Consider the following 53937-nt stretch of genomic DNA (forward strand, 5'->3'; position numbering starts at 1 on the left):
TCCGCGGTGGCCGTGTTCGTCGCCATCGAGCTGGTGGCGGGCGGTGCGCGCGGAACCGCGTCGGTGGCGCAGGCGCAGGCACTGCTCGGACCGCTGACGATCGGACTTCCAGGATATATTGCCGCACTCGCGATCGTATTCGCAGTGGCGATCCTGACGGCGCTCACGTCACGCATCGCCGTCCACCGGCATCTCACCAATCTCGATTGAGCCGTTTCGCACGGCTCTCGCTGCAAGGTTGAAAGAAATGCCTTCCCAGTGCCGCATTCGAGGCTAATCTCTACTGCCATGACGGACCGGTTGATGGACAACGCCCCGCCGATGAGTGCGAAGGCCGAGCGGAGGAGCGGGAAAAGCCGCTCCGCGGGCTCGAGCGCACTGTCGCGTGCGGGCCTGTTCACGTTCAGCGTGCTCGGTGCGTTCATCGTCGCCGGCTTCCTGTGGTTCGCCGACCAGGTGTCCGCCGCCCGGCAGCCGGTCGACCCGCACGCCGACGGCATCGTCGTGCTGACCGGCGGATCCCAGCGCATCAACGGCGCCATCGCGCTCCTGGAAGAGGGCCGGGCCAATCGGCTGCTGATCACCGGGGTCAACCCGGCCACCACCGAAGGCCAGATCGCTTCGGCGATTTCCGCCCGCCGCGACATCTTCGACTGCTGCGTCGATATCGACCGCGAAGCCCTCGACACCATCGAGAACGCCCAGCAGACCCGCAACTGGGCCCTGCCGCGCGGCTTCGAGCGGCTGATCGTGGTGACCAGCGCCTATCACATGCCGCGCACGCTCGCCGAGCTGAAGCGCGAACTGCCGGACCGCCAGCTGATCCCCTTCCCGGTGGTCCACGAGGATCTCGAGCTGAACCACTGGTACCGCGACAGTGCTGCGATGAAGGTGATGGTGCGGGAATACGCCAAGTTCGCGCTGGCGCGCCTGCGCCTCAGCCTGGAAGAGAGCGAGCCGACCCGGGAGCTGATCCGGATGGCCGCCGTTCGCCGCGACCTCTGAGCGCGACGCGGGATCGCATCCGCCGGACTTTTCTTTTCCATCGTCCTCCTGCATGTGCATGTCTGACGTCGAGGGATGCGTGCCCGCCAGGGCGGCGCCCTGCGCGGCGGATGGATGATGTGGGCCGACCGCCGCCGGCTTCGGGCCCGCCATGGATCAGGTGTCGATGCTGCTTGCCCGCTCAATCGCCTTTCAGATCGCCTTCTTCCTGAACGTCGCGGTCATCACGGTCGCCTTCATCCCGTTGTTCGTCCTGCCGCGGCGGGCCGGTGTCGAGCCGATGAAGCTGTGGGCGCGCTCGTCGCTGTTCTGGCTCCGCGTCATCTGCGGAACCCGGATCGAGGTGCGCGGCCGCGAGCACATCCCGGCGCAAGGCGCACTGATCGCCTGCAAGCACCAGGCGGCATGGGAGACCTTCGCCCTGATGCCGCTGATGCCGGATCCGGCCTACATCCTCAAGCGGGAGCTGTTCTACCTGCCGCTCTGGGGCTGGTATGCACGCAAGTTCGGGATGATCGGGATCGACCGCAGCTCGGGTACCAAGGCGCTCTCGGAGATCGCGGAGAAGGGCCAGGCGGCGATCGATGCCGGCCGGCAGGTGATCATCTTTCCGGAGGGCACGCGCACCCGGCCGGGCGCCACGCCTGCCTACAAGAACGGCACGGCGCATCTCTACCATCGGCTGGCACGGCCGGTGGTCCCGGTGGCGCTGAACTCCGGCCTCTACTGGCCGCGCAACACCATCAAGCGCTATCCGGGGACGATCGTGGTGGAGTTCCTGCCGCCGATCCCGCCCGGCCTCGGCCTCAAGGCGTTCCGCAACCGGATGACCGAAGAGATAGAGACGGCCTCCGACCGGCTCTATCTGGAGGGGTGCCGCGAGCTCGGGTTCGCGCCGGCTGCTCGGGAGCCATGATCGGCGCAACGGATGTCGCCCAGGGGACGGACTGAAAGCCGGTTCGCGCATCACCGCGTCCCGCCCCGGTGCGCCTTGGCGGTCCTCGCACGTCCAGAAGGCCTCACGCGGGCGTCTTAAGCGCCTCCGACAGCCAGTGCAGCATGGCGTCGCGCATCCCGATGTCCTCCAGGTGGGCGACGGTGGCGTGGATGTATTCGGGATTTGGCCCCGACTGCCCCTTCGCATCGCGCACCACCTCCAGCAGCCGGTCGCGCGGCAGCAGCCCCGCATACTGGCGGTGGCTGCGGTCGACCACGTAGGTAAGTGCGTCGATCTCGCGGCCGCTGCCATCCTCGAGGCGCCCGCGCAGGACCTTCTCCAGATAGACCGCGGTGACCTGCTCGCGCTCGCGGAGATAGGCGATCGTCGGCTCCCGGTCCTCCGCCGCGACCCGGAACGCCCGGCCGAGGCAGGAGCCCCCGCGGTCGAGGCCAAGCACGAGGCCCGGATGCTCCGGCGTGCCGCGATGCACCCAGGAATAGACGCAGAGCCGCCGGTGGCGCCCCTTCAGCCGGGCCGGCGCCGCCTCGACGAACGGAAAACCCGGCCGCCACATGAGCGAGCCGTACCCGAATACCCACAGATCATCATTCATCGTCGTTCGGCCAAAAATCGTTCACAGAAATGGCGTCTGAGCCATGCAGCGGTTCCGCGGCGGTGAGATCGCTCCGGTGCGAGCGCGGCCGCCTTCGAAGCTCCTCTCGGAAAGATCGAATCGATCCAACCGGGAGAGGTCGCCCACCATATCGAATCCGGAACCCGTTCCTGTCCATCGGGTGTTTTCCGCGACCGGAACCACCGCCCGGGGGAGGGGCCCTCATCTGCCATCGTCGGCACCCGAAAGAAGCCGTTCGTCGCATGCGTCGTTCTGGCCGCCCCGGGCGTTCTCGACTTGGAGTATGGCGTAACTTATGGGATCGAGGTTCGGCATCCCGCCTGGACCGCAGCATGGGGTTGCGGCCCGCCTTGTCGGCGTTGGTCCGGGCGACCCGATTGCGGCGCGGTGCCCAGGGAAGGCCGAACGGATTTCCGTACGAAGCAGGAGCTCGACCGTGGCACGTGCCGATCAGACCGAACCGAGCAAGGCTCCGTCCCGCATGAAGCGGCGTATCCTGATCCTGGGATCGGTGCTCGTTGCCGTGGCGGTCGTCTGGTCGGTGTTCTGGTTCATCGCGGCCGCCTATGCCGAACGCGCCTTCCTGAAGGTGGTCGACGACGGGATCGAACAGGGCATCGCTCTCGACTGCGTCGATCGGCGCATCGACGGCTATCCCTTCCGCATCGAGCTGCGCTGCGGCGAAGGCACCAGCGTGACGATGCCTGACGGCGTGGTCACGCTGTCGAGCCTGACCGCCGTCGCGCTCATCTACAATCCTCGGCATGTCATTGCCGAATTCGGATCGCCTGCCGTGATCAGCGAAACGGCGTTCCCCGAAACCCGCGTCGAATGGTCTCTCGCCCACGCCAGCGTCGTGCTGGACGGCGACCAGATCGGCCGGCTCGCCCTGTCGATCAAGGAGCCGCGTGTCGCCTCGTTCGGGCTGCCGCCGGTCGCCGCGACCCTCGCCGAGCTGCATCTGCGCAGCGATCCGGCCGCCCCCGACGCGGTCGACATCGCGGTGCGGCTCGACGGTCTGGACGCCATGGCCGGCCAGCCGCCGGTGGATTTCCAGGCGATCGCCGTCCTTCGGAACGCCCAGACGCTCGTCGCCGCCATCCAGGGCGGGCCGATGATGATCGCGGCTGCCGGCGACGGGTTCCCGATCGACCTGAGGCGGCTGTCGCTGACGGCCGGCGATGCGGCCGTGTCGGCCGCCGGCGACCTTACGGTGCGACCCGACGGGGCACTCGACGGCGCGGTGAACGTCGCCGTCACCACGGGAGAGGGCCGTCTGCCCTATCTCGACGGGGTCCTGTCGCCGCAGGAGGCCGACACCCTGCGCAGCGTCATGCAGACGGTCCTGAACTTCGGCCAGAAGACCGAGATCGACGGCAAGCCGGCGCGGTCGTTTCCGCTGTCGATCGCGGCGGGTCGGGTGTCAGCGGGCCTGTTTCCGATCGGCCGCATTCCTCCGGTTCCCTTCGCCCTTCTCTTCGGCGGCTGATCCGTCCCGCGTGGCGGGGCGGCGGCCGAAGTCCGGCGCATCGACCTCCTGGCCGGCATCGATGATGCCGCGGCGGATGGCGCGCGTCCGGGTGAATGTGTCGAACAGCATGTCGCCCTCGCCCCACCGGATCGCGCGCTGGAGCGCGGAGAGATCCTCGGAGAAGCGGCCGAGGGCCTCGATGACGGCCTCCCGGTTGTGCAGGAAAACGTCGCGCCACATGGTCGGGTCGGAGGCGGCGAGACGCGTGAAGTCGCGAAAGCCGCCGGCGGAGAACTTGATCACTTCCGACTGGGTGACGTCTTCCAGATCGTCCGCCGTCCCGACAATGTTGTAGGCGATCAGGTGCGGCAGGTGGCTGGTGACGGCGAGCACCAGGTCATGGTGCTCGGGAGTCATCGTTTCCACGTTGGCGCCGAGCCCGGTCCAGAACGCCGACACCAGTTCGATGGCCCGACGGTCGGTCTCCTCGGTCGGCGTGACGATGCACCAGCGGTTCTCGAACAGTTCGGCGAAGCCCGCCGACGGCCCGGAATTCTCGGTGCCCGCGACCGGATGCGCGGCGACGAAACGGGACGGATACGGAAGCTTCGGCAGCATCTGGCGGATGACGCTCGCCTTCACCGAACCGGTGTCGGTGATCAGCGTCTCCGGGGTGACCACGGAGGCGAACTCCTCGGCGACGCTGCCTGCAGCGCCCACCGGAACGCAGGAGACGATCAGGTCTGCCCCGCGCGCGGCATCCGCCGCGCTCGCCGCGTAGCTGTCACCCAGGCCGAGACGCTCCGCCTCGGCCAGCGCGTCCGGGTTGGCGTCCGCGATGGCGATATGTCCGGCCAGGCCCTGCGCGCGCACCTTGCGGGCGATGGACGAGCCGATGAGGCCGATGCCGACGATGGCGACCCGGCCGAAGAGGGGATCAGCCATCGGCCGGCTGCCCCCCGGCCTGCGCCATGTACCGCGTGAGGGCCGCAACCGTCGCCTTGTTGGCGGTTTCCGTGCCGACCGACATGCGCAGCGCGTTCGGCAGCCCGTAGGGATCCAGACGGCGCAGCACGATGCCTTCGTCCAGCAGATACCGGTCGGCGGCGGCGGCGCTGATGCCGGGCCGGTCGGGGAAGTTGAGCAGCAGGAAGTTGCCCTGGCTCGGCGTCACCTCGATGCCGAGCCCGGTGAAGGCCTCGGTCAGCCACGGCAGCCACGTCGCGTTGTGGTCGACGGCCGCCTCCATGAAGGCGCGGTCACGGATCGCGGCGGACGCGGCGGCCAGCCCGGGGGCGTTGACGTTGAACGGCCCGCGGATGCGATTGAGCGCATCGACGATGTGGTCCGGTGCGTAGAGCCAGCCGACCCGCAGCGCGGCGAGGCCGTGGATCTTCGAGAAGGTCCGCGTCATCACGACGTTCTCGCTCGCCCCGGACAGCTCGATGCCCGCCTCGTAGTCGTTGCGGCGGACGTATTCGGCGTAGGCGGCGTCCAGGACCAACAGGACGTGCGGCGGCAGGCCGGCGTGGAGGCGGCGCACCTCCGACTGGGGCAGGTAGGTGCCGGTCGGGTTGTTGGGGTTGGCCAGGAAGACGACGCGGGTGCGCTCGGTGACCGCGGCCAGGATGCGGTCGACGTCGGCGGTTTTGTCCGTCTCCGGCACGACGACGGGCACGCCGCCGGAGGCCAGCGTCACGATGCGGTAGACTAGGAAGCCGTGCTCGGTGAAGATCGCCTCGTCGCCGGGACCGATGTAGGCGTGGGCGATCATGCCGAGGAGATCGTCGGAGCCGTTGCCGCAGACGATGCGGGCCGGGTTGAGGCCCATCGCCTCGCCGATCGCCTCGCGCAGTGCTGTGGAAGCGCCGTCAGGGTAAAGCTCCAGCGCCTTGCCGACAGACTGATAGGCCTCGATGGCCTTCGGGCTCGCGCCGAGCGGCGTCTCGTTGGAGGACAGCTTGTGGTACTCGCGCACCTTGCCGCCCTTGGACTTGCCGGGGACGTAGGCGTGGATTGCCAGAACGCCGGACCGCGGGACGGGGCGGGTTGCGGGCATGCCCTGACTCATGACTTGGGCTCCTTGTGGACCGTCATTGCGCCGAAACTGGCCGCCGTGACCAGCCCCGGATCGTATTGGCCGACCGCGGCGATCGCCGGCAGTGGCGCGTCGCCCGCCCGACGCCACTGGTCGAGAAGGACGTCGGCCGAAGCGGGGGTGGCGACGAGCGCGAAGGCGTCGGTGCCGTCGCGGGCGGTGGCGAGATAGTCGGCGTCGTCGAGGGCGGGCGGCGTCGCCGGGCCCTGCCAGCTGACGGCAAAGACGTTGGCGCTGCCGGCCGCCGGACCGACCTTGGCGCCGGCGATGAGCAGGCAGTCGGCGGTCTCGCCGGATGGCCGGGCGAACCGCGCCACCACGTGGACGCCATCGGCGGCAAGGCCGCGCCACCAGGGGCCCGATGCCGACAGCGGCACGAGGCCGAGATCGCTCTCGGCGCGCTGCAGCACGCGCACGGCCACCGCCGCATCGGCCGGCTCGGCCAGCGCCGGCACGAAGCCGAACCAGAAGCGCGCCAGGTCGCGCATGCCGCCGTCGGCACCGGAGAGGCCGACCACATGGACACGGAACGTGCGCTGCAGATCGCAGAAAGCTGAAATGACGCAGCGCCAGATGTGGGTGATGATCGCCGGCGGGAGCGGTCCGTGATGCGCCTCCAGGCGGCGCTGCAGGACGGTGCCTTCGCGGGCGGGCTGGATCACCACCGCGGACGGCGTCGGCCCCTTGGCGGCGACGATGTCCGTGACGGTCTGCGCCCGCTCCATCAGGAGGGCATGGATCTCGGCATCGATGGAATCGATGCGGCTCCTGAGCGATTCGAGCGTCACCGGGGCCGGAGCCGATGACCCCCGGGAGGCCGAGTTTGACATGAGGAACACCACGAAGAGCGCGCGGTATCGTTGGCCGCGCAAGCCGACACACTTAGAAGAGCGCCGGGCCAAAATCAAAGAAAACATTGACACCCGGCGAGGCCGTTTCCTAGCTAGCCCTCCAATGCGCGGGACATGGTTGCGCGCGGGACGAAGTTGCGTGTCCGGGACCCTATGACCCACCTGCCAGATCATGACGACGCCGTCGGTCTCGCCCGGCTCCGGGAGGTCGATGCGCCGTCGAGCATGGTCGAGGTGTTCGGCGAGGACCAGCCGCTGGCCCTCGACGCCGGGCGGGCGCTGGCGCCGTGGCAGATCGCCTACACGACCCACGGGACGCTGAACGCCGAGCGCTCGAACGCCATCCTCGTCTGCCACGCGCTCACCGGCGACCAGTATGTCGCCTCGCCGCATCCGATCACCGGCAAGCCCGGCTGGTGGAGCCTGATGGTGGGGCCCGGCCGGCCGATCGACACGGACCACTTCTTCATCATCTGCGCCAACGTGCTGGGTGGCTGCGCAGGGACCACGGGGCCGGCCTCGCGCAAGCCCGACGGCGACAGGCGCTACGGGCTGGACCTGCCGCTGGTGACGATCGCCGACATGGTGCGCGCGCAGGCGATGCTGCTCGACCGGCTCGGCATCGACAAGCTGTTCGCCGTGGTCGGCGGCTCGATGGGCGGCATGCAGGTGCTGGAGTGGGCGGCGAGCTATCCGGAGCGGGTGTTCGCGGCGCTGCCGATCGCCGCCGGCGCCCGGCATTCGTCCCAGAACATCGCGTTCCACGAGGTGGGCCGGCAGGCGATCATGGCCGATCCGAACTGGCGCGGCGGCTGCTATCTGGAAGAGGGCGTCATCCCCAAGAAGGGCCTTTCCGTCGCCCGAATGGCGGCGCACATCACCTACGTCTCGGAGCCGGCGCTGCATTCGAAGTTCGGACGGGCGCTGCAGGACCGCGAGCAGATCACCTTCGGCTTCGATGCCGATTTCCAGATCGAGAGCTACCTGCGGCACCAGGGCTCCACCTTCGTCGACCGGTTCGACGCCAACTCCTATCTCTACGTCACCCGCGCCATGGACTACTTCGACATGGCCGTCGATCACGGCGGGGTCCTGGCGAACGCCTTCCGCCGGTCTCCGACGCGCTTCTGCGTGATCTCGTTCACCAGCGACTGGCTGTTCCCGACCAAGGAAAGCCGGGCGGTCGTGCACGCGCTCAACGCCGCCGGGGCGAACGTCTCCTTCGTGGAGATCGAGACCGACCGGGGGCACGATTCCTTCCTGCTCGACGAGCCGGAACTGTTCCGGGTGACGCGCGGCTTCCTGACCGGCGCGGCCCATGTGCGGGGCATCGAGCCCCCGGGTCCGGCGGCTGCATGACCGAGATCGCCCTGAAGCGTGGACGGTTCGACCTGGAGGTCGTCGCCGATCTGGTCGAGCCCGGGTCGCGGGTGCTGGACGTCGGCTGCGGCGACGGCGGGCTGATGGAGCTGCTCGCCACCCGCAAGGGCGTCGATGCGCGCGGCATCGAGCTGTCCCAGGCAGGCGTGAACGAGTGCGTGGCGCGCGGCCTGTCGGTGATCCAGGGCGATGCCGACGCCGACCTGTTCGGCTATCTCGACGATTCGTTCGACTACGTCATCCTGAGCCAGACGCTGCAGGCGACCCGCGATCCGAAGAGCGTGCTGCAGAACCTGCTGCGGATCGGCGGCAAGACGATCATCTCGTTTCCGAACTTCGGCCACTGGCGGATGCGGCTGCAGCTCCTGTTCCAGGGCCGGATGCCGGTGACACCGCATCTGCCGGAGCCCTGGTACGTCACCCCCAACATCCACTTCTGCACCATCCGCGACTTCGTCGCCCTGTGCGAGGAACTCGACGCGACGGTGGAGCAGGCGATCGCGCTCAACGGCGTCGGAAGCCGGATGCCGATCAGCGCGCCGTGGTGGTTCTGGAACCTGTTCGGCGAACAGGCGGTGTTCCTGCTGCATCGCTGAGACAGGCACGGGCGCCGGCCGTCGGGCTCGGGGCCAGCGCCGGCGCGAACACCGGCACCCGCCGCTTGCGGCCCGAGACGATCGGCTGGGTCATGCGCTTCTCCGCATCGACCAGCACGACGCCGGCGAGCTTCGGCCAGAAGCGCGCCCCCATGCGGTCCCAGCCCCGCGCCGATCCCAGCACCGAACGGGTCGTGGACGGCGGCACGAACAGCGCGTGCTCCACCCGCGAGGGGGTGAAGGACAGATCCTCCACGAGGCGGGTGATCTGGCCGCGGGTGAACGGCCGGCCGACGCCGAACGGCGTGGTCTCCAGCCGGGCCCACAGGCCCGTGCGGTTGGCCACGACCACCAGGACGCGTCCGCCGGGCGCCAGCACCCGCCAGACCTCGCGCAGCAGCGTGTTCGGCGCGGTGGTCGCCTCGAGCGCGTGGACGATCAGCACGCGGGACACGCTGGCATCAGGAAGCGGCAGGCAATCGTCGACCACCAGCGCGGTGGCGGACGGCCCTTCGGGCGGCCAGGCGAACACGCCATGCTGGGCGAGCATGAAGCCCATCACCCGTTCCGCGTCCTCCTTCAGCGGCCGCAGGAAGGGCGTGGCGTGGCCGAGCCCGAGAACCCGCTCGCCGCGCAGGTCCGGCCAGATGTCGCGGATCCGCGTCCCCAGGAGCTGGCGGACGATCCGCCCCTGGGGCGAAAGGTAGAAGTTTCGGATCTCGATCGCTTCGAGATGCATGGAGGGTCACATCCGTCCGAGGGTCGAAATTCCGTGTTCACGCCTTAAGTCGGGATGATAGGACACTTTGGCAATGAAAACCGGGAGACAGCCATGGCCGACGCCGACATCCGCCTCATCCCCTGCCGCTCGGACAACTACGCCGTGCTGGTCCATGATCGCGACAGCGGGACGACGCTGCTGGTCGACGCCCCCGAGGCCGCGCCGATCGCCAAGGTGCTCGACGACGCCGGCTGGACGCTGACCCACATCCTGATCACCCATCATCATCCGGACCATGTGGAGGGCATCGGGGCGCTGAAGGCGCGCGACGGGGCGACCGTGATCGGGCCTCACGACGAGGCGAGCCGGATCGACGGCCTCGACGAGCTGCTGAACGACGGCGAGAGCGCGACCATCGGCCCGTGGGCCGTGCGGGCCATCTCGACGCCCGGGCACACCTCCGGTCCACTCTCCTATTGGCTTCCCGATCCGGGCATCGCGTTCACCGGCGACACCCTGTTCGCGATGGGCTGCGGACGCCTGTTCGAGGGCGATGCGGCGACCATGTGGGCCTCGCTGTCGACGCTGCGGCAGGTGCTTCCCGACGACACCCGGATCTATTGCGGCCACGAGTACACCCAGAAGAACGCCGAGTTCGCCACCAGCGTCGACCCCGGCAACACCGCCCTTGCGGAGCGCCGGCGGGAGGTCGAGGCGGCGCGGGCGAGGGGCGAGCCGACGGTGCCGACGACGATGCTGCGGGAGAAGGAGACCAACCCGTTCCTGCGGGCCGACGAGCCGGAGCTGGCCCAGGCGCTCGGGATGGGCGGCGCCGATCCGGCCGCCGTGTTCGCGGAGCTGCGAAGCCGCCGCGACGTCTTCTGACGACGGACGCTGCAACCACGAACGAAATCGAGACGGATAGCGCAATGCACTCATTGACGGCCGAGGCGATCGTCGAGCATCTCGACCTGCTTCCCCACCCCGAGGGCGGATATTTTCGCGAAACCTTCCGCGACAGTCGGGACCACGGAGGACGGCCCCATTCGACGGCGATCTACTACCTCCTGCCGGCAGGGGAGGTATCCCATTGGCACCGGGTGGACGCTGCCGAAGTGTGGCACTGGTACGCCGGGGGGCCGCTCGAACTGACGATCTCACCGGACGGCGCCGACAGCGCGACCCACCGGCTCGGCCCCGACCTGCTCAACGGCGAGCGGCCGCAACTGATCGTGCCAGCCCACGCCTGGCAGACCGCCCGGCCGTTGGGCGACTGGACCCTGATTGGCTGCACCGTGGCGCCGGCCTTCCAGTTCGAGGCGTTCGAACTCGCGCCCCCGGACTGGAAGCCGATCCCGCGGAGATAGGGACAGGGCGCCGGAAGCGGAAATTCGCACCTTTCAATTCGCGATGACCGCACCGATCTAAGAGGGCGCGCGGGCCCGCGCGCAACCTTGTCGCCCCGACGGTTCCTTCTCCAAGCGGTCATGCATGATTTTCATTGAAATTGCGGTCGGGGTGCTCGGCCTTCTCGGCGGCGGCGAACTTCTCGTGCGCGGCGCCTCACGGCTCGCTGTCCGCCTGGGCATGTCGCCGCTGGTGGTCGGGGTCACCATCGTCGGGTTCGGCACCTCGGTGCCGGAACTGGTGACCTGTCTGGAGGCCGCCTGGAGAGGCGCGCCCGGCATTGCGGTCGGCAACATCGTCGGCTCCAACATCGCCAACATCCTGCTGATCCTCGGTGCCGCCGCCGCGATCCGGCCGTTCATGTGCTCGCGCGCCGCCGTGGTGCGCGATGGCGGGCTGGTCATCGCCACCGCGCTCGCCTTCACCGTCGTGGCCATGACCGGCGAACTGGAGCGCTGGATGGGCGCGCTGTTCGTGGCGGGCCTGGTCGCCTACCTGGGCTGGCTGTACATGAGCGAGCGCAACACGGGCGGCGAATTGGCCGCAGCCGGGGACGTGCCGTCGGTCGCCGAGATTTCCGGCGGCGACGACAGGTTCTTCTTTCGCTTCCCGTGGATCGTCGACGCCGCGCTGGTGATCGTCGGCATCGTCATCGTCGTTATCGGTGCCAATTTCCTCGTCGACGGCGCGGTGAGCATCGCCCGCATGTTCGACATTTCCGAGGATGTGATCGGTCTGACGCTGGTCGCACTGGGCACCTCGCTGCCCGAGCTCGCCACCTCCGTCGTGGCGGCCGTGCGCAAGCAGTCGGAGATCGCGCTCGGCAACGTGCTGGGCTCCAACATCTACAACATCCTCGGCATCGGCGGCATCACGGCCCTCGTTCATCCGATCCCGGTTTCTCAGACGATGCTGATGTTCGATTTCCCAATCATGGTGGGCGTGTCGATCGCCATGGTGGTGATGGCGCGCAGCCGGGGCCGGATGTCGCGTGGCGAGGGCCTACTGCTCCTCGGCGCCTACGTGGCCTATATCGGCGTGCTGTACAGCGGCATGGCCTGACGCGGTATCGCGCAGGTCAGAGCGGCCAGACCAGCAGGATCATGGGGACGGCAACCGCGATGATGATCAGTTCCAGCGGCAGCCCCATCCGCCAGTAGTCGCCGAAGCTGTAGCCGCCCGGCCCCAGCACCAGCGTGTTGTTCTTGTGGCCGATGGGCGTGAGAAACGCGCACGACGAGGCGACGGCCACGGCCATCAGGAACGGATCGGGTGACACGCCCAGTTGGGTGGCGATCTGGTAGCCGGTGGGGGCGGCCACCACGGCGGTCGCGGTGTTGTTGAGAACATCCGAGAGCGTCATCGTCACCACCATCACGACCGTCAGGATCACCGCCGCCGGCAGGCCGTTGGTGGCGGTGACGATGCCGTCGGCGATCAGGGCGGTGCCTCCGGCCGCGTCCAGGGCCGCTCCGAGCGGGATCATCGACCCCAGCAGCACCACGACCGGCCATTCGATATGATCGTAGACCTCGCGGATGGGCACGATGTCGAGCGCGACGTAGAGCGCCGTGACCGCGGCGAGCGCGATCGCGAGATCGATAAGCCCGAAGCTGGCGGTGGCGACCGCAACCGCGAACAGGCCCGCCGCCAGCCATGCGCGGTGGCCCTGGGTGACGCTCAGTCCGCGCGCGGCGAGGGGCAGCGCGCCCAGCCACGACGTCACGTCGTCCATGCGTTCGGCCGGACCGTAGAGCAGCAGGATGTCGCCGGCGCGCAGCGTCAGGCCGGGAACGCGCCCGTTGATGCGCTTGCCCTGGCGCGAGACGCCCAGAAGGCTGACGCCGTGGAAGCGCAGCAGACCGATCTGGGCGACGGAGCGGCCGTCGACGCGGCTTTCGCGGGTGACGACGGCTTCCGACAGCGTCATGTCGCTGCCGCCGAGGTCTTCGATCACGCTGCTGCCGACCACGGACAGCTCGTGCTCGCTGCGCACCCGGTCGAGCGCCTCAGGCGCCCCTTCGACGAGAAGGAGGTCGCCCTCCTCGATTTCAGCGGCGAGCGCCCGCCCTGGAAGCGGCTTGCCGCCGCGCACCAGCCCGAGCACCTCCACGTCCATCTCGCGCGCGTCCGTGCGCAGGTCGTGGACCCGGCGGCCGATCGACTTGGAGCCCTCCGGGAGCTCGAGCTCGGCGACGTAGTCGTTGATGGCCGCCAGCGCGTCGGGGGCGGCGCCCTCGCGCTTCGGAATGAGGCGCCAGCCCACGAAGGCGACGAAGGCCAGCCCGACGATCGCACAGACGATGCCGACGGGCGCGAAGTCGAACATGGTGAAAGGCGTCCCCTCCACCTGACCGCGGTACTGGGCGACGATGATGTTCGGCGGGGTCCCGATCATGGTGACGAGGCCGCCGAGTATGGTGGCGAACGAGAGCGCCATCAGGGTGGCACCGGCGGGACGACCGGCGCGCTTGGCCGCCTCGATGTCGACGGGCATCAGCAGGGCGAGGGCTGCGACGTTGTTGATGAACGCGGACAGCGCGGCGCCGATGCCGCCGATCGTCACCACGTGGCGGGGGACGTTGCCGCCCGTGCGCCGGATGGCACGGGTGATCACCGTGATGGCGCCAGCGTTGACGAGACCGCGCGAGACCACCAGCACCAGCGCCACGATCAGGGTCGCAGGATGTCCGAACCCTGTGAATGCCAGATCGGTCGGAACCGCGCCGATGATGACGCCGATGATGAGGGCGGAGAAGGCGACCAGATCGTAGCGGAAGCGCCCCCAGATCAGAAACGCGAAGACGACGACGAACAGGCCAAAGAGCGCACCCTGCTGATAGGTCATCGTCGGTGACGGTCCCTGGGAGGAAGAAGGAAAGCGGCGTGGCGACCGTTGTCGCCAAGGGGCGCTGGTCCGTCAACAGCCGAGCGGGCGCAATGCATCCATGCGGCGGACCGGGCTCGCTTCTTCCGGGACGGATCTCGGCTGGCCTCAACGGCTAGCCGGATGCGACGATTGCGGCGTGGGCAAATCAGCCGGGATATGTCGATGGGCAGGGAGGACCGCTTGAAGCGCGACACCGAAATTCTGTTCTGGCGACGTACGGACGTGGCGGGCCTGGAGCGCATGGCGCTCCGCGTCGGCGCCGAGGCCGTGACCGCCGAGGCGACGGTCATATGCCTGGACGATGGTGGCTTCGAACTCGCCCATCGCTGGCGGCTCACCCCCGACTGGCGCGCGCTCTCGGTGCATGTCGAAAAGGTCGGCCCGGCGGGCCGCACATCCCTGATGCTGGAGCGGGTGAGCGGCGGCTGGACCGTCGACGGGACACGCCGGGCGGAGCTCGACGGCACGGACGAGCCCGATCTCTCCGTCACCCCCTTCTGCAACACCCTGCCGATCCGGCGGATGGTCGGGGAGAAACGGCAGAGCCTGACCCTTGAGACCTGCTACGTGGATGCCGCCTCGATGACGGTGGCACGCTCCCGCCAGAGATACGACTGGCTGGGGCCGGCGCGCCTGCGATACGTCGATCTGGGGTTATCGGCAGGCTTCGAGGCGGATCTGGAGGTCGACGGACGGGGACTGGTGATCCGCTACGAGCATCTGTTCGAGAGGGTGGCGGCGCTCTGAGGGCGGCGCCGCGTTTCAAGCGCTGCGGCAGGGGTTCCCGGTCCAGATGCATCGGGCGCTCATGCGAGCGCCCGGTCAGGCCGCGAGGAAAGCCGGCTCAGCCGAACTTTCCGTGGCAGTGCTTGAACTTCTTGCCCGAACCGCACGGGCAGGCCTCGTTGCGGCCGACCTTGCCCCAGGTCCGTGGATCCTTGGGGTTGCGGTTGGCGGCGGGAACCGTGTCGACCGGGGCAGGGGCGGCCCTGCCGCGCGTTGGCGCCGCGCCGTTGCCGCCGCGGGCACCTTCGTAGGCGAGCTCGGCGTCGGCGAGCTCCATCTCGTCCTCTCCGGTGGTCGGATCGGCGTGATGGGCGTGCATCTCCGGCATGTCGGCATCGGTCGGGGGCGGCGGGGCCTGCTGCAGCTCGATGCGGGCGAGCTGGGTGGTGGTCATTTCGCGCAGGCTGGCAAGCATCGCCTCGAACAGCGAGAACGCCTCGGTCTTGTACTCCTGCAGAGGATCGCGCTGGGCGTAGCCGCGGAAGCCAACCACCGAACGCAGGTGATCGAGAGTGGCCAGATGTTCGCGCCAGAGGTGGTCCAGCATCTGCAGGATCACCGACTTCTCGACCTGGCGCCAGAGGTCCGGGCCGTACTTGGCGACCTTTCGGGCGGCGGCCTGATCGACGGCCTTGACGAGCCGGTCCTTGACCTCCTCGTCGGCGATGCCCTCTTCCTTGGCCCACTCGTCGACCGGCAGGTCCAGGTTGAGGATGTTCTGCACGGCCTCCTTGAGGCCGGCAGTGTCCCACTGTTCCGGGTAGGCCTTTTCGGGAATGTGCTTGGCGACCAGGTTCTCGACCACGTCGTAGCGCATGTCGGCGACCGTCTCCTGGACGGTTTCGCCGGCCATCAGCTCGAGCCGCTGCTCGAACACGACCTTGCGCTGGTCGTTCATCACGTCATCGTACTTGAGGACGTTCTTGCGCTGGTCGAAGTTGCGGGCCTCGACCTTCGACTGGGCCTTTTCCAGCGCGCGGTTGATCCACGGGTGGACGATGGCCTCGCCCTCCTGCAGACCGAGGCGCTGGAGCATTCCGTCCATCCGATCGGATCCGAAGATCCGCATCAAATCGTCCTGCAGCGACAGGAAGAACTTGGAGTGGCCGGGGTCGCCCTGGCGACCGGAGCGGCCGCGCAGCTGGTTGTCGATGCGCCGGCTCTCGTGGCGTTCGGTGCCGACCACGTAAAGGCCGCCAGCGGCAAGCGCCCGTTCCTTCAGCTTGGCGACGGCGGAGCGGATCTCCTGTTCGCGCTGCTCGCGCTCGGGGCCCTCGGGCACATCGGCGAGTTCCTGGGCGATCCGCAGGTCGGCGCTGCCGCCGAGCTGGATGTCCGTGCCGCGGCCGGCCATGTTGGTGGCAATCGTCACCGCGCGGGGAATGCCGGCCTGGGCGATGATGTGCGCTTCCTGCTCGTGATAGCGCGCGTTGAGGACCTGGAAGACCTTTGCGGACCCCTTGGCGTCGGGGTCGTAGAGGGCGGAGAAGTCGCGCTGGCGATAGCCGGCCTTCTTCAGCGTTTCGGCGAGGATTTCCGACTTCTCGATCGAGGTCGTGCCGACGAGCAGCGGCTGGCCGCGCTCGTGGCAGTCCTTGATCAGCTCGATGATCGCCGCGTATTTCTCGTTGGCGGTGCGATAGACCTCGTCGTCGTCGTCGATGCGCGAGACCGGCACGTTGGTCGGGATCTCGACGACTTCGAGATTGTAGATGTCGAGAAACTCGTCCGCTTCCGTCAGCGCCGTGCCGGTCATGCCCGCCAGCTTGTCGTACATGCGGAAGTAGTTCTGGAAGGTGATCGACGCGATCGTCTGGTTCTCGGGCTGGATCGCGACGTTTTCCTTCGCCTCGAGCGCCTGGTGCAGGCCGTCGCCATAGCGACGCCCGGGCATCATGCGACCGGTGAACTCGTCGATGATGACGACTTCGTCGGTCTTCACGATGTAATCGCGGTCGCGCTGGAACAGCTTGTGGGCGCGCAGCGCCTGCTGCAGGTGGTGGACGACCGAGACGTTCTCCACATCGTAGAGGGACTCGCCCTTCAACTGCCCGGCGGCGCTGAGCAACTGCTCCAGCTTCTCGTTGCCGGCTTCGGTGAAGGAGGCGGTGCGCTGCTTCTCGTCGAGCTCGAAATCCTCGTCGGTGAGCTGCGGAATGAAGGTGTCGATGGCGGTGTAGAACTCGGAGCGGTCCTCCAGCGGACCGGAGATGATCAGCGGCGTGCGCGCCTCGTCGATCAGGATCGAGTCCACCTCGTCGACGATCGCGAAGGCATGGCCGCGCTGGGCCATCGAGCCGAGCTCGTACTTCAGGTTGTCGCGCAGATAGTCGAAGCCGAATTCGTTGTTGGTGCCGTACGTGATGTCGCAGGCATAGGCGGCGCGACGCTGGTCGTCCGACATGCCGTGGACGATCTTGCCGACGGTCAGGCCGAGGAAGCGGTAGACCTGCCCCATCCAGTCGGCGTCGCGGCTGGCCAGATAGTCGTTGACGGTGACGACGTGAACGCCCTTGCCGGTGAGCGCGTTCAGGTAGGTCGGCAGCGTGGCGACCAGGGTCTTGCCCTCGCCGGTCTTCATCTCGGCGATGCCGCCTCCGTGCAGCACCATGCCGCCGATCAGCTGCACATCGAAATGCCGTTGTCCGAGCGCGCGCCTCGCGGCCTCGCGGACGGTGGCGAACGCCGGCACGAGCAGATCGTCGACCGACTTGCCGGCCGCAATCTCGTCGCGAAACGCCTGGGTCCGTGCCCTGAGCGCGTCGTCATCCAGAGCCTGGATTTCGGGCTCCAGTGCATTGATGGCCTGCACGCGGACGGCAAAGCTCTTGAGCTTGCGGTCGTTCGCGGTACCGAACATCTTTCGGGTCAGTCCGCCGAGCCCGATCATGGCCGCTCTAACCTCCGAGGGGGACAGTGAATTTCTAAAGCCGGCTGGGTGCCTCGCCGGAAGCCCCGGGGTCGACCTCATCGACCGATATGGGAATACGCTTGCCGGACGGGGAGGACCGATCGCGGGTCACACGAGGTCCGAGGCGGCAGCCGAGACATAAGAGGGGGTCTGGTGGTTGTCAACGTGACCGCTTTCGGACAGTGTGCGCCCGCTTCGGGTGGCGACGCTCGATTTCGGAAAGGTAGAATTCATGCGCATCACCCCCTTCGCTCGCTCGTGCCTGCTTGTCGCAGCGCTCGCGCTCCCGACCGCCACTGCGACGATGGCGCAGGATGTCGCCCGCGTGGGCGACGTGACGATCACCGACGCCGACGTGGCGCGCGCCAGCGAGATGCTCGGTCCGCGCCTGGCCCAGGTGCCCGAGGCGCAGCGGCGCGAGGTCGTGATCCAGGCGCTGATCGACCTGCAGGTGATGGCCAACGCGGCCCGCGCGGCCGAACTCGACAAGACCGAGGCCTATCAGACCGAGCTGTCGTTCCTTCAGGCCCAGGCGCTGCGCGACATCTATTTCGAGCAGAAGATCGAGCAGGCCGTGACCGAGGAAGACGTGCGCGCCCGCTATCAGGAAGAGATCGGCAAGCTCGAACCGCAGGAAGAGATCAAGGCGAGCCACATTCTGGTGGAGACCGAGGAAGAGGCGAACAAGCTGATCGCCGAACTCGACGGCGGTGCCGACTTCGCAGAGCTCGCCAAGGAGAATTCGACCGGTCCGTCCGGCCCGAACGGCGGCGAGCTCGGCTTCTTCTCCAAGGGCCAGATGGTTCCGGAGTTCGAGGCGGCCGCCTTCGCGCTGGAGCCGGGCACCTATACCGAAGCGCCGGTGAAGACCCAGTTCGGCTACCACATCATCAAGGTCGAGGAGAAGCGCACCCAGGAGCCGCCGGCATTCGAGGACGTCCAGGAGCAGTTGCACGACGCCATGGTCCGTGAGGCGCTGACCGAGCGTCTTGCCGCCCTCAAGGAAGAGGCGACGATCGAGCGCCTCGACGGCGCCCCGGCCGACGCGGCTCCGGCGGACGGTGCGACCGACGGTGCCGACGCGCCGGCGTCCCCCGGCACCAACCAGTAAGGTCGCGAGGCAGAGCCATGTCGAGCGCCGTTTCCCCGTTCGCTCCGGCCCGGTTCCCGGACCTGCCGGCCATCCCGGGCGTGCGGATGGCAACGGCGCAGGCCGGGATCAAGTATCCCGGCCGGACCGACGTCCTGCTGATGGCGTTCGATCCCGCGACGACGGTGGCGGGCGTGTTCACCCGCTCCAAGTGCCCGTCGGCGGCGGTGGACTGGTGCCGCGCCAACGTCGGCAACGGGACGGCGCGGGCGCTGCTCGTCAATTCGGGCAACGCCAACGCGTTTACCGGCAAGAAGGGGCTGCAGGCGGTCACCATCTCCGGCGACCTGGTCGGCGAGGCGCTGTCGGTACCGGCCAGCGACGTCTTCCTGGCGTCGACCGGGGTGATCGGCGAGCCGCTCGATCCGTCGAAGTTCGAGGCGGTGCTCGGCGGCTGCGTCGAGCAGCTGGCGGGCGACGGCTGGGAGCTCGCCGGCCGTGCGATCATGACGACCGACACCTATCCCAAGGGGGCGAGCCGCACGGCCGACGTGGGCGGCGTCACCGTCACCATCAACGGCATCGCCAAGGGCGCCGGGATGATCGCACCCGACATGGCGACGATGCTCTCCTTCATCGCCACCGATGCGGCAATCGCGCCCGGCGCGCTGGAGCGGATGCTGCAGGCGGGCGTGAAGGACACCTTCAACGCCATCACCATCGATTCCGATACGTCCACCTCGGACACTGTGCTGCTGTTCGCCACCGGTGCCGCGGGCAACACGCCGATCGAGAGCGCGACTTCGGCTGCCGCGCGCCGCTTCCGCGCCGCCCTGAACGAGGTCCTGAAGGATCTCGCCCACCAGGTCGTCAAGGACGGCGAGGGCGCTCGCAAGTTCGTGACGGTCACCGTCGAGGGCGCCCAGTCTGCCGGTTCGGCGCGTACCATCGCGCGCTCCATCGCCAACTCGCCGCTGGTCAAGACGGCGATCGCCGGCGAGGACGCGAACTGGGGCCGGGTGGTCATGGCAGTCGGCAAGGCCGGCGAGCCGGCCGAGCGCGACAAGCTGGCCATCTGGTTCGGCGACATTCGCGTGGCCGTGGAGGGCGAGCGCGATCCGGACTATTCCGAGGACGCTGCCTCCAGGGTCATGCAGCAGCCGGAGATCACCATCCGCGTGGATCTCGGCATCGGCCGGGGCTCCGGCACGGTGTGGACCTGCGATCTGACCAAGGAATATGTCGCCATCAACGGTGACTACCGGAGTTAGGTCATGGCCGTCGAAGGGAGCGCTCCGGCCCGCATGGTGCTCGTGGTCGCCTGCGCGCTCGTCGACGTCGATGGCCGCGTGCTGATGGCGCAGCGGCCCGAGGGCAAGGCGCTGGCGGGGCTTTGGGAGTTTCCCGGCGGCAAGGTCGAGGCCGGCGAACGGCCGGAGCAGACCCTCGTCCGGGAGCTCGACGAGGAGCTCGGCATCATCGTCACGCCGCCCTGCCTGGCACCGCTCACGTTCGCCAGCCATGCCTACGACGACTTCCACCTGCTGATGCCGCTCTATGTCTGCAGGCGCTGGGAGGGCGTGCCCGAGGGCCGGGAAGGTCAGCCGCTGCGCTGGGTGCGGCCGAAACGGATGCGCGAGCTGCCGCTGCCGCCGGCCGACGAGCCGCTGGTCGCCCACCTCATCGATCTGCTGGGCTGACCCGACACTGCCAGGTGGCTGCTTTCCCGCGGAAGAGCGGAATTCAGCCGTCTCGCGTGACCTCCGTCACCCTTTCGTGCGTTGTCACCGCCGGTTTCCCGCCCGCGTGACGGGCGTCACTTCGTCGCAGCCGCTCGCTCCCCATTCTCTCGTCATCGGCAGGAAGGGTCCCGCCGGACAGGAGGAGAGAGAGCCATGTTTGCGAAGAAGACGATCATTCTGATTGCCACGACGTTCGCCATTGCCGGCGGCTCGATCGGGGCGAATGCCGCGCCGCTGTCGGGGGCGGGTCTCGCCACCACGGTCGAGAGCCGGGCGGTTCTGGTGAAAAAGGGCGGCGGTCACGGCGGGCACAAAGGGCACCACGGCCACGGCGCCCATCACGGCGGCCACTACGGCCCGGGTTATTACGGTCGGGGGCCGGGCTATGTCGGCTTCTATCCGCCGCGCCGCTGCCGCATCGAGCGGGTACGGGTCTTCGACCCCTATCTGGGACGGCGGGTGTGGGTGAAAGAGCGGGTCTGCTTCCGGGCCTACTGACGACCCTCGCTGATGACTTGGGCATTGCGGCTGCCCCCGGGATCCAAAATCCCGGGGGCGTCGTGCGTTCTCAGGACCGATGTGGCGAAAGGCTGCCCTTCGTGGCTAGAATGAAAGCTCCCACCGCTGTTCAGGTATCCCCAATGCCCGTTTCCCGCGCCGACCTGCTCGCCCGGCTGTCCAGCCTCGGCATCGATGCGCCGACCATGGACCACCAAGCGGTCTTCACGGTCGGCGAGTCGGAAGATCTGCACCAGCGGATCGCCGGCGGCCATTCAAAGAACCTGTTCCTCAAGGACAAGAAGGACCGGGTGTTCCTCGTTTCGGTGCTTGCCGATGCCACGGTGGATCTGAAGCGGATCCACACGCTCATCGGTGCCCAGGGGCGGGTGAGTTTCGGCAAACCGGAACTGCTGATGGAGCTTCTCGGCGTGGCGCCCGGCTCGGTGACGCCGTTCGGGATCGTCAACGACAGCGAGCGCCGGGTGACCGTCATCCTCGACGCCGGCCTGATGGCGCACGAGATCGTCAATTTCCACCCGCTTGAGAACACCGCGACCACCTCGATCGCCCGTGACGATCTGGTCGCCTTCCTGACCGGCGAGGGGCACCCGCCGCAGATCGTGGCCGTCACCGAGGAAGCCATCGCCGCCGGTTTGTAATCGGTCGGAGCGGGACCCATCTTTCGGGGCGAGAAGCGGTCTTCGTCCGGTCCGGTCCCATCGAGACGTGTAGCGCGCGTGTCCAGAGGTGCATGGAGACGCGGGGCGGGTGACAGCCGAGGTCCGATCGTGGTGTAAGTCCGGTCAGGACGAAGACACGTCGAACGCTCGGCAGGAACAGGGACAATCCATGAGTGACACTCCGATCCTTCTCGGAAGCGACGGTCGCCAGATTGCGAGCGCGACACCGGCAGGTGCCGGCGCGGCCGCAGGCGACGGCGTCGTCATCGATGCCACCACGCAGACCTTTGCGCGCGACGTGCTGGAAGCCTCGCGCGCCGTTCCGGTGCTGGTCGACTTCTGGGCGCCGTGGTGCGGCCCGTGCAAGCAGCTGACGCCGATTCTCGAAAAGGTCGTGCGCGAGGCCGGCGGCACCGTCCGGCTGGTGAAGCTCAACATCGACGACGACCCGCAGATCGCCCAGCAGCTGGGCATCCAGTCGATCCCGGCCGTCATCGCGTTCAAGGACGGCCGGCCGGTCGACGGGTTCATGGGCGCCCTTCCCGAAGGCCAGGTGAAGCAGTTCGTCGAGCAGATTGCCGGCCCCGGCGGCCCCGGTGCCGCGTTGGCCGAGGCGCTGGCCCAGGCCGATGCGCTGCGCCAGTCCGGCGAGCTGCAGGGTGCCGTGGAGCTTTATCTCGACATCCTTCAGCAGGATCCCGGATCGGTCGAGGCGATCGCCGGGCTGGCGCTTTGCCAGGTGGAAGCCGGCGACGTCGAGGACGCGCGGCAGACGCTGGCGATGATTCCGGAGGAGCTTGCGGGAGACCCGAACGTTGCGGCGGTGCACGCGGCGATCGCGCTGGCGGACGAAGCCGCTGAAGCCGGCGATGCCGCTGCGCTCGAGGCGCAGGTTCAGGCCAATCCAGACGATCACCAGGCTCGGTTCGATCTCGCCGTCGCCCTCGCCGGCAGCGGGGCACGGGAGAAGGCCGTCGAGCACCTGCTGGCAATTCTGCGCGCGGACCGCGAGTGGAACGATGCTGCGGCGCGCACCAAACTGCTGTCCTTCTTCGAAGTCTGGGGGCCCAAGGACCCGGCGACGATCGTCGGTCGCCGGAAAATGTCGTCGCTTCTGTTTTCGTGACCTATATCCGGGGAAGAACTCGGAATCGGGGGCGACCCGACCATCGAGAGGGTCAGAAGCGATGCGTGCAGGCAACAAGAGTTACGAACGACCGGCCGATGTGCCGGTGGTGGTGCCGGTCTTCCCACTGACGGGGGCCCTGCTGCTGCCGGGGGTACAGATGCCCCTGAACATATTCGAGCCGCGGTATATGGCGATGATCGATGCCGCCCTCAGGGCGGATCGCGTCATCGGCATGGTGCAGCCCCGGTTCGACGGCGACACCGACGAGACCGACGACAATCCGCCGATCTGCGAGGTGGGCTGCCTCGGCCGCATTTCGGCGTTCCAGGAAAGCGGCGAAGGCCGCTACCTGATCACGCTGTCGGGCATCACGCGCTTCACCGTCGAGGAGGAGCTGACGACCACCACGCCGTTCCGCATGTGCCGGATCTCCACCGAGGCCTATGCCCGCGACCTGGGCATGGCGCGCGGCGAGGACGGGGTTGACCGGGACGCGGTGATCAAGGCGTTTCGCGACTATCTCTCCGCCAACGATCTCCAGGCCGACTGGAAGAGCGTCCGCGAAGCCTCGAACGAAATCCTCGTGAACACCCTCGCGATGATGAGCCCCTACGGCCCTGCCGAGAAGCAGGCGCTTCTCGAGGCACCGGATCTCAAGGCGCGCGCCGAAACGCTGGTCGCCATCACGGAGATGGAGCTTGCCCGGTCCGGCGGTGACGACAATCCGACCATCAATTGAGTGAGGCGGGCGAAGGCTGCCCTGGCCCCCGAGAGTCCTGGAGCGAACGATGAGTGAAGCGAAGCAGAAGGTCGATCCGAAACTGCTTGAAATGCTGGTGTGTCCGTTGACCAAGACCACCCTGGAATACGATGCCGCCGCCCAGGAACTGATCTCGCGGGCGGCAAAACTCGCTTATCCGATCCGTGACGGCATCCCGATCATGCTGCCGGACGAGGCGCGTCCCCTGGAGATTTGACGACCCGCCGGTTTGTTCCCTCGGCGCGTCACTTTCTTTTCGCAAGGTGCACCCTCGACAAACGGGACCGAGGGCCCATGTTGACCTGATCGGCTGACCGGCTATCAGGGACGGAGGGTGACCGTGAGCGGATCGACAGCCAATTTCCGCGCCGTCAAGGCGGCGGTGTCGGAATCGACTGCCCTGTTCGAGCGAACGCGGGCGCGGACACTCTCGCTGGTGGACGGCCTGACGGCCGAAGATCTGGTCGTCCAGTCGATGGAGGACGCCAGCCCGGCCAAATGGCATCTGGCCCACACCAGTTGGTTTTTCGAGCAGTTCGTCCTGAAGCCCCACGTGCCGGGTTACAGCTTCTTCGACGAGCGCTACCTCCATCTCTTCAATTCCTATTATGTCCAGGCGGGCACGCGCTTCGCACGGCCGAAGCGGGGTCTCGTGACGCGGCCGAGCGCAGCCGAGGTGCTCGACTACCGTGCCGCGGTCGATCGCGCCGTGGCCGAGCTCCTGAGCCAGCCGCCCCAGGAGCGCGCGGCGGAAATCGCCGCGCTGATCGAGCTCGGCTGTCATCACGAGATGCAGCACCAGGAACTCCTGCTGACCGATCTCCTGCACGCGTTCTCCTTCAATCCCGAACTGCCGGCCTACCGTGCCCCGGAACCGCTTGCGGTGACCAGCCGCTCGCAGGACCTCGACTGGCAGGCGTTCGATGGCGGCCTGGTCGAGGTCGGCCACGACGGCGATGGCTTCGCCTTCGACAACGAGGGCCCGCGCCACAAGGTCTATCTGGAGCCGTTCGAACTGGCCGGCCGGCTTGCCACCAATCGCGAGTGGCAGGCGTTTATCGCCGACGGTGGCTACGAGCGGCAGACGCTGTGGCTCTCCGATGGCTGGGCCGTGCGGGAGCGGGAGGGATGGACGACGCCCCTCTACTGGTTCGACAAGGGCGGCGAGTGGTGGAGCTTCGGGCTGCGCGGCGCGCAGCCGATCGACCTTGACGCCCCAGTGAGCCACATCAGTTACTACGAGGCCGACGCGTTTGCGCGCTGGGCGGGCTGCCGGCTGCCGCGCGAGGCGGAGTGGGAGCATGCCGCGGCCCGGGTCCCGGTCGACGGTCACTTCGTCGAGGGCGGGCACTTCCGGCCGCGGCCGGCGCCGGGGGGCGGGCTCACCCAGATGTACGGCGACGTCTGGCAGTGGACCCAGTCGGCCTACACCGCCTATCCGGGGTTCGTGCCGCCGGAAGGCGCGATCGGCGAATACAACGGCAAGTTCATGGTCAATCAGTGGGTGCTGCGCGGTGCCTCCTGCGCCACCTCGCGCGCGCATGCGCGCGCCAGCTACCGCAACTTCTTCCACCCGCACCAGCGCTGGCAGTTTGCCGGGCTCCGGCTCGCGCGCGACGGCTGACCGGGGCGGGAACCCCACCATTGCCTGCAAGTTTTGACGGAGGTGCCGGTTGAGCCGGTGCCGCCGCTTTCATTGACCGGAGGACCGCCGATGGCACTCGCCCAGACCGTACCCGACGACGAGGCCTTCGAAGGCGCGTCGTTCGACGAGGATTTCGCCGTTTCCGTCATCGCCGGCCTGTCCGCGTCGCCGAAGACGCAGGAGCCGAAATGGCTCTACGACACGCTCGGCGCCAAGCTGTTCGAGGCGATCTGCGAGGTCGACAGTTACTATCCGACCCGAATGGAAATGTCGGTGCTGGCCGAGCGTGCCCGCGAGATCGCCGACAGTCTCGGCGACGACCTGATCCTGATCGAGCCGGGCAGTGGCGAGGGCGTCAAGGTCCGCCTGCTGCTGGAGGCGCTGGGCGATCGGGCCGCGGTCTACGTGCCTGTCGACATCGCCGCCGATCAGCTGGTGGCCCTGGCCCAGTCCATCAGCGCCGCCTATCCGCAGATGCTGGTGGCGCCGGTGGTCGCCGATTTCACCGGCGCGTTCACCTTGCCCGGCGACCTGCCGGCCGGCCGGCGGGTGCTGTTCTTCCCCGGCTCGACGATCGGCAACTTCGAGCCCGACGCCGCGGCCGGGCTCCTGGAGCGGCTGCGGCTGGAAAGCCGGGCCGACGCCATGCTGATCGGCATCGACACCTGCAAGGACCCCGAGCGCCTGGTCGCCGCCTACGACGACCCAGCGGGCGTGACAGCGTCGTTCAACAAGAACCTGTTGAGCCGCATCAACCGCGAGCTCGGCGGCACGTTCGATCTGGACGCATTCCGCCACGAGGCGCGCTTCGTGCCGGAGAAGGGCTGCGTGCAGATGCACCTCGTCGCGCAGCGCGCGCAGACGGTCGAGGTGCTCGGCGAGCGCTTCAGCTTCGCCGAGGGCGAGAGCATCCACACAGAAAGCTCCTACAAGTACGCGCCGCAAGAGTTCGCGGCGCTGGCGAAGCGGGCCGGCTGGACGCCTGAGACCTTCTGGACCGACGACGAGGGCCTGTTCAGCCTGCACCTGGTGCGTGCGTCCACCTGAGGCGGCTGTTGACGAGGGCGGGCTGCGCGGGCGGGGACGGTCCCCGCCTTGCCCGAGTTGCTCTGAGCCTAAGCGATCGTCGGGGCGGGCAGTCCGCGCCGGCGACACGCCGCCATCACCGTGTTGACCAGCAGGAAGCCGATGGTCATCGGCCCGACGCCGCCGGGCACCGGCGTGATGGCACCGGCAACCTCTTTCGCCGCCTCAGTGTCCACGTCGCCGACGATGCGGGTCTTGCCCTCGCCGCGCTCCGGCGCCGGGATGCGGTTGATGCCCACGTCGATGACGGTGGCGCCGGGCTTGATCCAGTCGTTCTTCACGTAGGCCGGACGGCCGACCGCGGCGACCAGGATGTCGGCGCGCCGGCACAGGTCGGCAAGGTCGCGGGTGCGCGAATGGGCCATGGTGACGGTGCAGTTCTCGTTCTGCAGCAGCAGCGAAACCGGCTTGCCGACCAGGATGGAGCGGCCGATGACGACTGCGTCGAGGCCGGAAAGGTCGCCGCCGCGCGCCTGCCTGGCGAGATCGACGCAGCCCTGGGGGGTGCAGGCGACCAGGGCGGAGCGGCCGAGCACCAACAGCCCGGCGTTCATCGGATGCAGGCCGTCGACGTCCTTGGCCGGATCGATGGCGATGACGACCTTGTCGGTGTCGATGTGCTTCGGCAGCGGCATCTGCACCAGAATCCCGTCGATCTCCGGATTCGCGTTGAGCGTGGCGACCAGCGCCAGCAGCTCGTCCTCCGGCGTGTCGGCGGGCAGGCGGTGCTCGATGGAACGCATGCCGGCCGCCTCGGTCCGCCGCACCTTGTTCGAGACGTAGATGTCGCTCGCCGGATCGTCGCCGACCAGCACGACGGCGAGACCCGGCGTCACGCCGTGCGCGGCCATGAGGCCGGCCACGGCCTCGGTGACTTTGGCGTCGAGGGCGGCGGCGCGGCTCTTGCCGTCGATGATGGTGGCGCTCATGGGATGCTCCGGTCGGTCGGAAGGATGCAGTCTTCCTAGAACATGCGGCGATGACGAGAAATCACCCCCGCGCAAAATCAGGAACTTTGATCCGCGACAGTCTGGCGGCTGATCGTCCTTCTCTCAGGCTGCGGGGAGGGCTCTGCAGGTGGCTTCGATCGCATTTGGATCGCCTTCCAGCCGCACGGTCTTGATCCGTGCCGTGTGGCCGGAGCGCAGCGAGACCGCCGATTTGGGCAGCCCGAACGTGGCGGCGAGCAGCGCCTCGAGCGCCTTGTTGGCCTTGCCTTTGTCGGCGATCGCGCGAACCCGCGCCGCCAGCACTTCGCTTCCGTCGGACAGCGTGCGGACGCCGTCGACGGCATCTCGGTCGGCCCGGGGCGTCAATCGGACGCGGACCGTTACCGAGTCGTCGGTTCGCTCGAAGAGACGGTCGGACGCGATGGCCGGCCCTCCTTGTCGCATGGGCCGCGTCTGTCCAGGCGCCGATCTAGAGGATCAGCGGCACCAGATTGTTGACGATCAGCTGCTGCAGGAAGAACAGCAGCAGCAGCAGGACGATGGGCGAAATGTCGATGCCGCCCAGATCCGGCAGAATGCTGCGGATCGGGCGCAGGACCGGTTCCGTCATCCTGTAGAGCGCGTTGCCGATCATTGCGATGAACTGGTTGCGCGGATTGACGACGTTGAAGGCGTAAAGCCAGGAGAAGATCGCAGCCCCGATAATGATCCACGTATAGATCTTGATCGCGAGCAGGAGAACCTGAATGAGCGACAGCATGCTGGCTCCAGCCGGTGTGGTCTCGATGGTCCGCGCGCCGACAAGCGACCGGCGGGACAGTTGGCAACAGACCGTCACATAACGGTCGCCCCCGCCCGCCGCAAGAGACGGCGGGGCGGGGTCGGGTTCGGCCTCAGCCGCGCAGGACGCCGCCGGTCGCCTTGGCCACGGCGGCGACGACCTTCGCGCCGACCGCATCGATCTGCTCGTCGGTCAGCGTCTGGTCGCGCGGCTGCAGGGTGATCTCGATCGCGACCGACTTCTTGCCGGCCTCGATGCCCGTGCCGCGGTAGACGTCGAACACGTCCACGCCGGAGATCAGCGTCTTGTCGGAACCGCGGGCGGCCTTGACGAGATCGGCCGCCTCGACCGCTTCGTCGACGACGAAGGCGAAGTCGCGGGCCACCGGCATCAGGTCGCTGATGGCGATCGCCGGCTTCACCTTGGTCGGCTTCTGCTTGGCCGGCGGCACCGCGTCGAGGTGGATCTCGAAGGCTGCGACCGGACCGTCGGCGTCGAGCAACTCCAGCACCTTCGGATGCAGCTCGCCGAAATGGCCGAGCACGATCGGACCGAGACGGAGAGTGCCGGAACGGCCCGGGTGCATCCAGGACGGCGCATCGCGGCTGATCTGCACGCGTTCCGATGGTGTTCCGATGGCGGCCAGCACGGCGAGCGCATCGGCCTTCGCGTCGAAGACGTCGACCGGCCCGGAATTGCCCGACCAGTGCCGCCCGGCGCCGGCCGGCTTTGCGGTTCCGCGCCGCAGGCCCGTCGCCGCCGTCTTCTGGTCGTCCGGCCGGTCGCCCAGGAACACCTGCCCCACCTCGAACAGCGGCTGGTCGGGCATGCCGCGGTCGGCGTTCTTCTGCAGGGCACGCACGAGACCGGGTACCTGGCTCGGGCGCATGTCGGACAGGTCGCTGGCGATCGGGTTGGCGAGCGCCAGCTCCGGCTTGCCGCCGCCGAACGCCTCGGCGTGGGGCCGGGAGACGAACGACCACGTCAGCGCTTCGACGAAGCCGCGCGCCGCCAGCGTGCGCCGGGCCTGGCGCGTACGCACCTGCATGGGCGTGAGCACCTTGCGGGACACGGGCGACAGCCGGGGCATCGGCTGGGACGGGATCTCGTCGACGCCGACGATGCGGATGACTTCTTCCACCAGATCGGCCTTGCCCTCGACGTCGGCACGCCAGCTCGGCGCGGTGACGTCGAGAACGTCGCCGGAGCCGGCGACCTCGAAGCCGAGGGAGGTAAGAATTCGTTTGATACGGGTGCTGATCGCCGCAGTTGCGTCGCCCTTAGGGTCTACGGATTCGCGTAGCGCCTTTTCTTCGGGTGTCTCAAGGCTAAGGCCGGACAGGCGCTTCACCTCGGCGACCGGAAACGCGATCGTGCGGCGGTCGGCCGGAACCTCGCCGGCCAGCACCACGTCCGACGCGGTACCGCCGCACAGGTCGAGCACCATCTGGGTGGCGAGCTCGAGCCCGGACAGGGTGAAGGCGGGATCGATGCCGCGTTCGAAGCGGAAGCGCGCGTCCGAGACGATGTTCAGGGTGCGGCCAGTGCGGGCGATCGCAAGCGGATCCCACAGCGCCGATTCGATCAGCACCTCGGTGGTGTCCTCGGAGCACCCCGTCTCCTCGCCGCCCATCACGCCGCCGATCGATTCGACGCCGTTCTCGTCGGTGATGACGCACATGGTGTCGTCGAAGGTGTAGGTGCGGCCGTCGAGGGCGAGCAGCGTTTCGCCGGCGCGGGCGCGGCGGACTGTGAGGTCTCCGTGGACCTTCGCCGCGTCGAACACGTGCAGCGGCCGGTTGCGGTCGTAGGTGAGGAAGTTGGTGATATCCACCAGCGCGTTGATCGGACGCAGGCCGATGGCGATCAGGCGGCGGCGCAGCCAGTCGGGCGACGGGCCGTTCGTGAGGCCGCTCACCTTGCGCATCGCGAACGCCGGGCAGATCGGGTTGCCCTCGGGGAACGACAGCGTCACCGAAACCGGGCACGGGCCGTTGCCCGCGACGGGCGCGATGGCCGGGTCCTTCAAGGTGCCGATCCCGGCGGCGGCGAGGTCGCGCGCGACGCCGGACACGCCCAGGCAATCGGCGCGGTTCGGGGTGATGGCGATCTCGATCACCGGGTCGTCGAGGCCGGCCCAGGTCGCGTACGGCGTGCCGACCGGCGTATCGGCGGGCAGGTCGATGATCCCAGAGTGCTCGTCGGAAAGGCCGAGTTCGCGTTCCGACAAAAGCATGCCGTGGCTCTCGACGCCGCGGATTTCGCCGACCTTCAGGTCGACGCCGGTGCCGGGCACGTGGGTGCCGGGCGGCGCGAAGACGCCGATCAGGCCGGTGCGGGCGTTCGGGGCGCCGCAGACGACCTGGATCGGATCGCCGGTGCCGGGATCGACCATGCAGACGCGCAGCCGGTCCGCATTCGGGTGCTGCTCGGCCGAGATCACCCGGGCGATCACGAACGGCGCCAGCGCCGCGCTCGCATCGGTGACGCCTTCGACCTCCAGGCCGATCATCGTCAACGTCGTGACGATGGTGTCGAGGGAGGCCTCGGTCTCGAGATGATCCTTGAGCCAGGACAGTGTGAACTTCATCGTGGGAGCACTTCGACGGTGGAAAACGGGTCGATCCGGTTCGGGCCTGATCTAGAGCATTTTTGCTTCGCCTGTCACCCGGGGATAAGAAATGCGGGCTGGCCACCGGCGGGACGTCCGCTTCTTCCGGCCCGAACGGAACCTTCCCAGATCACCCATCGGCCTGCGAGCGCCGCCTCCGGAGACTGCGATGAGCGTCGAGCTCGGCCTGCTTCACCCCGACGGCGGCCTCCAGATGGGCATCGTCCTTTGGATTGCCGGGGTCTTTCTCCTCGCCGGCGGCATCAAGGGCATCGTCGGCGTCGGTCTGCCAACCGTGGCGATCGTGCTGCTCGCGCCGACGCTTGGGCTGCCGGCCGCCATGGCGCTCCTCGTCGTCCCGACGCTGGTGACCAACGTCTGGCAGGCGCTGGTCGGTGGCGAAGCCGGATCCACCTTCCGGCGCATCTGGCCGTTCCTGGTCGCAGCCGCACTCACGGTCTGGGTCGGGGCGGGGGCGTTGACACGGGTGCACCTGAGCTATCTGACGGCGCTGCTCGGCGTGGTTCTCATCGCCTATTCCCTGATCAGCCTGCTCGGCCTGAGGGTCTCGGTCCGGCCCGACCTGGAACGGCCGGTCGGCATTGCCGCCGGCCTTCTCAACGGCATGGTCACCGGGATGACCGGATCGTTCGTGATGCCGGGCCTGATCTACCTGCAGGCGCTGGGGTTGAGCCGTAACCAGCTGATCCAGGCCATGGGCATGCTTTTCTCCAGCTCCTCGCTGACGCTGACGCTGTCGCTTGCCGACCGCGGCATCATGACCAGTTCGTTGGGAATCGGTTCGATGATCGGGCTCGTTCCGGCACTGATCGGGCTGGCTCTCGGCCAGAGCGTCCGCAATCGCCTGCCGGAAAAGACGTTTCGGCGTCTGTTCTTCGGCGCGCTGTTGGCGGCCGGGGCCCTGATCCTGGTGCGCTCGCTGGGCTGAGGCGCGGGCAGATCGCGCCCGACGTTGATGCGCGAATCCCGCAATGCTGGATTGTCGCCCCGGTCCTTGATCGTCGGCGGGCAACGCGCGACAAAGGTCGCCCTGCCGGCCGACCTCCACCCCTTCCGCTCCGCCGCCTCCAACGACGATCGGCCGCTTCCAACGACAAGAAGAAGATCAGACGGCCGATGTTTGCGGATCCCCTCTACACGCTCCCCGTCGTTGCAGCACTGCTGGGCCTTTATGTGGTCGGTGGATTCGTCAAGGGTGCCGCGTCGTTCGGCCAGCCCATGGTGACGATTTCGGTTGCCGTGCTGTTCGTTCCGGTGCCTGCGGCCATCGCCATCGCGGTGGTGCCCTCGTTCCTGGCGAACCTGGTCCAGGGCTATGCCAACCGGGAATCTGCGCCGCAGCTGAAGCCCTACTGGCCGTTCTATGTGTGCCTCATCGCGGGAATCCTGATCGGCCTGAGGATCTTCGCCTTGCTCGACCAGAATGCGCTGCAGGCCATAATCGGGATGCTGCTGGTCGTGTTTTCGGTAACCCAGCTGGCGGGCCTGTCCCCGCCGCTCAGCCCGCCGCCGCGCGGCATGGTGCTGGCGGCCTCAGGCCTGATCTCGGGACTGGCGGCGGGTACGACATCGTTCGTCGCGTTTCCCTCGCTGCCGGTCTTCATCGCCTACCGGCTGGACCGCAAGCTGTTCGCCCTCGTCACCTCGGTGATGTTCTTCATCACCATGCTGATGGTCGGCGGAGGGCTGACGCTCCTCGGCCTGTTCGGGCGTGGCGAGCTGATCATGGGGCTTGCCTGCTGCGTTCCCTCCTTCTTCGGCCAGAAGCTGGGTCTCGGCATGCGCGACAGGATGTCGGTCTCGGCGCTCCGCCTGTTCGTCAACATCGTGCTCTGCTGCGTCGGTCTCGGCCTGATCCTGAAGTATCTGGGCATCGGCTTCGGCTGAGCGCTGCCGGTTCCGGATTGTGCCGGGTCAGTTGGTGACGCTCAGCCGGTCCATGGCGATCTCCAGCAGCCCGAACCGGGTCGGGATCTTGATGCGGACGGGTACCAGGAACACGGTGTCGGTTTCGGGTTCGGTGAGCGGCGCCAGCCAGACCTCCATGCCGGTGTTGTCGCGCAGTTCGCGGATCTCGCGCTTGTTCTCGCGGTGGCCGGCGACCGGTGTGTAGTCGATCCGGCAGACGATGACCGGCCCCTGATAGGCCTTGTCGCCGCCGTCGAACCTGTCGCGCCGTTTTGGCGACAGCGTCACGTCGTAGCGCTGTTCACCGTCGAAGATCGGCACGGTGCGGGCGCACGAGCCGGTGTCGGCCGGCGCCTTCACCTGCCAGACGAGGGCGGAGACCGGATCGATGATGCCGCGCTTGTCGGCGTCGGTCAGCACCACCCGGTCGGGTTCGGGATCCTTCTTCGGCGGTTCGGGCGTCACCGTCAGGCTGGAGACCGCGTTGCCGCGGATGGTCATCGCCAGGCGTTCGTCGTCGTCGCCCTCCATCCACCGGTAACCGTAGGATGCCGGCACGGCGCGCTCGCCGGCGATCCGGCCGGAGGCGGTGGCGGTGCCACGGGCGTCGGTGATGATGCGGCTGAGCCCGCTCGCCTTGCCCTCGCCGGAGAGGGAATACGCGGTGTCCGTCACCTCGGCGGTGACGCTGGATTCACCGATCTTGTAGCCGGCGATCGAGATGTCGAACCGGCTTTCGAAGGTGGCGGCGGAGGCGGGCGCGGCGACGAGCGCCGCAACGAGCACTGCGGCTGCCGGAACGGCGCGGCGCGCGGGGCTGTGCGAAAGGAAAGCGTCTCGGTTGCTCATTGCGGCGCTGCCAATGACCCTGCTGGTGTCGATCCTGGAAGGATCATCTAAGCTGGCGTTCCCGTATATCCAGGGCGGATCGGCGGCGCCCGGTATATGGTGCGGCTTTTCATCCTAGGTCGCCGTCGGGTGCCCCCTCGAGAAAGGTCTGTTGCGATGCTCACGCTCTATTACGCGCCGGGAACCTGTGCGCTCGCCGTCCATATCGCGCTGGAGGAAGCCGGCGCGACCTACGATCTCCGGCGGGTCGATTTCGCCAGCGGCGAGCAGCGCTCCGCCTCCTACCAGAGCGTCAATCCCAAGGGGCGCGTGCCGGTCCTGGTGACCGACCGGGGCCATCTCACCGAGACGCCCGCGATCCTCGCCTGGGTCGCCCAGGCCTATCCGGAGTCCCGGCTTGCGCCGACCGAAGATCCCTTCGACTTCGCGCGGGTCCAGGCCTTCAACAGCTATCTCTGTTCGACCGTGCACGTCGCCCATGCGCACCGCGTGCGCGGGAGCCGCTGGGCCGACGACCCGGCCGCGATCGAGGCGATGCAGAAGAAGGTGCCGGAGTCCGTCGGCGCGTGCTGCGAGATGATCGAGGCCCACATGCTCGAGGGCCCGTTCGTGTTCGGCGCGGCGTACACGATTTCCGACCCGTACCTGTTCACCATCTCGCGCTGGCTGGACGCCGATGGGGTCGCCATCGACCGCTTCCCGAAGCTGGCGGCCCATTTCCGGGCGGTGTCCGAGCGCGCGGCCGTGAAGATGGCGCTCGAAGCGGAAGCGCTTTGACGCCGTTGACCGATCATCGGAGCGTGCAGGCCACGGTGCGGGCGTCTGCCCGCGCCGGCAGGCCCAGCCGTCACAGGCCCGCTGCTTCGATGCCGATGCGTCGGTACATGGCCTCGACGAAGGCATAGAACGCGAAGGCGACGAGACCGAACGCGATTGCCAGAAGGGCGACCCAGCCGAACGGCCATCCCTGGATCCAGGCAAGCGCGTCCTTCAGGCCCGGCGCGTCCCCCGCATCGTAGATGCCGCCGCCGTAGAAGGCGAGCAGTCCGATCACCATGAAGATCACGCCGCGCGCGATCAGGCCGAAGGAGCAGATCGGCTTGACGAGGCCCAGCTTGTTGAAGTCGGGGCGGAGATATTTCTCAAAACCCGCCTTCCAGCCCTTGCGGATGTGGGCGAAGCCGATGCCGACCGGCACCAGCGTCAGGGCAAGCGCGACGTAGCGGCCCCACGCATGGCCGAACAGCCAAGACAGCCAGCCGCTGGTCGGATCGCCACCGCCGCCGCTGCCGCCGCCGGAGAGCCCCAGGCTGAAGACAAACCCCGCGGCGAAGATCGCCAGGCCGATATGGATGAGGCCGCTCGCGAGCATGGAGAACCGGATCAAAATCCCCTTGCCGTTGCTGCCGTGATCGTCGGGATCGCCGAATGCCTGAATGAAGCGCCAGCCGGCAAAGGCCAGGAGGCCGAGCCCGACCACGGCAAGCAGCAGGCTGCCGAACGGTTGCTCCAGCAGCTTCTGCAGGGCGCCGCGCGTGTCCTCGGTGCTGCCGGATCCGACCGCGGCGAGGATCGCGAAGAACCCGACCACCATGTAGACGACGCCGCGTGCCGCATAGCCGCCGCGCGCTGCCCATTTCAAACCGTTCGATACGTCCATGAAAAAGCCGGCCTCCCCGCAACCTCCTGCGACCAACGTTCCGTCTGCCGAGGGGTTCCGTGTCGGGCGCAGGGGGCGCATTCCGAACACTGGTCAGAAAAGATAACTTTCTTCTGATTTTTTCCGTAGCCGGAAGACCCTCCGACGGTCAAAATGAGGATGACAAGAGCTGGATGATCAGCTGGGGGCTTGCGACGCCGGGCGGCGATCGAGGAGGAATTCTACCATGTGCAACGAGCATCAAACTGGCCTGACGCGCCGCGGCCTTCTCGGTGCTGGCGCGTTTGCGGTGACGGCCGCGGCGGCGGGCGGCCTCGTTCTCCCGGCTGCCGCGCAGACGGCGAGCAGCACGCAGGCTCCGAACGATATCAGCCCGGACGAGGCGCTGAAGCGCCTGATGGACGGCAACGCCCGCTACGCCGCCAACACGCCGCAAAACAAGGATTTCTCGGTCGGTCGTGACGCCCGGTCCAGCGCCCAGTATCCGTTCTGTGGGCTGCTGTCCTGCGCCGACTCGCGCGTTTCGCCCGAGCTGGCCTTCGACCAGGGCCCCGGCGAGCTGTTCGTCGTCCGCGTCGCCGGCAACTTCGTCGACGTGAGCGGTCTTGCCAGCATCGAGTATGGCGTAGCCGTCCTCGGCATCCCGCTGCTGGTCGTGCTTGGGCATTCCAATTGCGGTGCGATCGACGCGACCATCAAGGTCATCCAGACCGGCGCCGAGCTGCCGGGGCACATCCCGTCGCTCATCGATGCGCTGAAGCCGGGCGTCCAGAAGGCCCTCGACACGACCCCGGCGGACCCGCTGGTGGCGGCGACCGCCGAGAACGTCCGCTACAACGTCGAGAAGCTGAAGACCGCGACCCCGATCGTCGCCGAGGCCGTCTCCTCCGGCAAGGTCAAGGTCGTGGGCGGCGTCTACAACATCGCGACCGGCAAGGTCGACCTGGTCTGACGCGGCTCCTGGCGAAGCGCACACCGGGTCGCCATCCGGAGAAGCGGTCGGGATATCGCTGACCGCGATGGTCGATGCGAGCGTCGCGGCAGCATCACAAGCCTACAGGGGTCCGGTCGCGTGCGACCGGACCCCTTTTCGTTTCTCAGGGGCGGGGAGGGATTTCCAGTCCGCGCTGCACGGCCGGCCGCGCCATGCAGCGATCGAACCAGGCGGGCACGTGCGACAGACCGTCGTAGCCGACGAGCGCTCCCGCCTCGTAGAATCCGATGAGGCCGCGCACCCAGCCGACCATCGCGATGTCGGCGATGGTGTACTCGTCGCCCATGATCCAATCCCGGCCCTCGAGCCGGGTCTCGATGACGCCGAGCAGGCGCTTCACTTCGGTGACGAACCGCTCGAGCGGGCGCTTGTCCTCGATGTCCTTGCCGGCGAACTTGTAGAAGTAGCCGAGCTGGCCGAACATCGGGCCGATGTGACCCATCTGGAAGAAGACCCACTGGATCGTCTCGTAGCGCAGCGCCGGATCGGCGGGCACGAGCTTGCCGGTCTTGTCGGCGAGATAGACCAGGATCGCGCCGGACTCGAAGAGCCCCAGCGGCTTTCCGCCCGGCCCGTCCGGATCGATGATCGCCGGGATCTTGCCGTTCGGATTGAGCGCCAGGAATTCCGGGCCCCAGGTCTCGTTCTCCATGATCGAAACCGTGTGGGCCTCGTAGGGCAGCCCGGTCTCTTCCAGCGCGATGGAGATCTTCACGCCGTTGGGCGTGGGGAACGAATAGAGCTGCAGACGGTCGGGATGCTTGGCCGGCCAGCGCTGGGCGACCGGAAAGGCGGAGAGATCAGTCATTGATGGCTCCGGTGGGTATCGGAAAGAGGCGGAACGCGAGCGGTCCCGCGCGGTCGCCGCAGCCTACCAGAACTACTGAGATCGGATAAGGATAGGCGGTAGCTGGCTGTGCGACCGCGTCAGCTCCGGGCCGTCGCGGTCGCGGGTGAGGGCGGCGAGAAGCCCTTGAGCGGCTTGTACATGATGGTGGTGGCATCGAGCCGCGCGCCCGCCGGGTCCAGGCAGTAGCCGGGGATCGTGCCGGCAGCCACGTAGCCCATCGAGGCATAGAGCGGCTCGGCGAAATCGCCGGTCCGCGTGTCGAGGGTGATGAGCGTTCGTCCAAGCGCGCGGGCGCGCTCCTCCGCTGCGCCCATCAGCGTTCGCGCGATGCCCCGGCGCCGGGCGTCCGGATGCACCAGCAGCTTGGCGATTTCGGCGCGATGCCGCTGGTTGGGCGGGGTGTCGGCGTCGAGCTGGACGGTCCCGACGATCCGTCCCGCGGTCTCCGCGATGAACACCGTACGGGTCCCGGCGCGCACCGCCGGCAGCACCTTGCGCTCCCAGAAGGCGTCCGCCTCGGCGGGGACGAACGGCCAGACGAAGTTGACGCTCGCACCGGCGGCGACGCAGGCGTGGAGGAGGGCGCCGAGCTCGCTCAGCCTTCCTTCGAGAGCCTCGGCGGACAGCGTCGAGAGGGCAACGTCGGCGGACGATTGCATCAGCGGACCTCACACCAGGAAGAGGAGATAGCGCCCCCCTTCGTCGGGTGGCGTGGCGAATACGCTTGGTCCGTGAAGCTGGTAGCGCAGGCAATCGCCGGGACCGAGCGTGTGGCTGTCGTCGCCGACCGTCAGCGTGAGCCGTCCATCCAGCATGACCAGGTGATGCTCGAGGCCCGGGCGCGGCGGGGCGTCGTAGGCGAGGCGGCTGCCGGGCGGCAGGGTTCCTTCGAGGACTTCGCCGGCGAGCGTCTGCGCTGGTGGCGAGACCGACCGGCGCTCGAAGCCGCTCTCCGGGTCGGTCCAGCCCGGCTGGGCGTCCCGGCGCACGAGTGGTGCGAAGTCGCCTTCCACCAGATGCATGAGCCGCGAGAGGGTGACGCCGAAGGACGCGCACAGCCGGCCGAGCACGTTGGCGGTCGGGCTGACCTCGCCGTTCTCCAGCCGCGAGAGGGTGGCGCGGCTGACGCCCGTCTGCGCGGCGAGCTGGTCCAGCGACCAGCCCCGTTCGTGGCGGAGCGCCTTCAGCCGGCTGGCAATGCGCAGGTCGAGTTCGGACAACTTGGGAGAAATTTCCATATATGAGAAAGTAAGCCGGAAGACTCGCTTGTCAACTCTCGATGGTTCAGGCCTGTCGCCTGTGGTCCCGCAGGGGTAGGCTCGCCGCCCCGGGCGACGCGTTCTCTTCCCGGTCGGGTGATTGTTGGAGTTTGCAATGACAATGAAAATGAGGGTTTCCGGTGGAATGAGGGTTTCCGGTGGAATGAGGGTGATGGCTTGTGCCGTCGCCGCCGCGATGGCGTGGGGCTCAACCGCCCAGGCCTGCACGGGCATCACGCTCACGGCGGCGGACGGATCCGTCGTGCGGGCGCGCACGATGGAGTTCAACGTCAATCTGGAATCGAGCGTGATCCTCGTGCCTCGTGGCTTCGCGCGCACCGGTTCGACGCCGGATGGTTCGCCGGGTCTGACCTGGAAGACGAAGTATGCCAACGTCGGAACGAATCCGATGGGGCTTCCGCTCATCATCGACGGGCTCAACGAGAAGGGCCTGTCCGTGGGCCTCTTCTATTTCGACCAGTCGGCCGGCTACCAGCCTTACACGGCGGATGACGCTGCCAAGACGATGGCGCCCTGGGAGCTGGGCTCCTACATGCTCGACAGCTTTGCGACCGTGTCGGAAGTGAAGGACGCGCTCCCGGACGTTCTCGTCGCCCCGGTCGTCTTCAAACAGTTCAACCTCGTGCTGCCGGTCCACTACGTCGTCACCGATGCGTCCGGCGCGTCGATCGTCGTCGAGTACGTCGACGGCAAGCTGAACATCCACGATGACGGCATCGGGATCATCACCAACAATCCGCCCTTCGATTGGCACATGACCAATCTGCAGAACTACGTGAATCTCGGTCTGGAGAACGTGCCGCCGCAGAAGCTGGGCGACGTCACCATCACCGGCCTTGGCCAGGGAACGGGCCTTCTCGGCATGCCGGGCGACTTCACCTCGCCGTCGCGCTTCGTGCGGGCCGCGATCTTCGCCCATGGCGTGGACCCGACCACGACCAGTAAGCACGGGATCTTCCAGGCGTTCCACATCCTCAACAACTTCGACATTCCGAAGGGCGTGGCGCGCGAGGACGAGAAGGACAAGGAAGGCAACATCGTCTCCGACTACACCCAGTGGACGAGCGCCAACGATCTCGCCAACAAGCGGTTCTACTTCCGCACCTACGAGAACAGCGATATCCGCGTGGTCGACCTGACGAAGCAGAACCTCGATGCCAAGGACATCCAGACCTGGTCCATGGACGGTTTCGAGGTTGCCCACGAACTCGGCGCGCCCGACGCGCCGAAGTAGGCGCCCGGGTACCGCAGCGAATTCCTGCCCGGGACGGCCGGGCAGGCCTTAGCTGCGGGCCGCGATCGGTGCACCGCCCGGTCGGTGTTGGAGCCTGGGCCCCGTGCTGCTACCCTTCCGGCGTGTTCGCTGCAATGCGACTCGTCCGGCCACCGTGCGGCGAATGAGCCAGCAATCGCGCGGGACCTGACCATGTCGCGACGGGACGGGCCATGGACGACGTTCGCGACAGGTTCTTTGCCCTTTATGAGCAGACGGCGGTGCTCGTGGCCGCCTATGACGGGTTCGATCGCCTGCGCTACGCCAACGCTGCGTTCCGTGCGGCCTTTGCCGTCGAAGAGGGCGAGACGCCGTTCTGGGCGGACATCATGCGGCGCAACCATCGGGCCGGTCGCGGCACGATCATTCGCAATCCCGATTTCGAAGGCTGGCTTACCAACACCCAGTCGCGGCGCGGCAAGACCGGCTATCGCGCCTTCGAAACGGATCTCGTCGGCGGCCGCTGGCTGTGGATGACGGAAACCGTGAATGCCGATGGATGGATGCTGTGTGTCGCCTCCGACATCACCGACCTCAGGCCGGACGAGCGCGCCGTCCGCCAGGACCGGGATTTCGCGATCAAGGCATCCCACACCGACGAACTGACCGGCGTCGCGAACCGGCGATACACCATGGCGCGGGCGGCAGAGATGCTGACGTCGGCGCCCGCCGGGGATATCGCCGGGTGCTTCGTGCTCATCGACCTCGATTCGTTCAAGTCCATCAATGACCGCTTCGGGCATCAATCCGGCGACCGGGTGCTGCAGGACTTTGCCGAGCGGCTGCAGGGGGTGGCCCGTCGCCTGGATTGTTTCGGCCGGGTTGGCGGCGAGGAGTTCGCGCTGGTCCTGCCAGCCACGACAGCCGCGGAGGCGGAGCTCATCGTCGGCCAGATGCTGGCTCTGACGCGGATGGCCACGCCATTGCCCGATCGCCCGGGTTTTACCTATACGTTCTCCGCCGGCATCGCCGTCGGCAATCGGCTGGATACGATTTCCGATCTTTATGCGCGTGCCGACCAGGCGCTGTACGTGGCGAAGCTCGGCGGCCGCAACCGCATCGAGGTGGATCACCGGATTTCGGGCCGGACGAGCGCGGCCGGCTGATACCGGCCACGTCCGACCGGGGGCCAGGCGTCAGTTGCCTGCCGGCGCGATACGCACGATGCTGCTGCCCCTGCCCCGTTGCTCGGCGAGCGCGTAGACGGCGCCGTCGGAGCCGACTTTGACGTCGCGCACGCGCGCGTCGAGGGGCACCCATTCCTCGGTGGCGACCTTGTCGTCCTCCATGTGCAGCACGACGAGGCCGCGGCTCTGGAGCCCGCCGACCAGCAGGGCGCCCTGCCATTCCGGTATCGCGTTGGCGTCGTAGACGTCCATGCCTGACGGGGCGATCACCGGGTCCCAGTAGTAGATCGGCTGCTCCATGCCGTCCTTGCTGGTGATGCCGTCGCCGATCGGGGCGCCGTTGTAGTTGATGCCGTAGGTGATGACCGGCCAGCCGTAGTTCCGGCCGGGCTGGGGCCGGTTCAGTTCATCGCCGCCGCGCGGCCCGTGTTCCACCGTCCACAGACGGCCGTTCGCGTCGATGGTCGCGGATTGCAGGTTGCGGTGGCCGTACGACCAGATTTCGGGCTGGGCGCCCTCGCGCCCGACGAACGGGTTGTCGTTTGGCACCGAGCCGTCGGGATTGATCCGGAATATTTTGCCGAGACCCGACGAGATGTCCTGCGCTTGGTCTCGGATGGGGGTATCGGAGCGCTCGCCGACGGTGACGAACAGCGTGCCGTCCGGTGCGAAGGCGAGACGCGAACCAAAGTGCTTGTCGCCGGCATAAGCGGGCGTCTGGCGGAAGATCACCTCGGTGCCGGTCAGCGCGCCACCGCCCTGATCATCGGTCTCGAGCCGGGCCCGGGCGACGCTGGTGCCGTTCTCCCGGCCGCCGCGCGGTTCGGAGAACGAGAAGTAGATCATCCCGCTCTGCGAGAAGTCCGGCGCGAGCGCCACGTCGAGCAGGCCGCCCTGGCCGCGGTCGATGACCTCGGGCACGCCGGAAATCGGCGGGCCGGCCGTGCCGTCGGCGCCGACGATGTGCATTGCGCCGCGCTTCGCCGTTACCAGCACCCGGCCGTCGGGAAGGAATTCCATGGCCCAGAGCTGCGGCAGGCCGCTGGCGATCGTCTGCGTCTCGACGTTGGCCGCCTCGGCCGGCTGCGGGGCTCGGGTCTGTTCCGGAAACGCCGGCGACTGGTTCGGGGCGTTGGGCGGTGCCGTCTGGACCGGGGCTCTGGTCTCGTTGGACTGGGCGAGCGCGGGGCCACCCCAGAGCAGGGCAGCGGCGAGGGGAAGGGCGATCGAGCGCATCGGGGCCTCTTGGTTGTTTCGGAGGTCGGCGGCAACGGTCAGCGTTTCCCCAGCCGTCATGGAACGTGGCGCGTCCGCGCGCCCGGACAACCCGGCACCCCGCGTCATAAACGGGTTGTGATCGGCGCGTTGGCGTGCCGCCACCCGCAGCGTCCGATACGGGGATCAACCGATGCGAGACAGCACGATGCCCGCGACGATCACCACGGCGGCGGCAACCCGCCACCGGGTGGGCGGTTCGCGCAGGATGATGATGGAGATCACCGCGGCGAACAGCACGCTCGTCTCCCTCAGCGCCGCAACCAGGGCGATCGGTGCTTCCGTCATCGCCCAGATGGCGATCCAGTAGGCGGTGAGGGACATCGCGCCTCCGGCGAGCCCGCCTTTCCAGAATGGCCGCATCGCGCGCAGGCCCGCCCGTCCGCGGACGATCAGCAGGACCGCCAGCATCGCCAGCCCGTCGAGAAGGAACAGCCAGACCGCGTAGCTGTTGGCCGAACCGTTGGCCCGGGCACCCAGCCCGTCGGCGATGGTGTAGCCCGCGATGAACACCGAGGTGCCGAGCGCGAAGGCGACGGCGCTCCGCTCGATCCGTGCCAGATCGCGCCCGCCGCGGATCGACATCAGCGCCACGCCCGCGACCAGGATCACCACGCCCGTCATCTGCACCACGGTCAGTGCCTCGCCGATCACCGTGATGGCGACGATGGAAACGAGCAGCGGCGCCGCCCCGCGGGCGATCGGATAGACTTGGCCGAGGTCACCGACCCGGTAGGCCTGGATCAGGAACAGATTGTAGCCGACGTGCAGCGCGACCGAGGCCGCCAGGTATGGCCAGGCCGGGGGCACCGGAACGGCAACCAGCGGCAGCGGAATGAGCGACACGCAACCCGCCGCCAGCGCGATCAGGGTGACCGACAGGAAGCGGTCGAGGCCGACCTTCACGATGGCGTTCCAGCCGGCGTGGCAGAGCGCCGCAAGCAGGACGGCGAAGAAGACGGTGACGCTCATCGGGAGACAGCCGGACGGGTGACGGCGGCCCGTCGACGCGAGGGGCCTGGATCTGTGCGTTTGACGCCGCCAACGGGGCGGACCGTATCCTGGATCACGACGGCATCGGGCCGCTGAAGCCCGATGCCACGCACCGTGATCGTCTCCCGCATTCTGAACGGGACGAGGAGTTTCAGTTCGATCTTTTCCTCGCCCCGTCCAAGTGAGACCATGCAAGGCACCGGTTTGAAAGCGATATTCTGTTGCCTCCTATGTTCGGAAAATGCACATGAAGCGCCGCCTGCTGCCGCTCACCTCGTTGCGCGCCTTCGAGGCCGCCGGCCGACGCGGCCGGATGACGGCGGCCGCCGACGAGCTGAACGTCACCCACAGCGCCGTCAGTCGCCAGGTCCGGCAGCTCGAGGCGCTGCTCGGCATCGATCTGTTCGAGGGGCCGAAGAACGCGCCGCGTCTGACCGCCGCCGGCCGTGCCCTGCTGCCGGGCCTGACCTCGGCGTTCGACCAGATCGAGGCGGCCGTGCGGTCCGTTTCGGACGCCGAGGCCGGACCGCTCGACGTCTCCTGCCTGGGCACCCTCACCATGCGCTGGCTGATCCCGAGCCTGCATCGGTTCCAGGCTGCCCATCCCCGCATCGACGTGCGGCTTGCAGCGTCCGAGCGCGGAACCGATGTGGCCCGGGACGGCTGCGACGTCGCGATCCGGGTTGGCTCCGGCGATTGGCCCGCGGACACCGAGGTCCACCATCTCTTCGACGAAACAATCGGGCCGGTGGCCGCGCCGGAACTGGCCGCCTCCCTCGGCCCGGGTTTCGAGGGAGCGCCGCTGCTGCGCACGCTGACCCGGCCGGAGGCCTGGCGCGACTGGTCGCTCCGATCCGGCGTGGTGATCGCCGACGCAAGGGGGCCGGCCTACGAACATTCCTATTTCATGCTGGAAGCCGCGCTCGCCGGCCTCGGCGTGGGGCTGGCGCCCTGGCCGCTGGTCGCCGACGACGTCCGGGCGGGGCGCCTCATCGCGCCCTGCGGATTCCTCGCGAACGGCGACAGCTATGTGGCGCTGCGGCGCAGGCGAGGCCCGAAGAAGGCGGCCGTCTTCTGTGCATGGCTGCAGGAGGAAGGGCGGCGTTTCCACGCGACGGCGCTCGGCTGACGGTGCGTTTGGCGAGGGACCGTCGAGCTCGCGGCCGGCGCATTTGGCGACCTCGACGCGGGTTGTTCCATCGTTGTCCTACCCCGGAGCCGCCCACCTGCTGCCCGCTGGCCCGGCATTCGAAAAGACATGGTGGAAACGTTCTTTCCGCAAGGGTCGGCGAAGAAAAATGCCGCCGGGTGAGTCATGGTTAGCTAGGTAACGTCGGCAATTTATTACCTTGTGCCGCATTTTAGACACAGTTTTTATTTAATCTGTTTGAGATCGATATTTGGCCGGATCGCTTGGCCGTTGCGCGTCTCTTCAGGCGCTCGTTCAGCTCCACCTTTCAAATCTCGACCTGGCGACCGGGGCAGTTAGGCTCCGGGGTTTGCGCATGCCTTTTCAACGAAAGTGACGAATATGACCATTGGTAGTGTGAAATTCTATAATGCAACCCGCGGCTACGGCTTCATCGCCCCGGAAGACGGCGGCCAGGATGTGTTCGTCCATGCCACGGCGCTCCAGGAAGCCGGCATGTCGGACCTCGTGGAGGGCCAGAAGGTGTCCTTCAACGTTCGCGAGAACGGCAGCAACGGCAAGCTGGCCGCGGCCGATCTGCAGTCGGCCTGATCAGACCATGGCGGCGCGGCCTTCGCGCCTCTCCGGCCTCCGGGCCGATTGTCCATCAGGAGTTAGGCCATGAGCGACCACGCTTACAAGGTCGGCCAGAGTGTTCGGGTCAAGGGGTCCTACCGGCTTCGCGATCTGGGCGGAAGCTACAAGATCCTTGCCCTGCTTCCGGAAGAACACGGCGACTGCCAGTACCGCGTCCGCAGTTCGACCAGCGCGCAGCAGCGCGTCATCCGCGAAAGCGAAATCGACGCGGCGAATTCGCCTGAAATGACGTTCTCAGCCTGACGCCGCTCCCGGCTAGGCCGGGACGTGCGGACGGTCTCGGCCGTCAGGGTGCGCGTCGGCCGCTTCGCCGATCGAGCGAAAGCTTCTGGAGCCTGACATGAGTAAAGACGAACGACGCGGCAACAAAGAACAGAAGAAGCCGAAGGCAGATCCGAAGGCCAAAGGCCCGAAGGCTGGCCCGAAGTACATGGGTGCAGCCTCCGATGCCGGGCCCTTTCTGAAGATTCCGAATCCCAAGCAGGGCAAGTCCAAGTAAGTTAAGCGTTTCGGGGAGATCTCATGACTGAGAAAAAGGCCGAACGTCGACACGGCACGGTTGCCCGTCAGCACAAGGCGGCGGAAACCGACCGTGTCGCGAAGGAATTCATCGAGGCGGAGCGCAACGCGCGCCGCAAGCAGATGGAAAAGCTGCAGGAACTCAGACTGGCCCAGGAAGCAACCGACGCGGCTGATGCCGCGGCGGCGAAGGCCGAGGCGCCTGCGCCGCGCAAGCGCCGGGCCCGCGCCACCTGAGACACGGTTTGCCTGTCTTGAGCACCTGCTCCCCGTTCAGGCGGTCTTCAGCCGGACGGGAAACAGGTGCTCAAGCGTTTCTGGGCAATGGCGCCGTGGGTCCAGCGTCCGCAGGCGCGACATGACATGACAAGGGCGCGATGCCGGACTGAAGGTCACGGCAAAGCCCACCGCCTCCAACTGCCGTGCGCCGCGTCCCGCCCCAATTGGCTCAGACGCCCGGCCGGCCCGCCGCTCGTAGTCCGGGCGTGCCTCATCTGTGCTTCCACAACAGCAGCATCAGGAATGGCGCGCCAACCAGCGCTGACAGCAGCCCCGCCGGCAACTGGTAGGGGAACGCGGCCGTGCGCCCGATGAAGTCCGCGATCACCATCAACGCACCCCCGCACAGCGCTGCCCCCAGCAACTGCGGCATGGCGCGCTTCAGCCCCAGCTCACGGGCGATGTGCGGTGCCATCAGGCCGACGAACGACAGCGGGCCGACGACGAGCGTCGCGGCGGCAGTCAGTGCGACCGCGCCGGAGAACAGCATCACCCGGGTTCGGGTGACGGCGATGCCGAGCGCGCGCGAGGTGGTGGCCCCCATCGGCAGGATGTCGAGCCAGCGCACTGCCAGGCAGACGACCGCGATCAGCCCGATCGCCAGCGCCAGGGCGATGAACGCAGGCCCGAGTTCGATGCCGTAGGTGGACCCGGCCATCCAGCTGAGAAGCCGCAGGGCGCGGGGGTCGCCGGCTGCCGCGAAGAGACCGACGAAGGCGTCCAGCATGGCGTTGAGCGCGATGCCGGCCAGCACGATCCGCTCCGGGGCGAACCCGGAGCGGCCGGCCACCATGAAGATCAGCACAAGCACCAGGGCGGCACCGAGAACCGAGAACCCGAGCTGCATCGCGATGCTGGGCATGGCCGCAAGCAGGAGCGAGGCGGCGAGGCCCATCGTGGCGCCGGCGCTCACGCCGATCACTTCGGGGCTCGCCATCTCGTTCGCGGTGAGTCGCTGCAGGATGACCCCGGCGGCCGCGAGCATGGCCCCGGCCGCGAGCGCCGCCACGACGCGCGGCAGCCGCCAGTCGATCACGTAGGGCAGGACCGACGCCGTCACCGTGCTCCAGCCGCCTTCCGTGGCCCGCCCGATGAGGACGGCCGCCACGACCAGGCCCAGGAGGCCGGCAGCGAGGGCGATCAGGATGGCCGGCGCGCTGCGCTGGCGCGACGTGCGGGCCGTGCGTTCGGCCGGCGGCCGGCGGTCGATGACGCGCAGGCGCGGCAGCAGCAGGAAGAGCAGCGGCGAGCCGAACACCGCGGTGATCGCCCCGGTGGGCACGAAGCTCGCCAGCGGGCCGGAAAGCAGCGTGACCGCCGCATCGGTGAACCAGAGAAGCAGGGCGCCCAGCAGCGGCGACCATATGAGACGTGCAGTAAAAGTTCGCGCGCCGGCGATGCGCGCCACCGTCGGGGCGATCAGTCCGATGAACCCGATGACGCCGACCGCGGAGGTGACGGCGGCCGCGAGTGCGAGCGCGATCGCCGCGCCGCTCCACCGGACGGTTGCGGTGCGCAGGCCGAGCCCCCGGGTGTTCTCGTCGGGCAGCGACAGCAGGTTCAGCGGCCGGGCGAGCGCGACGGTGATCGCCGCGAGGACGGCGATGCGGGGGAGCAGGCTGGTCGGAACCGTCCAGTCCTGCTGCTGCAGCGATCCCGCGCCCCAGATGAACAGACTGGCCAGATACCGGTCGTTGAGGAGGACGAGCAGGGATGAGAGCGCCCCGCAATAGAGCCCGACGACCAGGCCGCCGAGCACCAGCGTGATCGGCGAGAAGCCGCGGCGGGCCGACAGCGCGAGCACCAGCAGCCCGGCGGCGAGACTGCCCGCCAGCGCGATCGGATCGCGCCCGAACGCGTAGAGACCCGGGGCATAGAGGGTGGCGAGCGCCAGCGAGAGATTCGCGCCTGCCGACAGGCCGAGCGTCGTCGGCGAGGCGAGGGGGTTGCGCAGCACCTGCTGCAGCAGGGCGCCGGACAGGCCGAGGGCCGCGCCGGCGATCAGCGCGGTCGCGAGCCTCGGCAGGTCGGAATACAGCAGCAGGATGCGGTCTGCATCGAACCCCACGACCTGGGCGCGGAGTGCCGCCAGGCCTGGCTCCAGCACCAAGAAGGTCATCACGGCCGCCGGGCCGGCAAGCGCCAGCGCGATCAGCGGCAGCGACAGGCTGCGGAGCGCGCTCATCCTCGGCCGGCCGGGTCGAAAAGGTCGGTGAAGAGCCGTGCGAAGCGCAGCGCGGCCGGCACCGTGCCGAAGGTCAGCACCGACGGAAGCTCGGCGTAGCGTCCCTGCGCGATGGGAGGCAGTTGCGTCCAGAGCGGGCTGCGCGCCAGGGTCGGCTCCACGTCCTCGGGGATGGGCTCGAAGGCGACGATGGTCGTGTCCGGACCGGCGTAGTCCGCCAGCTGTTCCAGGCCGATGGTCTGGAACCCCCAATAGTTGGTGGGCCCGGTCCACGCGTTGGCGCCGCCGATCCGGTCGAGGACGTTCTGATAGAGCCCGTGCGCGCCGTAGACGCGGGCATGACGGGAATCCATGAAGTTGATCATCAGGACCGGACCCGGTCTTGCGCGCGCCAGCCGCCGTGCGCAGTCGGAGAACGTGGCGTCGGCGTCGGCCAGGAACGCGCGGGCCGCCTCAGGGCGTCCGAGCCGCTCTCCAAGCACGCGGGTGGCGTCGTAGGACCGGTCGAGCGGCTCGCCGTCGGGGGCGTAGATGGTCAGCGACAGCACGGGGGCGATGTCTTCGAGGCGGCTGCGCAGGGCCTGGACGTAGGGCGTGGCCAGGATCAGGTCGGGCTTGAGCGCGGCCAGCAGTTCCAGATTGACCTCGCGGTCGCGGCCGAGATCGACCACGCTCTCCGGCAGCGCTGGCTCCACCACCCATTCCGACCAGTAGGGCGCCTGGGCGATGCCGACGGGCGTGACGCCGAGCGCCATCGCGGTGTTGGCGAGGCCGTAGTCCAGCGAGGCCACGCGCCGCGTGACGGACGAACCCGCGGCGACCGCCGGTGAGGCGGCAATGGCCGCGCAGCCGGCGAGAAACCCACGACGGGTGAGATGGGGGAGGGCCTGCATCGACGTGTGCCGTCCCCTCAGCCCGCGCACGCGACGGGCGTGCCGAGGGTGGGGTGGGACATCACCTGCATCTCGATCCCGTAGATTTCGCCGAGCTGCGCTGGTGTCATGATCGTCTCGGGCGTACCGGAGGCCACCAGCCGCCCCCCCTTGAGGGCGTGGATGCGGTCGCAGAAGCGCCCCGCCATGTTCACGTCGTGCAGCACCACGACCCCGGTCATGTTCTTTTCCCGGCAGAGCCGGTGGATCAGCCCCAGCACGTCGATCTGATGGGCGATGTCGAGGGCGGAGGTCGGCTCGTCGAGAAGCAGGCAGCCGGTGTCCTGGGCGAGCGTCATAGCGATCCAGGCGCGCTGGCGCTCACCCCCCGACAGCGTATCCACGATGCGGTCCGCAAACGTCTCGAGTCCGCAGCGCTCGATGGCGTGCGCGACCTTCTCGTGGTCCGTCCGGCCGAAGCGGCCGAGCGGGCCATGCCAGGGATAGCGTCCGAGGCCGACGAGTTCGCGGACGGTCAGGCCGACGCTCGCGCCGGTCTCCTGCGGGAGATAGGCGACGGAGCGTGCGAAGGCGCGCTCGCCCCACTGGGACAGCGGGCTTCCGGCAAACGTGATCGACCCCGACGTGGCTGCGAGCTGGCGGCCGAGGATGCGCACCAGGGTCGACTTGCCCGAGCCGTTGTGGCCGATCAGGCCGGTGACGCTGCCGGGCTCGATCGTGAGATCGAGCCCGGAAAGGATGGTGGTTCCATCGATCGCGTAGTCGAGGCCGCGAACCTCGAAGCCCGCGGCCTGCGTGTCGGCGGCGGCCATCGCTAGAAGCGGTAGCGCAGGCTGCCGATGATCGTCCGGCCCTGGTCCTTGTAGCAGTAGCCGTCGGCGCAGACCTGGTCCTCTTCGTCGAACAGGTTCGTCGCGTTGAGCTGGAAGCGGACGCCTTCGAGCTTCGGGGTGCGGTAGCCGAAGTCGTAGTGCAGGGCGGCGTCCACGAAGGTCCGGGCGCCGTTCTCGATGATGTTGTAGTCGTCGCCGTAGCTCTCGCCGATATAGCGCACGCCGGCGCCGAAGCCGAGACCGGCCGCAAGCCCCTTCTGGAAGGTGTAGTCGGCGAAGATCGAGGCCTGGTGGTAGGGGACGCCGTTCAGCGTGTTGCCCTCGGTGTCGCGGGCACCCTCCTTGATCTCGACGTCCGTGTACGCATAGGAGGCGATCAGGCTGAGCCCCTGGGTCAGGCTGGCGACGGCTTCGATCTCGAAGCCGCGCGAGGTCATGTCCTGCTGTACCTGCTCATTCACGCCGGAGGAGGCGTCGAAGACGATCCCGTCCTTCATGTCGATGTTGAACAGCGAGGCGGTGATGAGGGCGTTGTAGGCGGGCAGCGCGTACTTCACGCCGACCTCGGCCTGTTCCGCCGTGGTCGGAGCCGCCGGGTCGCCGGTGATGAGCGTGCCGACGTTCGGGGTGAAGGTCGTGCCGTAGCTCACGTAGGGCACGAAGCCCCAGGGCGTGCGGTAGGAGAGGGCCGCCCGGTAGGTCCACTCCTGGTCGTCCTGGGTCACCGGGCTGGCGGTCGCCGTGTAGGTGTCGGCGGTCAGCCAGTCGTAGCGGGTGCCGAGGTTGACGATGAAGTTCTGGACCTCGATCTGGTCGTTGGCATAGATCCCGAACTGCTGCTGGGTCTGGCTCTGGTTCCAGGTCGCCACCGGCGGAAAGCCGTCGCGCGGCAGGGTTCCGGTGCCCTGGGCATCGTCGTAGTCCACCCAGTTGTAGGCGGCGCCGACGATCATCGTGTGGCGCACGGCGCCGGTGTTGAACTCCGCCTTCAGGAAGTTGTCGGTGACGAAGGTCTGCATCTCATCCTTGACCAGGCCGGCATAGTAGGTGCGCGTCACCGGATCCAGCAGACCCGAATATTCCTCGTCGGTGTCGACACTGGCGAAGCGGCTGTCGGAGAACACCGAGAACGTCTCGTTGAAGCGGTGCTCGAACTCGTAGCCGATGCGCCACTGATCCTGGCTGAACGAGTTGTAGGACGGGTCCGGCAGCGGGATGTCGGTCACGCCGTTGGCATCGTTGTAATAGAACGTGCTGCCGCCGGTGGTGGCGTTCATGTACTCGCCGAGGATGGTCAGGGTGGTGTCGTCGGTCGGCTTGAAGGTGATCGCCGGCGCCACGTAGACGCGGTCGTCGGGCACGCCGTCCATCTGGCTTTCGGCGCTGCGCAGCACGCCGGTCATGCGATAGAGCACGGTGCCCGCCTCGTTCAGCGGGCCGGACAGGTCCATGTTGCCCTGGAAGCGGTCGTAGCTGCCGGCCTCGACCATCACTTCGCGGAACGGGCGCTCGGTCGGCTTCTTGGTCACCAGGTTGACGATGCCGCCCGGGCTGGAGGCGCCGTAGAGGGTTCCCGAGGGCCCCTTCAGCACCTCGATCGCCTCCAGCCCGTAGGGCTCGGTGCGGAACTGGCCGGAGGGGGCCGCGAACTGCCGCAGGCCGTCTCGGTAGAGACCGTTGTAGGTCGCGTTGAAGCCGCGCACGAAGAAGGCGTCGAAGCGCGGCTCGAAGCCATAGGCGTTGGTGGTGACGCCGGGCACGTAGGCGATCGCCTCTTCGGTCGACTGGGGATTGAGATCCTCCAGCTGCTTCTGGGTGACGATCGTGATGGACTGCGGGATGTCGACGATCGGGGTTTCCGACTTGGCGCCGATACGGCCGGAGATCGGCACGTAGCCGTCCTGGACGAGGCCCTGGTTGCTCTGGGCCTGGACGTTGATTTCTTCCAGCACGACGCCTTCCGGCGAAGTCAGGACGGCGGTGTCCTGAGCGTGCGCGGAGACGGCCGGGAGCGGCAGCGTCAGGGCCAGAACGGCAAGACGCCGGGCGGTGGGACTCGTGCGGACGGGCATGGCAGCTTCTTACCTTGTACTTGCGCCCGCCAGGCGGGCGCGGCACCCTTGGCCGCCGGGCGAACCGGCATGATGGGTGCGGAGACGCCTCTTTCTTCGCGCTTATGGGGCTGGCCTTCGGCCGCGATCGGTGCCAGACAGCGTGCCAATGCATCCCCTGCGCATTAATCCTGACTTCGTTAGTCAGGATTCAGGGCGAGGGTCAAGGCCACCGGCCGCACCCGCTCCGGCCCGGCCGGCGAAATCGCGGGCATTCAGCCCTAACAGGCGTGGCAAGCGACCGGAAAAGCCCAGGTTTCCCGCCAAAAACCGACCCATGTGACCGGTCTGCAACAGGTGCAGCGCCTTTGTTGCGGCGCAGCGCAAGCGCTGGGGATGACGGGCCCGAACGGGCCGCCCATAGCCTGGCCAGGCAGATGAAAGGCGTGTGAGCTATGTGCCGGTGAAGTTCGGCGGGCGCTTGGCAGCGAAGGCGGAGCGGCCCTCGGCGTAGTCGGCGCTCAGGTCGCAGGCGTCGGCGAGGCGTCGGACCGCGTCTGAGGGTTCGTAGCCGCCGCCGATTTCGGCAATCGCCGCCTTGGCCGCGGCGATGGTGAGCGGTGCCCGGGAGATTGCCAGCGCCGCGAGGCCGTCGGCCGCGGCAAGGACGGTGCCGTCGTCGGCCAGCCGCTGGACCGCGCCGAGCTGGTAGGCGCGGGGCGCTAGCATTCGATCGGCGAGCTGGAGGAGCTCGTGCGCAGCGGGCTCTCCGAAGATGCGCACGATGCGCTTAATGCCGCGCGGATCGTAGCCCAGACCCAGACGGGCCGCGGGAATCGCAAAGAACGCGCGCGCTTCGGCAGCGCGGAAGTCGCACGCGGCGGCGAGCGCGGCGCCAGCCCCCATGCACGGGCCGGACACCGCGGCGATCGTGGTCTGCGGCATGGCCTCCAGGGCGCGCAGCGCATCTTCCACGAGATCGTCGTAAGCGTGCGCGCCGGCGCCGCTGCGGCCGGCCTCGAAGCCGGCGATGTCGGCACCGGCGGAGAAGGTGTCGCCGTCGCCGGCGACGATCACCACCCGGCAACTGCGGTCGGGCGCGGTGTCGCGCGCAAAGGCTGCCAGAGCCTGCCACATCGGCGCCGAGATGGCGTTGCGCTTGCCCGGATTCCACAGGGTGAGGCGGGCGATCGGGCCGTCGCGCCGGATGTCGATCCTGCCGCTCATCGGGGCCTCCAAAGCTGCAAGGTGGCTGGCAGGCGGCGGAGCCGCTGCCGGGCGGGAGCTGCGCGACCCGTCCCGGGGCGCCGCCGGACGGTACCGAGCCGCCCTACGTCGCGCAACGGCGGTCGGCCCGGCGCGGTCGCGGTGGTTTTCGTGAACCGGGTCAACGCTCGCGAACGGGTCCCGTCCATCGGGGGCGGGAACCTCCGAGCAGGATATGTTTTCGCAGCATTGCCAAGGACTTGGGCAGAATGGTGGGCGGTACAGGGATTGAACCTGTGACCTCTACCGTGTCAAGGTAGCGCTCTCCCGCTGAGCTAACCGCCCGACCGCGCTTCGACGGGGTCCCGCCTTTTGCCGGCCGTCCACTCCCAGCTGGGAGAAACGGATCCGCGTGGCGGGTGTCTTCGAAGCGAGGCTCCGCATTGCCGCGGGGGCGTGGGAGCCGTCGAGTTCAGTGCGTATAGCGGGGTTCGCTGGCGCTCGCAAGAATGCTGGCGGGTTTTTTCCCGTCGTTTGCCAAGGTGTCCACCCCGACTGGGCTTGGCGCGGCGGCGCGGCAGCCTTCGGTCAGGCCGCTTCCAGCATCCGCCCGACCTCGCGGACCAGTTCGCGCAGGTGGAATGGCTTCGACAGCACCTTCGCGGCGCGCGGCGCGTTCACTTCCTGGTTGAGGGCGACCGCCGCGAAGCCGGTGATGAACATCACCTTGAGGTCGGGGTCGAGCCGCGTGGCCCGCCGGGCCAGCTCGATACCGTCCATTTCGGGCATGACGATATCGGTCAGCAGCAGGGAAAAAGGCTCCTCGCGCAGCCGTTCGTAGGCGGACAGGCCGTTGTCGAACGCCGACACGTGGTAGCCCGCCCGTTCCAGCGCCTTCGCGAGGAACGCTCGCATGTCGTGATCGTCTTCGGCGAGTAGGATGCGCAAGGCTGCCCCCGTGTCCTGTTTGAGCGCCACAGCGTCTTGGTGCGCCGTGTACGCATCCTTCTTGGCCCCGCGCCCGTAAAAGCGGCGTCAAAGAACAAGGTTTCCGGAAAGTTGAGGCCGGTGGCGTGACAGCCATGGACACGCGCTGCGATACGGCGTCTCATTGGGCAGGGGTGGAGAGCTTTTTCGGACTTCCCGACAAGGGTGCACCGTATGCGGACAGTCGACGGCTTCGAGACGTTTTCGGCCTTCGAAATTCTCGAGCCTTCCGTTCAACGCCGGCCGTTCGTGTTCAACTCCCCACACAGCGGCAGCACCTATCCGAACTCCTTCCTGAAAAGC

56 protein-coding genes and 1 tRNA gene (2 of these 57 cut by a window edge) are annotated in these 53937 nt (G+C 68.0%); 32 read left to right on the forward strand and 25 right to left on the reverse strand.

All coding sequences use genetic code 11. The features are described 5' to 3' along the window. The 3 genes from ACSSVZ_RS11610 to ACSSVZ_RS11620 form a co-directional block, all read left to right on the forward strand. Window positions 1–210: the end of a cell division protein FtsX gene (locus ACSSVZ_RS11610; RefSeq protein WP_453970136.1), read on the forward strand. It extends 792 nt beyond the left edge of the window; the window shows 210 of its 1002 coding nt (coding positions 793–1002); its start codon lies beyond the left edge, outside the window; it ends in the stop codon at window positions 208–210. 93 nt (window positions 211–303) lie between these two features. Beyond that, window positions 304–1005 carry a YdcF family protein gene (locus ACSSVZ_RS11615; RefSeq protein WP_453970138.1) on the forward strand — a complete coding sequence of 234 codons (702 nt, stop codon included), beginning with the start codon at window positions 304–306 and terminating at the stop codon, window positions 1003–1005. Window positions 1006–1156: 151 nt separating this feature from the next. Next, complete coding sequence (locus ACSSVZ_RS11620) at window positions 1157–1921, forward strand: lysophospholipid acyltransferase family protein (protein WP_453970139.1); 765 nt, start codon at window positions 1157–1159, stop codon at window positions 1919–1921. A 103-nt stretch (window positions 1922–2024) separates the two neighbouring features. Here the strand turns inward: ACSSVZ_RS11620 and ACSSVZ_RS11625 are convergent, their stop codons facing one another. Next, entirely contained in the window at window positions 2025–2558 is a 534-nt protein-coding gene (locus ACSSVZ_RS11625) for a gamma-glutamylcyclotransferase (protein WP_453970141.1), read from the reverse strand. A gap of 457 nt (window positions 2559–3015) precedes the next feature. Between ACSSVZ_RS11625 and ACSSVZ_RS11630 the strand changes: the two genes are divergently transcribed. Further along, window positions 3016–4068, forward strand: a complete 1053-nt coding sequence (locus ACSSVZ_RS11630; protein ID WP_453970143.1) for a DUF2125 domain-containing protein — start codon at window positions 3016–3018, stop codon at window positions 4066–4068. Here the strand turns inward: ACSSVZ_RS11630 and ACSSVZ_RS11635 are convergent. The 3 genes from ACSSVZ_RS11635 to ACSSVZ_RS11645 are packed head-to-tail and all read right to left on the reverse strand — an operon-like array spanning window position 4003 to window position 6936. Continuing rightward, window positions 4003–4995, reverse strand: coding sequence for a prephenate/arogenate dehydrogenase family protein (locus tag ACSSVZ_RS11635; protein WP_453970144.1), 993 nt, complete (start codon window positions 4993–4995; stop codon window positions 4003–4005). The two genes, ACSSVZ_RS11630 and ACSSVZ_RS11635, sit on opposite strands and share 66 nt — an antisense overlap. Continuing rightward, a complete protein-coding gene (hisC, locus tag ACSSVZ_RS11640) occupies window positions 4988–6121 on the reverse strand; it encodes a histidinol-phosphate transaminase (protein WP_453970145.1) in 1134 nt (377 codons plus the stop codon). Before hisC ends, ACSSVZ_RS11635 begins: the two co-directional genes overlap by 8 nt. Next, entirely contained in the window at window positions 6118–6936 is an 819-nt protein-coding gene (locus tag ACSSVZ_RS11645; RefSeq protein ID WP_453970147.1) for a chorismate mutase, read from the reverse strand. The genes hisC and ACSSVZ_RS11645 overlap by 4 nt, the downstream gene beginning before the upstream one ends. A gap of 216 nt (window positions 6937–7152) precedes the next feature. Here ACSSVZ_RS11645 and metX point away from each other — a divergent pair, with 216 nt between their 5' ends. Both metX and metW read left to right on the forward strand, forming a co-directional pair. Continuing rightward, on the forward strand, window positions 7153–8358 hold the full coding sequence (gene metX / locus ACSSVZ_RS11650) for a homoserine O-acetyltransferase MetX (RefSeq protein ID WP_453970149.1): 1206 nt from the start codon (window positions 7153–7155) through the stop codon (window positions 8356–8358). Beyond that, complete coding sequence (gene metW, locus ACSSVZ_RS11655; protein WP_453970151.1) at window positions 8355–8975, forward strand: methionine biosynthesis protein MetW; 621 nt, start codon at window positions 8355–8357, stop codon at window positions 8973–8975. Before metX ends, metW begins: the two co-directional genes overlap by 4 nt. Here metW and ACSSVZ_RS11660 read toward each other — a convergent pair. Then, on the reverse strand, window positions 8911–9714 hold the full coding sequence (locus ACSSVZ_RS11660) for a class I SAM-dependent methyltransferase (protein WP_453970153.1): 804 nt from the start codon (window positions 9712–9714) through the stop codon (window positions 8911–8913). The genes metW and ACSSVZ_RS11660 overlap by 65 nt on opposite strands. Before the next feature lie 93 nt (window positions 9715–9807). On the opposite strand from ACSSVZ_RS11660, the gene gloB reads away from it, so the two are divergent. From gloB to ACSSVZ_RS11675, 3 genes are all read left to right on the forward strand, one after another. Beyond that, entirely contained in the window at window positions 9808–10581 is a 774-nt protein-coding gene (gene gloB, locus ACSSVZ_RS11665) for a hydroxyacylglutathione hydrolase (protein WP_453970155.1), read from the forward strand. Between the two features lie 44 nt (window positions 10582–10625). After that, window positions 10626–11063, forward strand: coding sequence for a cupin domain-containing protein (locus tag ACSSVZ_RS11670; protein ID WP_453970156.1), 438 nt, complete (start codon window positions 10626–10628; stop codon window positions 11061–11063). 124 nt (window positions 11064–11187) lie between these two features. Beyond that, window positions 11188–12165, forward strand: coding sequence for a calcium/sodium antiporter (locus ACSSVZ_RS11675; protein WP_453970158.1), 978 nt, complete (start codon window positions 11188–11190; stop codon window positions 12163–12165). A gap of 16 nt (window positions 12166–12181) precedes the next feature. Here ACSSVZ_RS11675 and ACSSVZ_RS11680 read toward each other — a convergent pair whose 3' ends face one another. After that, a complete protein-coding gene (locus tag ACSSVZ_RS11680; RefSeq protein ID WP_453970160.1) occupies window positions 12182–13951 on the reverse strand; it encodes an SLC13 family permease in 1770 nt (589 codons plus the stop codon). 222 nt (window positions 13952–14173) lie between these two features. On the opposite strand from ACSSVZ_RS11680, the gene ACSSVZ_RS11685 reads away from it, so the two are divergent. Further along, entirely contained in the window at window positions 14174–14740 is a 567-nt protein-coding gene (locus ACSSVZ_RS11685) for a putative glycolipid-binding domain-containing protein (protein WP_453970162.1), read from the forward strand. Window positions 14741–14837: 97 nt separating this feature from the next. Here ACSSVZ_RS11685 and secA read toward each other — a convergent pair whose 3' ends face one another. Beyond that, window positions 14838–17669, reverse strand: a complete 2832-nt coding sequence (gene secA, locus ACSSVZ_RS11690) for a preprotein translocase subunit SecA (RefSeq protein WP_453970165.1) — start codon at window positions 17667–17669, stop codon at window positions 14838–14840. Between the two features lie 253 nt (window positions 17670–17922). On the opposite strand from secA, the gene ACSSVZ_RS11695 reads away from it, so the two are divergent. The 10 genes from ACSSVZ_RS11695 to egtD all read left to right on the forward strand — a co-directional run bounded on the left by ACSSVZ_RS11695 (window position 17923) and on the right by egtD (window position 26284). After that, a complete protein-coding gene (locus tag ACSSVZ_RS11695; protein WP_453970167.1) occupies window positions 17923–18801 on the forward strand; it encodes a peptidylprolyl isomerase in 879 nt (292 codons plus the stop codon). A gap of 17 nt (window positions 18802–18818) precedes the next feature. Continuing rightward, window positions 18819–20051: a bifunctional glutamate N-acetyltransferase/amino-acid acetyltransferase ArgJ gene (argJ, locus tag ACSSVZ_RS11700; RefSeq protein WP_453970170.1), complete on the forward strand. Its 1233-nt coding sequence runs from the start codon at window positions 18819–18821 to the stop codon at window positions 20049–20051. Window positions 20052–20054: 3 nt separating this feature from the next. Further along, entirely contained in the window at window positions 20055–20480 is a 426-nt protein-coding gene (locus ACSSVZ_RS11705; protein ID WP_453970173.1) for a (deoxy)nucleoside triphosphate pyrophosphohydrolase, read from the forward strand. Between the two features lie 195 nt (window positions 20481–20675). Further along, a complete protein-coding gene (locus tag ACSSVZ_RS11710; RefSeq protein WP_453970174.1) occupies window positions 20676–21020 on the forward strand; it encodes a hypothetical protein in 345 nt (114 codons plus the stop codon). 143 nt (window positions 21021–21163) lie between these two features. Then, window positions 21164–21682 carry a prolyl-tRNA synthetase associated domain-containing protein gene (locus ACSSVZ_RS11715; RefSeq protein ID WP_453970176.1) on the forward strand — a complete coding sequence of 173 codons (519 nt, stop codon included), beginning with the start codon at window positions 21164–21166 and terminating at the stop codon, window positions 21680–21682. Window positions 21683–21872: 190 nt separating this feature from the next. Continuing rightward, window positions 21873–22829: a thioredoxin gene (gene trxA / locus ACSSVZ_RS11720; RefSeq protein WP_453970179.1), complete on the forward strand. Its 957-nt coding sequence runs from the start codon at window positions 21873–21875 to the stop codon at window positions 22827–22829. Window positions 22830–22890: 61 nt separating this feature from the next. Beyond that, complete coding sequence (locus ACSSVZ_RS11725; protein ID WP_453970181.1) at window positions 22891–23571, forward strand: LON peptidase substrate-binding domain-containing protein; 681 nt, start codon at window positions 22891–22893, stop codon at window positions 23569–23571. A 49-nt stretch (window positions 23572–23620) separates the two neighbouring features. After that, the gene (locus ACSSVZ_RS11730; RefSeq protein ID WP_453970182.1) at window positions 23621–23809 is read left to right on the forward strand and encodes a Trm112 family protein; all 189 of its coding nucleotides are present in this window, start codon (window positions 23621–23623) and stop codon (window positions 23807–23809) included. 123 nt (window positions 23810–23932) lie between these two features. Then, window positions 23933–25216 carry an ergothioneine biosynthesis protein EgtB gene (gene egtB / locus ACSSVZ_RS11735; RefSeq protein ID WP_453970184.1) on the forward strand — a complete coding sequence of 428 codons (1284 nt, stop codon included), beginning with the start codon at window positions 23933–23935 and terminating at the stop codon, window positions 25214–25216. Window positions 25217–25306: 90 nt separating this feature from the next. Next, the gene (gene egtD, locus ACSSVZ_RS11740; RefSeq protein ID WP_453970186.1) at window positions 25307–26284 is read left to right on the forward strand and encodes an L-histidine N(alpha)-methyltransferase; all 978 of its coding nucleotides are present in this window, start codon (window positions 25307–25309) and stop codon (window positions 26282–26284) included. Window positions 26285–26352: 68 nt separating this feature from the next. Here egtD and folD read toward each other — a convergent pair whose 3' ends face one another. From folD to pheT, 4 genes are all read right to left on the reverse strand, one after another. Then, window positions 26353–27252 carry a bifunctional methylenetetrahydrofolate dehydrogenase/methenyltetrahydrofolate cyclohydrolase FolD gene (gene folD / locus ACSSVZ_RS11745; RefSeq protein ID WP_453970188.1) on the reverse strand — a complete coding sequence of 300 codons (900 nt, stop codon included), beginning with the start codon at window positions 27250–27252 and terminating at the stop codon, window positions 26353–26355. 123 nt (window positions 27253–27375) lie between these two features. Then, window positions 27376–27717: a DUF167 family protein gene (locus ACSSVZ_RS11750; protein ID WP_453970190.1), complete on the reverse strand. Its 342-nt coding sequence runs from the start codon at window positions 27715–27717 to the stop codon at window positions 27376–27378. Window positions 27718–27742: 25 nt separating this feature from the next. Next, complete coding sequence (locus ACSSVZ_RS11755) at window positions 27743–28033, reverse strand: YggT family protein (protein ID WP_453970192.1); 291 nt, start codon at window positions 28031–28033, stop codon at window positions 27743–27745. A 133-nt stretch (window positions 28034–28166) separates the two neighbouring features. Then, complete coding sequence (gene pheT, locus ACSSVZ_RS11760) at window positions 28167–30644, reverse strand: phenylalanine--tRNA ligase subunit beta (RefSeq protein WP_453970194.1); 2478 nt, start codon at window positions 30642–30644, stop codon at window positions 28167–28169. A 190-nt stretch (window positions 30645–30834) separates the two neighbouring features. Here pheT and ACSSVZ_RS11765 point away from each other — a divergent pair, with 190 nt between their 5' ends. Beyond that, window positions 30835–31614 (forward strand): sulfite exporter TauE/SafE family protein, encoded by a 780-nt coding sequence (locus tag ACSSVZ_RS11765; protein ID WP_453970195.1) that lies wholly within the window; start codon window positions 30835–30837, stop codon window positions 31612–31614. 188 nt (window positions 31615–31802) lie between these two features. Continuing rightward, window positions 31803–32573, forward strand: a complete 771-nt coding sequence (locus ACSSVZ_RS11770; RefSeq protein WP_453970197.1) for a sulfite exporter TauE/SafE family protein — start codon at window positions 31803–31805, stop codon at window positions 32571–32573. Between the two features lie 27 nt (window positions 32574–32600). Here ACSSVZ_RS11770 and ACSSVZ_RS11775 read toward each other — a convergent pair whose 3' ends face one another. Further along, on the reverse strand, window positions 32601–33443 hold the full coding sequence (locus ACSSVZ_RS11775) for a DUF3108 domain-containing protein (RefSeq protein WP_453970199.1): 843 nt from the start codon (window positions 33441–33443) through the stop codon (window positions 32601–32603). Between the two features lie 156 nt (window positions 33444–33599). Between ACSSVZ_RS11775 and ACSSVZ_RS11780 the strand changes: the two genes are divergently transcribed. Further along, window positions 33600–34220: a glutathione S-transferase family protein gene (locus ACSSVZ_RS11780; RefSeq protein WP_453970200.1), complete on the forward strand. Its 621-nt coding sequence runs from the start codon at window positions 33600–33602 to the stop codon at window positions 34218–34220. Between the two features lie 70 nt (window positions 34221–34290). Here ACSSVZ_RS11780 and ACSSVZ_RS11785 read toward each other — a convergent pair whose 3' ends face one another. Continuing rightward, the gene (locus ACSSVZ_RS11785) at window positions 34291–35103 is read right to left on the reverse strand and encodes a DUF1206 domain-containing protein (protein ID WP_453970202.1); all 813 of its coding nucleotides are present in this window, start codon (window positions 35101–35103) and stop codon (window positions 34291–34293) included. A gap of 226 nt (window positions 35104–35329) precedes the next feature. On the opposite strand from ACSSVZ_RS11785, the gene ACSSVZ_RS11790 reads away from it, so the two are divergent. After that, entirely contained in the window at window positions 35330–36055 is a 726-nt protein-coding gene (locus ACSSVZ_RS11790; protein ID WP_453970203.1) for a carbonic anhydrase, read from the forward strand. Window positions 36056–36200: 145 nt separating this feature from the next. Here ACSSVZ_RS11790 and ACSSVZ_RS11795 read toward each other — a convergent pair whose 3' ends face one another. From ACSSVZ_RS11795 to ACSSVZ_RS11805, 3 genes are all read right to left on the reverse strand, one after another. Further along, window positions 36201–36905: a glutathione binding-like protein gene (locus ACSSVZ_RS11795; RefSeq protein WP_453970205.1), complete on the reverse strand. Its 705-nt coding sequence runs from the start codon at window positions 36903–36905 to the stop codon at window positions 36201–36203. Window positions 36906–37024: 119 nt separating this feature from the next. Next, on the reverse strand, window positions 37025–37606 hold the full coding sequence (locus ACSSVZ_RS11800) for a GNAT family N-acetyltransferase (protein ID WP_453970207.1): 582 nt from the start codon (window positions 37604–37606) through the stop codon (window positions 37025–37027). Window positions 37607–37615: 9 nt separating this feature from the next. After that, complete coding sequence (locus ACSSVZ_RS11805; protein ID WP_453970209.1) at window positions 37616–38167, reverse strand: helix-turn-helix domain-containing protein; 552 nt, start codon at window positions 38165–38167, stop codon at window positions 37616–37618. Between the two features lie 211 nt (window positions 38168–38378). Between ACSSVZ_RS11805 and ACSSVZ_RS11810 the strand changes: the two genes are divergently transcribed. Together ACSSVZ_RS11810 and ACSSVZ_RS11815 are read left to right on the forward strand one after the other, a co-directional pair. Then, window positions 38379–39461, forward strand: a complete 1083-nt coding sequence (locus ACSSVZ_RS11810) for a linear amide C-N hydrolase (RefSeq protein WP_453970211.1) — start codon at window positions 38379–38381, stop codon at window positions 39459–39461. A 212-nt stretch (window positions 39462–39673) separates the two neighbouring features. After that, window positions 39674–40606 carry a GGDEF domain-containing protein gene (locus tag ACSSVZ_RS11815; protein WP_453970214.1) on the forward strand — a complete coding sequence of 311 codons (933 nt, stop codon included), beginning with the start codon at window positions 39674–39676 and terminating at the stop codon, window positions 40604–40606. A gap of 30 nt (window positions 40607–40636) precedes the next feature. Here ACSSVZ_RS11815 and ACSSVZ_RS11820 read toward each other — a convergent pair whose 3' ends face one another. Further along, window positions 40637–41863 (reverse strand): PQQ-dependent sugar dehydrogenase, encoded by a 1227-nt coding sequence (locus ACSSVZ_RS11820; protein WP_453970216.1) that lies wholly within the window; start codon window positions 41861–41863, stop codon window positions 40637–40639. A gap of 165 nt (window positions 41864–42028) precedes the next feature. After that, window positions 42029–42874, reverse strand: a complete 846-nt coding sequence (locus tag ACSSVZ_RS11825; RefSeq protein WP_453970217.1) for an EamA family transporter — start codon at window positions 42872–42874, stop codon at window positions 42029–42031. 268 nt (window positions 42875–43142) lie between these two features. Here ACSSVZ_RS11825 and ACSSVZ_RS11830 point away from each other — a divergent pair, with 268 nt between their 5' ends. The 5 genes from ACSSVZ_RS11830 (at window position 43143) to ACSSVZ_RS11850 (ending at window position 45437) form a co-directional block, all read left to right on the forward strand. After that, the gene (locus ACSSVZ_RS11830; protein ID WP_453970219.1) at window positions 43143–44024 is read left to right on the forward strand and encodes a LysR substrate-binding domain-containing protein; all 882 of its coding nucleotides are present in this window, start codon (window positions 43143–43145) and stop codon (window positions 44022–44024) included. 402 nt (window positions 44025–44426) lie between these two features. Further along, a complete protein-coding gene (locus tag ACSSVZ_RS11835) occupies window positions 44427–44636 on the forward strand; it encodes a cold-shock protein (RefSeq protein ID WP_453970221.1) in 210 nt (69 codons plus the stop codon). Window positions 44637–44705: 69 nt separating this feature from the next. Further along, window positions 44706–44924, forward strand: coding sequence for a hypothetical protein (locus tag ACSSVZ_RS11840; RefSeq protein WP_453970223.1), 219 nt, complete (start codon window positions 44706–44708; stop codon window positions 44922–44924). Window positions 44925–45021: 97 nt separating this feature from the next. After that, window positions 45022–45180 carry a hypothetical protein gene (locus ACSSVZ_RS11845; protein ID WP_453970225.1) on the forward strand — a complete coding sequence of 53 codons (159 nt, stop codon included), beginning with the start codon at window positions 45022–45024 and terminating at the stop codon, window positions 45178–45180. A 23-nt stretch (window positions 45181–45203) separates the two neighbouring features. Continuing rightward, complete coding sequence (locus ACSSVZ_RS11850) at window positions 45204–45437, forward strand: hypothetical protein (protein WP_453970227.1); 234 nt, start codon at window positions 45204–45206, stop codon at window positions 45435–45437. Window positions 45438–45690: 253 nt separating this feature from the next. Here the strand turns inward: ACSSVZ_RS11850 and fhuB are convergent, their stop codons facing one another. The 7 genes from fhuB to cpdR form a co-directional block, all read right to left on the reverse strand. Then, entirely contained in the window at window positions 45691–47664 is a 1974-nt protein-coding gene (fhuB, locus tag ACSSVZ_RS11855) for a Fe(3+)-hydroxamate ABC transporter permease FhuB (protein ID WP_453970229.1), read from the reverse strand. Next, window positions 47661–48557: an ABC transporter substrate-binding protein gene (locus tag ACSSVZ_RS11860; protein WP_453970230.1), complete on the reverse strand. Its 897-nt coding sequence runs from the start codon at window positions 48555–48557 to the stop codon at window positions 47661–47663. The genes fhuB and ACSSVZ_RS11860 overlap by 4 nt, the downstream gene beginning before the upstream one ends. 17 nt (window positions 48558–48574) lie before the next feature. After that, window positions 48575–49369: an ABC transporter ATP-binding protein gene (locus ACSSVZ_RS11865; RefSeq protein ID WP_453970231.1), complete on the reverse strand. Its 795-nt coding sequence runs from the start codon at window positions 49367–49369 to the stop codon at window positions 48575–48577. A 2-nt stretch (window positions 49370–49371) separates the two neighbouring features. Further along, window positions 49372–51462 carry a TonB-dependent siderophore receptor gene (locus ACSSVZ_RS11870; RefSeq protein ID WP_453970233.1) on the reverse strand — a complete coding sequence of 697 codons (2091 nt, stop codon included), beginning with the start codon at window positions 51460–51462 and terminating at the stop codon, window positions 49372–49374. 432 nt (window positions 51463–51894) lie between these two features. After that, window positions 51895–52668, reverse strand: coding sequence for an enoyl-CoA hydratase-related protein (locus ACSSVZ_RS11875; RefSeq protein WP_453970235.1), 774 nt, complete (start codon window positions 52666–52668; stop codon window positions 51895–51897). A gap of 249 nt (window positions 52669–52917) precedes the next feature. Further along, window positions 52918–52992, reverse strand: a tRNA-Val gene (locus tag ACSSVZ_RS11880). Window positions 52993–53235: 243 nt separating this feature from the next. Next, the gene (gene cpdR, locus ACSSVZ_RS11885) at window positions 53236–53595 is read right to left on the reverse strand and encodes a cell cycle two-component system response regulator CpdR (protein WP_453961285.1); all 360 of its coding nucleotides are present in this window, start codon (window positions 53593–53595) and stop codon (window positions 53236–53238) included. Window positions 53596–53808: 213 nt separating this feature from the next. Between cpdR and ACSSVZ_RS11890 the strand changes: the two genes are divergently transcribed. Further along, window positions 53809–53937, forward strand: partial view of an N-formylglutamate amidohydrolase gene (locus ACSSVZ_RS11890; RefSeq protein ID WP_453970237.1) — the 5' end (the start) only. 759 nt of this gene lie beyond the right edge of the window; only the first 129 of its 888 coding nucleotides appear in the window; it begins with the start codon at window positions 53809–53811; its stop codon lies off the right edge, out of view.

It is taken from the genome of Amorphus sp. MBR-141 (assembly GCF_053628695.1).

Bases quoted from the DNA above. Each gene is read 5' to 3' on its own strand.
- ACSSVZ_RS11615 (WP_453970138.1), top strand. From the start codon at position 304: ATGGACAACGCCCCGCCGATGAGTGCGAAGGCCGAGCGGAGGAGCGGG.
- ACSSVZ_RS11620 (WP_453970139.1), top strand. From the start codon at position 1,157: ATGGATCAGGTGTCGATGCTGCTTGCCCGCTCAATCGCCTTTCAGATC.
- ACSSVZ_RS11625 (WP_453970141.1), bottom strand. From the start codon at position 2,558: ATGAATGATGATCTGTGGGTATTCGGGTACGGCTCGCTCATGTGGCGG.
- ACSSVZ_RS11635 (WP_453970144.1), bottom strand. From the start codon at position 4,995: ATGGCTGATCCCCTCTTCGGCCGGGTCGCCATCGTCGGCATCGGCCTC.
- hisC (WP_453970145.1), bottom strand. From the start codon at position 6,121: ATGAGTCAGGGCATGCCCGCAACCCGCCCCGTCCCGCGGTCCGGCGTT.
- metX (WP_453970149.1), top strand. From the start codon at position 7,153: ATGACCCACCTGCCAGATCATGACGACGCCGTCGGTCTCGCCCGGCTC.
- metW (WP_453970151.1), top strand. From the start codon at position 8,355: ATGACCGAGATCGCCCTGAAGCGTGGACGGTTCGACCTGGAGGTCGTC.
- ACSSVZ_RS11660 (WP_453970153.1), bottom strand. From the start codon at position 9,714: ATGCATCTCGAAGCGATCGAGATCCGAAACTTCTACCTTTCGCCCCAG.
- gloB (WP_453970155.1), top strand. From the start codon at position 9,808: ATGGCCGACGCCGACATCCGCCTCATCCCCTGCCGCTCGGACAACTAC.
- ACSSVZ_RS11670 (WP_453970156.1), top strand. From the start codon at position 10,626: ATGCACTCATTGACGGCCGAGGCGATCGTCGAGCATCTCGACCTGCTT.
- ACSSVZ_RS11675 (WP_453970158.1), top strand. From the start codon at position 11,188: ATGATTTTCATTGAAATTGCGGTCGGGGTGCTCGGCCTTCTCGGCGGC.
- ACSSVZ_RS11680 (WP_453970160.1), bottom strand. From the start codon at position 13,951: ATGACCTATCAGCAGGGTGCGCTCTTTGGCCTGTTCGTCGTCGTCTTC.
- secA (WP_453970165.1), bottom strand. From the start codon at position 17,669: ATGATCGGGCTCGGCGGACTGACCCGAAAGATGTTCGGTACCGCGAAC.
- ACSSVZ_RS11695 (WP_453970167.1), top strand. From the start codon at position 17,923: ATGCGCATCACCCCCTTCGCTCGCTCGTGCCTGCTTGTCGCAGCGCTC.
- argJ (WP_453970170.1), top strand. From the start codon at position 18,819: ATGTCGAGCGCCGTTTCCCCGTTCGCTCCGGCCCGGTTCCCGGACCTG.
- ACSSVZ_RS11705 (WP_453970173.1), top strand. From the start codon at position 20,055: ATGGCCGTCGAAGGGAGCGCTCCGGCCCGCATGGTGCTCGTGGTCGCC.
- ACSSVZ_RS11710 (WP_453970174.1), top strand. From the start codon at position 20,676: ATGTTTGCGAAGAAGACGATCATTCTGATTGCCACGACGTTCGCCATT.
- ACSSVZ_RS11715 (WP_453970176.1), top strand. From the start codon at position 21,164: ATGCCCGTTTCCCGCGCCGACCTGCTCGCCCGGCTGTCCAGCCTCGGC.
- trxA (WP_453970179.1), top strand. From the start codon at position 21,873: ATGAGTGACACTCCGATCCTTCTCGGAAGCGACGGTCGCCAGATTGCG.
- ACSSVZ_RS11725 (WP_453970181.1), top strand. From the start codon at position 22,891: ATGCGTGCAGGCAACAAGAGTTACGAACGACCGGCCGATGTGCCGGTG.
- ACSSVZ_RS11730 (WP_453970182.1), top strand. From the start codon at position 23,621: ATGAGTGAAGCGAAGCAGAAGGTCGATCCGAAACTGCTTGAAATGCTG.
- egtD (WP_453970186.1), top strand. From the start codon at position 25,307: ATGGCACTCGCCCAGACCGTACCCGACGACGAGGCCTTCGAAGGCGCG.
- folD (WP_453970188.1), bottom strand. From the start codon at position 27,252: ATGAGCGCCACCATCATCGACGGCAAGAGCCGCGCCGCCGCCCTCGAC.
- ACSSVZ_RS11750 (WP_453970190.1), bottom strand. From the start codon at position 27,717: ATGCGACAAGGAGGGCCGGCCATCGCGTCCGACCGTCTCTTCGAGCGA.
- ACSSVZ_RS11755 (WP_453970192.1), bottom strand. From the start codon at position 28,033: ATGCTGTCGCTCATTCAGGTTCTCCTGCTCGCGATCAAGATCTATACG.
- pheT (WP_453970194.1), bottom strand. From the start codon at position 30,644: ATGAAGTTCACACTGTCCTGGCTCAAGGATCATCTCGAGACCGAGGCC.
- ACSSVZ_RS11765 (WP_453970195.1), top strand. From the start codon at position 30,835: ATGAGCGTCGAGCTCGGCCTGCTTCACCCCGACGGCGGCCTCCAGATG.
- ACSSVZ_RS11770 (WP_453970197.1), top strand. From the start codon at position 31,803: ATGTTTGCGGATCCCCTCTACACGCTCCCCGTCGTTGCAGCACTGCTG.
- ACSSVZ_RS11775 (WP_453970199.1), bottom strand. From the start codon at position 33,443: ATGAGCAACCGAGACGCTTTCCTTTCGCACAGCCCCGCGCGCCGCGCC.
- ACSSVZ_RS11780 (WP_453970200.1), top strand. From the start codon at position 33,600: ATGCTCACGCTCTATTACGCGCCGGGAACCTGTGCGCTCGCCGTCCAT.
- ACSSVZ_RS11785 (WP_453970202.1), bottom strand. From the start codon at position 35,103: ATGGACGTATCGAACGGTTTGAAATGGGCAGCGCGCGGCGGCTATGCG.
- ACSSVZ_RS11790 (WP_453970203.1), top strand. From the start codon at position 35,330: ATGTGCAACGAGCATCAAACTGGCCTGACGCGCCGCGGCCTTCTCGGT.
- ACSSVZ_RS11795 (WP_453970205.1), bottom strand. From the start codon at position 36,905: ATGACTGATCTCTCCGCCTTTCCGGTCGCCCAGCGCTGGCCGGCCAAG.
- ACSSVZ_RS11800 (WP_453970207.1), bottom strand. From the start codon at position 37,606: ATGCAATCGTCCGCCGACGTTGCCCTCTCGACGCTGTCCGCCGAGGCT.
- ACSSVZ_RS11810 (WP_453970211.1), top strand. From the start codon at position 38,379: ATGGCTTGTGCCGTCGCCGCCGCGATGGCGTGGGGCTCAACCGCCCAG.
- ACSSVZ_RS11815 (WP_453970214.1), top strand. From the start codon at position 39,674: ATGGACGACGTTCGCGACAGGTTCTTTGCCCTTTATGAGCAGACGGCG.
- ACSSVZ_RS11820 (WP_453970216.1), bottom strand. From the start codon at position 41,863: ATGCGCTCGATCGCCCTTCCCCTCGCCGCTGCCCTGCTCTGGGGTGGC.
- ACSSVZ_RS11825 (WP_453970217.1), bottom strand. From the start codon at position 42,874: ATGAGCGTCACCGTCTTCTTCGCCGTCCTGCTTGCGGCGCTCTGCCAC.
- ACSSVZ_RS11830 (WP_453970219.1), top strand. From the start codon at position 43,143: ATGAAGCGCCGCCTGCTGCCGCTCACCTCGTTGCGCGCCTTCGAGGCC.
- ACSSVZ_RS11835 (WP_453970221.1), top strand. From the start codon at position 44,427: ATGACCATTGGTAGTGTGAAATTCTATAATGCAACCCGCGGCTACGGC.
- ACSSVZ_RS11840 (WP_453970223.1), top strand. From the start codon at position 44,706: ATGAGCGACCACGCTTACAAGGTCGGCCAGAGTGTTCGGGTCAAGGGG.
- ACSSVZ_RS11845 (WP_453970225.1), top strand. From the start codon at position 45,022: ATGAGTAAAGACGAACGACGCGGCAACAAAGAACAGAAGAAGCCGAAG.
- ACSSVZ_RS11850 (WP_453970227.1), top strand. From the start codon at position 45,204: ATGACTGAGAAAAAGGCCGAACGTCGACACGGCACGGTTGCCCGTCAG.
- fhuB (WP_453970229.1), bottom strand. From the start codon at position 47,664: ATGAGCGCGCTCCGCAGCCTGTCGCTGCCGCTGATCGCGCTGGCGCTT.
- ACSSVZ_RS11860 (WP_453970230.1), bottom strand. From the start codon at position 48,557: ATGCAGGCCCTCCCCCATCTCACCCGTCGTGGGTTTCTCGCCGGCTGC.
- ACSSVZ_RS11865 (WP_453970231.1), bottom strand. From the start codon at position 49,369: ATGGCCGCCGCCGACACGCAGGCCGCGGGCTTCGAGGTTCGCGGCCTC.
- ACSSVZ_RS11870 (WP_453970233.1), bottom strand. From the start codon at position 51,462: ATGCCCGTCCGCACGAGTCCCACCGCCCGGCGTCTTGCCGTTCTGGCC.
- ACSSVZ_RS11875 (WP_453970235.1), bottom strand. From the start codon at position 52,668: ATGAGCGGCAGGATCGACATCCGGCGCGACGGCCCGATCGCCCGCCTC.